The organism is Streptomyces sp. NPDC047515, from assembly GCF_040643055.1.
Lineage (GTDB): Bacteria > Actinomycetota > Actinomycetes > Streptomycetales > Streptomycetaceae > Streptomyces.
In genome coordinates this window covers 1-41,527 of record NZ_JBEYTM010000066.1, presented here as the reverse complement: position 1 = coordinate 41,527, position 41,527 = coordinate 1, and the positions used below count along the sequence as shown (strand labels likewise).

General features: G+C 69.1%; 26 protein-coding genes and 2 pseudogenes. 9 read left to right on the top strand and 19 right to left on the bottom strand.

All coding sequences use genetic code 11. The features are described 5' to 3' along the window. Positions 1 to 75 precede the first annotated feature (75 nt). From ABZ826_RS33825 to ABZ826_RS33805, 5 genes are all read right to left on the bottom strand, one after another. Entirely contained in the window at positions 76 to 2,478 is a 2,403-nt protein-coding gene (locus tag ABZ826_RS33825) for an endo-alpha-N-acetylgalactosaminidase family protein (protein ID WP_361457141.1), read from the bottom strand. Positions 2,479 to 2,503: 25 nt separating this feature from the next. Next, entirely contained in the window at positions 2,504 to 3,349 is an 846-nt protein-coding gene (locus tag ABZ826_RS33820) for a carbohydrate ABC transporter permease (RefSeq protein WP_361457138.1), read from the bottom strand. Next, positions 3,346 to 4,302, bottom strand: a complete 957-nt coding sequence (locus tag ABZ826_RS33815; RefSeq protein WP_361457135.1) for a sugar ABC transporter permease — start codon at positions 4,300 to 4,302, stop codon at positions 3,346 to 3,348. Before ABZ826_RS33815 ends, ABZ826_RS33820 begins: the two co-directional genes overlap by 4 nt. Positions 4,303 to 4,406: 104 nt before the next feature. Further along, the gene (locus ABZ826_RS33810) at positions 4,407 to 5,714 is read right to left on the bottom strand and encodes an extracellular solute-binding protein (RefSeq protein ID WP_361457133.1); all 1,308 of its coding nucleotides are present in this window, start codon (positions 5,712 to 5,714) and stop codon (positions 4,407 to 4,409) included. Between the two features lie 137 nt (positions 5,715 to 5,851). Then, positions 5,852 to 7,018 (bottom strand): ROK family transcriptional regulator, encoded by a 1,167-nt coding sequence (locus tag ABZ826_RS33805; RefSeq protein ID WP_361457150.1) that lies wholly within the window; start codon positions 7,016 to 7,018, stop codon positions 5,852 to 5,854. A 374-nt stretch (positions 7,019 to 7,392) separates the two neighbouring features. Here ABZ826_RS33805 and ABZ826_RS33800 point away from each other — a divergent pair, with 374 nt between their 5' ends. The 7 genes and pseudogenes from ABZ826_RS33800 to ABZ826_RS33770 all read left to right on the top strand — a co-directional run bounded on the left by ABZ826_RS33800 (position 7,393) and on the right by ABZ826_RS33770 (position 21,600). Next, a complete protein-coding gene (locus ABZ826_RS33800; RefSeq protein WP_361457130.1) occupies positions 7,393 to 8,448 on the top strand; it encodes a substrate-binding domain-containing protein in 1,056 nt (351 codons plus the stop codon). Positions 8,449 to 8,489: 41 nt separating this feature from the next. After that, complete coding sequence (locus tag ABZ826_RS33795; protein WP_361457127.1) at positions 8,490 to 10,061, top strand: sugar ABC transporter ATP-binding protein; 1,572 nt, start codon at positions 8,490 to 8,492, stop codon at positions 10,059 to 10,061. Beyond that, positions 10,058 to 11,098 carry an ABC transporter permease gene (locus ABZ826_RS33790; protein ID WP_361457124.1) on the top strand — a complete coding sequence of 347 codons (1,041 nt, stop codon included), beginning with the start codon at positions 10,058 to 10,060 and terminating at the stop codon, positions 11,096 to 11,098. The genes ABZ826_RS33795 and ABZ826_RS33790 overlap by 4 nt, the downstream gene beginning before the upstream one ends. Before the next feature lie 65 nt (positions 11,099 to 11,163). Beyond that, positions 11,164 to 14,490, top strand: coding sequence for a glycoside hydrolase family 2 TIM barrel-domain containing protein (locus ABZ826_RS33785; RefSeq protein ID WP_361457121.1), 3,327 nt, complete (start codon positions 11,164 to 11,166; stop codon positions 14,488 to 14,490). A 69-nt stretch (positions 14,491 to 14,559) separates the two neighbouring features. Beyond that, positions 14,560 to 16,953 (top strand): ricin-type beta-trefoil lectin domain protein, encoded by a 2,394-nt coding sequence (locus tag ABZ826_RS33780; RefSeq protein WP_361457118.1) that lies wholly within the window; start codon positions 14,560 to 14,562, stop codon positions 16,951 to 16,953. A gap of 624 nt (positions 16,954 to 17,577) precedes the next feature. Continuing rightward, positions 17,578 to 17,730, top strand: a pseudogene (locus tag ABZ826_RS33775) (helix-turn-helix transcriptional regulator); the annotation flags it as partial. A gap of 138 nt (positions 17,731 to 17,868) precedes the next feature. Then, complete coding sequence (locus tag ABZ826_RS33770) at positions 17,869 to 21,600, top strand: S8 family serine peptidase (RefSeq protein WP_361457115.1); 3,732 nt, start codon at positions 17,869 to 17,871, stop codon at positions 21,598 to 21,600. Positions 21,601 to 21,680: 80 nt separating this feature from the next. On the opposite strand, the gene ABZ826_RS33765 is transcribed toward ABZ826_RS33770, so the two are convergent. The 10 genes and pseudogenes from ABZ826_RS33765 to ABZ826_RS33720 all read right to left on the bottom strand — a co-directional run bounded on the left by ABZ826_RS33765 (position 21,681) and on the right by ABZ826_RS33720 (position 30,199). Then, complete coding sequence (locus tag ABZ826_RS33765; protein WP_361457112.1) at positions 21,681 to 21,803, bottom strand: hypothetical protein; 123 nt, start codon at positions 21,801 to 21,803, stop codon at positions 21,681 to 21,683. A 467-nt stretch (positions 21,804 to 22,270) separates the two neighbouring features. Beyond that, a pseudogene (locus ABZ826_RS33760) lies at positions 22,271 to 22,459 on the bottom strand (cyclic nucleotide-binding protein); the annotation flags it as partial. Then, positions 22,459 to 22,719, bottom strand: coding sequence for a UBP-type zinc finger domain-containing protein (locus ABZ826_RS33755; protein WP_075033266.1), 261 nt, complete (start codon positions 22,717 to 22,719; stop codon positions 22,459 to 22,461). The pseudogene ABZ826_RS33760 and the gene ABZ826_RS33755, both read right to left, overlap by 1 nt. 6 nt (positions 22,720 to 22,725) lie before the next feature. Beyond that, positions 22,726 to 23,184, bottom strand: coding sequence for a thioredoxin (gene trxA, locus ABZ826_RS33750; RefSeq protein ID WP_361457108.1), 459 nt, complete (start codon positions 23,182 to 23,184; stop codon positions 22,726 to 22,728). Continuing rightward, positions 23,181 to 25,820, bottom strand: a complete 2,640-nt coding sequence (gene clpB, locus ABZ826_RS33745; RefSeq protein WP_361457105.1) for an ATP-dependent chaperone ClpB — start codon at positions 25,818 to 25,820, stop codon at positions 23,181 to 23,183. Before clpB ends, trxA begins: the two co-directional genes overlap by 4 nt. Next, a complete protein-coding gene (locus ABZ826_RS33740) occupies positions 25,811 to 26,218 on the bottom strand; it encodes a chaperone modulator CbpM (protein ID WP_361457102.1) in 408 nt (135 codons plus the stop codon). The genes clpB and ABZ826_RS33740 overlap by 10 nt, the downstream gene beginning before the upstream one ends. Further along, entirely contained in the window at positions 26,215 to 27,141 is a 927-nt protein-coding gene (locus ABZ826_RS33735; RefSeq protein WP_361457099.1) for a J domain-containing protein, read from the bottom strand. The genes ABZ826_RS33740 and ABZ826_RS33735 overlap by 4 nt, the downstream gene beginning before the upstream one ends. Before the next feature lie 6 nt (positions 27,142 to 27,147). Beyond that, complete coding sequence (gene grpE, locus ABZ826_RS33730; RefSeq protein ID WP_361457096.1) at positions 27,148 to 27,759, bottom strand: nucleotide exchange factor GrpE; 612 nt, start codon at positions 27,757 to 27,759, stop codon at positions 27,148 to 27,150. A gap of 8 nt (positions 27,760 to 27,767) precedes the next feature. After that, positions 27,768 to 29,663 (bottom strand): molecular chaperone DnaK, encoded by a 1,896-nt coding sequence (dnaK, locus tag ABZ826_RS33725; RefSeq protein ID WP_361457093.1) that lies wholly within the window; start codon positions 29,661 to 29,663, stop codon positions 27,768 to 27,770. Between the two features lie 53 nt (positions 29,664 to 29,716). Then, entirely contained in the window at positions 29,717 to 30,199 is a 483-nt protein-coding gene (locus tag ABZ826_RS33720; protein ID WP_361457090.1) for a general stress protein, read from the bottom strand. A gap of 213 nt (positions 30,200 to 30,412) precedes the next feature. On the opposite strand from ABZ826_RS33720, the gene ABZ826_RS33715 reads away from it, so the two are divergent. Both ABZ826_RS33715 and ABZ826_RS33710 read left to right on the top strand, forming a co-directional pair. Then, positions 30,413 to 32,194: a helix-turn-helix domain-containing protein gene (locus ABZ826_RS33715; RefSeq protein WP_361457087.1), complete on the top strand. Its 1,782-nt coding sequence runs from the start codon at positions 30,413 to 30,415 to the stop codon at positions 32,192 to 32,194. Positions 32,195 to 32,964: 770 nt separating this feature from the next. Beyond that, positions 32,965 to 33,150, top strand: a complete 186-nt coding sequence (locus ABZ826_RS33710; RefSeq protein WP_361457084.1) for a hypothetical protein — start codon at positions 32,965 to 32,967, stop codon at positions 33,148 to 33,150. A 78-nt stretch (positions 33,151 to 33,228) separates the two neighbouring features. On the opposite strand, the gene ABZ826_RS33705 is transcribed toward ABZ826_RS33710, so the two are convergent. From ABZ826_RS33705 to ABZ826_RS33690, 4 genes are all read right to left on the bottom strand, one after another. Next, positions 33,229 to 34,950 carry a DUF4157 domain-containing protein gene (locus ABZ826_RS33705; RefSeq protein ID WP_361457147.1) on the bottom strand — a complete coding sequence of 574 codons (1,722 nt, stop codon included), beginning with the start codon at positions 34,948 to 34,950 and terminating at the stop codon, positions 33,229 to 33,231. Between the two features lie 385 nt (positions 34,951 to 35,335). Next, positions 35,336 to 37,465 carry an ATP-binding protein gene (locus tag ABZ826_RS33700; RefSeq protein WP_361457144.1) on the bottom strand — a complete coding sequence of 710 codons (2,130 nt, stop codon included), beginning with the start codon at positions 37,463 to 37,465 and terminating at the stop codon, positions 35,336 to 35,338. A 2-nt stretch (positions 37,466 to 37,467) separates the two neighbouring features. After that, on the bottom strand, positions 37,468 to 38,172 hold the full coding sequence (locus ABZ826_RS33695) for a DUF4255 domain-containing protein (protein ID WP_361457081.1): 705 nt from the start codon (positions 38,170 to 38,172) through the stop codon (positions 37,468 to 37,470). Continuing rightward, positions 38,169 to 41,336 carry a hypothetical protein gene (locus ABZ826_RS33690; RefSeq protein WP_361457078.1) on the bottom strand — a complete coding sequence of 1,056 codons (3,168 nt, stop codon included), beginning with the start codon at positions 41,334 to 41,336 and terminating at the stop codon, positions 38,169 to 38,171. The genes ABZ826_RS33695 and ABZ826_RS33690 overlap by 4 nt, the downstream gene beginning before the upstream one ends. Positions 41,337 to 41,527: the final 191 nt, after the last annotated feature.

The following is a 41,527-nucleotide window of genomic DNA, read 5'->3' as shown; positions in this document are numbered from 1 at the left end:
CACACACCACGTGATCATTCCGGGGCCGTCTCCATGCCCGGAGGGCAGATCACGACCGTCACGCATCACGCATGATCAGCCACCCGACAGGCTCTTACCGGGGGTCAGGCCGGTCAGCTTCTGGGTGACCTGGCCGTCGTTGGCGCCGATGATCTTCAAGTTCTGGAAGCCGTTGGAGTCGGTCACCACGGAAACGCCGGAGGTGTCTCCGGAGGTGGAGGACGGCGTCCAACCACTGAGGTCGCGGGTGAAGAACTCGCCGTTCTTGACGATCGTGCCGGTGCCGAAGCCGACCGAGGAGGCGGTGTCGGTGCGCAGCACCGGGGCGCCGGTGTTGCTGCCGTCGGCGTAGCTGCCGGTCGTCGGGGCGGTGACCGGAGTGCCAGGGTAGATCACGTACGGGGTGTTCGGGTCCAGGTTGAGCGTGACCTTGCCGCCGCTGACCGCGATCTTCGTGCCCGCGTCCTTGCCGGTGTCGGAGAGCTTGTACAGCGTGACCGCGCTCTGGCCGGACCAGGTCTTGGGCAGCGTCCAGGTCCGCGACTCGGCCATGTCGTTCCAGGCGTAGATCTTCTGCCGGCCCTGCGGGGACCAGGGCAGGAAGAACTTGTTGCCGTCGCGCTCCAGGGCGCCGTCGCGCCAGATCTGGGGCGAGTTGCCGTTCATCCGGGTGGAGACGCCGCCGGTGAACTGAATGGCGCCGTCCTTCCAGCTGGTGATCTGGAAGTGCTGCAGGTATTTGGTCGGCAGGTTGTTGGTGAAGACCTCGGCGATCTCCTTGTTCACCGAGTTGTCGCTGTGCCAGCCCATGAACGAGGCCTTGTTCTGCTCACCGCCCAGCATCGGCTCGCTGTTCTGGATCCAGGAGTCCATGTCGTGGTTGTAGACGAACCGCAGGATCTGGCTGTTGATGCCGACGTTGTTGTACTCGTTCGAGTCGTGGTACCAGGACACGTACGGGAACATGTACGTCGGGAACTCGGTGTAGATCGGCAGCCCGTGCTGCGCGACGACGTTCGCTTCCTTCCAGGCGTTCCAGTCGATGCTGTCGGTCTGGAAGAACGCGTCGCTGTAGATGAAGCCCAGGTTGGGGACGTCGTGCAGCAGGGCGGCGATCCGCTTGGCGTAGTCGCCGCCGGCGAGGTCCTTCCCGGTGTCGAGGCTGTAGGCGGTGTCCCCGTAGACGTACGGGGCCTCGGGGTTGGCCGGGTTGTCGGTCTTGTCCCAGCGGAAGGCCTTGCTGCGCGGTGCCTGGCCGACGTCGCTGATGTGGACGCCGACGATGGCGTTGTAGGCCGCGGCGCCGTCGACGACGGTGTTGACGTCCGCGATCCCGCCGGCGGCGGTGTTGTAGTGGCCGGCGTAGTCCGGGTGGCCGGCGTCGTGGCCCTCGTCCTGATAGCCCTTCAGTTGGATGGACTGGCCCAGCCCGTCGGTGTAGAGCGCCATCTTCTTGATGTCGTCGAGGGTCTTGACGAACGGGTTCTGAGCCTGGGAGACGAAGTTCATCGCGATCTGGGAGACCACGTTGTTCTTGGTCTGGGCCGCCTTCTCCGGCTCGGGCATGATCTTCCGGTAGGCGACGGCCGCATCCTGCCAGTCGACGCCGCCGCTGCCGTTGGCGTCGCCGGTCAGGACGACCTTCGCCTCCGGCAGGGCGACGACCTGGCCGTCCGGCCCGCGGTAGGTCCACAGGTCCGAGCCGATGACGGTCGTGTTGACGCCGCCGGACTTGGCGGTCCGCACCAGTAGGTTTCCGCCGCGGTTCGGGTCCACCGGATCGCCGAAGGAGGTCAGCGAGTTACTCGTGACGCCGGCGGCGATCGTCGAGTCGGCCACCAGCGCGATGACCTTGTGCAGTGGTGCGGCGTCGGTCGGCAGCGACGACACAGCGCCGATGGTGTCCATGCCGGGGCCGGGCGCGTAGTAGGTCTTGTAGACCGAGGCGTCGGCCAGTTGTGCGCCGGTCCGGTCGCCCCGGATGGAGAGCAGGTTCTGTCCCGGGATCGCGAGGGTGGAGACCTTGGTCGCCGCGGTCTCCGTGACGCCCGTGACCTTCCAGGTCAGGACGGATCCTGACACCGACACCCGGACTTTCAGGGTGACGCCGATCGAGGGGAAACCGAGCACGTAGTCGGCACGCTCGGCGGCGATTGCGGAGGTCACCGTGGGCGTGTAGGCAGTGCCGTTGATGCTGACCTGGGGCGTGGCGCCGGTGTTGCCGGGCAGTGTGCCTTTGCCCAGCTGGTACTTGAGCACCTGCGGGAACGCGGTATCGACCGTGGCCGTCAGCTTCCCGGACCTGATGGTGGCGGTGGCGGCCGCGGGAGCGGCGGTCGCGGGAGCGGCGGTCGCGGGAGCGGCGGTCGCGGGAGCGGCGGTCGCGGGGGTGGCGGTCGCGGGGGTGGTGCCACCGAGAAGGAGTATGGACGTGCTGAGCAGCGCGACGCAGGTTGCCCGCGCGCGTGGTCTTTGCATGGCTTAGCCCTTCTGAGGTGTGCGGCTACTTGACGGCGCCTGCGGTGAGACCACTGCGCCAGAAGCGCTGCAGTACGACGAAGGCGACGAGCAGCGGGACCAGCGAGACGAACGCTCCGGTGATGGGGAGCATCGACGGGACGCCGTTGGCGAACTCCGAGCGCCACTGGACCAGGCCGACGGTGACCGGCAGCTTCGAGGCGTCGTTGATCATGAGCGCGGGCAGCAGGTAGTTGTTCCAGACGCTGACGAACTGGAACAGGAAGATCGTCACCAGGGCCGGGGCCATGACCGGCAGCGCGATGCGGAAAAAGGTCCGCCGCTCACCGGCGCCGTCGATGCGCGCCGCCTCCAGCAACTCGTCGGGGACGGACGCCGACGCATAGATGCGCGAGAGGTAGACGCCGAAGGGGCTGACGAAACTGGGGAGCAGGACGGCCCAGTAGGTGTCGGTGAGCCGCAGCTCGGCCAGCATCAGGAACAGCGGCAGGGCGAACATCGGCGCCGGGATCAGCACCGAGGCCAGGACCACGTTGAAGATCGTCTCGCGGCCGCGGAACTTGTACTTGGCCAGGGCGAAGCCGGCCATGACCGACAGAAGCGTGCTGACCGCCGCACCGACCAGGCTGTACAGCGCGCTGTTGGCCAGCCAGGAGGAGAAGACGCCGTCCTGGAAGGAGAAGACGCGGCCGAGGTTGCCGCCCAGGTCGAAGTGCGAGAACCACAGCGGGCTGCCCTGGTGGAGGTACCCCTCGCCCTTGGTCGCCGAGACGAACAGCCACCACAGCGGGATGAGGGTGTAGAGGGCCATCAGGCCGAGCAGGGCGTTGACGACCAGGCGGCCGGTGAGCGGGCTGCGGGTGGTGGTCATGCGTCGGCCGTCCTTCGCTGAGTGAACTTCAGGAGCCCGAAGGAGAGAACCAGCGTCACAAGGGCGAGCAGAACCGATTCGGCGGCGGCCAGGTTCGGGTCCGCCTGGGAGGCGGTGAGCGCGGTGTTCATGATCGGACTGAACTTGTTGGAGGCGCCGGGTATCCGCGCGGCGGCGAGCACGGCCGGCTCGGTGTAGAGCTGGGCGGTGCCGATGATGGAGAACACCGTCGTGAGGACCAGGGCGGGCCGCACCATCGGGATCTTGACGTACCAGGCCAGGCGCCAGCCGGTGCAGTTGTCGAGCGTCGCGGCCTCGATCACGTCGCCGGGCACGGCCTGCAGCGCCGAGTAGATGATCAGCATGTTGTAACCGGTCCAACCCCAGGTGATCATGTTGCCGATCGACACCGGGATCCAGCCGGCCGACAGGAAGTCGGTGTGGACGCCGATCGCCGCCAGCGGCCCGGTGAACGGCGAGAGATCCTTGACCAGCAGGAACGACCACATCACCGCAGCGATCGCACCCGGCAGTGCGTAGGGCAGGAAGAAGGTCAGCCGGAAGGTCTTCCTGAATCGGGCCGAACGCGAGTCCAGCAGCAGCGCAAGGACCAGGGCCAGTCCGAGCATCACCGGCACCTGGAAGGCACCGAGCAGCACCACCCTGCCGAGCGAGGCTATGAAGTCGCCGTCGTGGAGAGCGGCGGAGAAGTTGTCGAAGCCCGCGAACCGCTTGGTCTGCGCACCGCCGAACAGGCCCTGGCGTTGGACCTGGTAGAAGCTCTGATAGATCGCGTAGCCGATCGGTGCGAGCATCATCGCGGTGAACAGGACGCCGAACGGAACCAGGAACCCGGCGGCGTTCAGCGCGCTCCTGCGGCGGTAGTGGCGGCTCGGCCCTGCCACCACGCGCACGGGCGCGGGTGTGGGCGGTGATGCTGTCTGGGTGCTCATGGTGTCGTTCCTCGCGCGGTTGCGGTATACGGGGCCGGGCTCCGCGGTGCCGCACCCTCAAGCGGCACCGCGAAACCCTCGGGCGACCTGACGTCCCCTCGACATCAGCCGCCGGTCGCGGAGAGCCCCAGGCTCTTGATCTTCTCGACCGTCTTCTGCTGAACCGTGGCGGTGGCCTCGGCGTAGCCCTCCTTGCCGATCGCGTCCGAGTAGTCCGCCTCGACCTGACCGAACGTCGGCCCGACCACCCAGGTGGTGGGTATGTTCGCCGCGGACTGCTTGAAGACGTCGTAGACCTTCTGTCCGCCGAAGTAGGGGTCACCCTGGGACAGCAGCGGGTTGTCCAGACCGGCCTTCGCCGCCGGGTACAGGCCGCCGACCTTGATGCCTGTGCTGACCGCGTCCGGGTCGCTGGACAGGAACGCGGCGAACCGCGCGGCCTCCCTGGGCGTCTTGCAGCCGGTCAGGACGGAGGTGGCGGAACCGCCGGAGTTCGCGCTGGTCCGGTCGCCGGCGGTCCAGGTCGGCATCGGGGCCACGGCCCACTTGCCGGCGAGGTCCTTGAGGTCCCCCTTGATGCCCGGGACGGCCCAGGCGGCATTGACGAAGGTCATGACCTTGCCGGCCTCAGACGCCTTGTCGAAGGTCGGGTCCCAGGCGTTGCCGTTGTTCATCACCAACTTCTTGTCCTTCAGGTCCTGCCAGTACGTGGCGACCTGCTGTGTCCCCGGGTTGTCGATGGAGACCTGCCACGAGCCGCTCTGCGTGCCGAACCAGGACTTGCCGGTCTGCCAGGTCAAGGCAGCCATGTCGTAGGCGTCCTGGGGCGCAGTGCCGAAGGCGACCTTCGGGTCGGCCGCGTGGACCGCGGCGGCGTCGGCGGCGTCGGCGGCGTACTCGTCCCAGGTCGCGGGGGGCTTGTCGATGCCGAACTTCTTGAACAGGTCGGCGCGGTAGTACAGGGCCATCGGCCCGGTGTCGACGGGGATGCCGTACATCTGGCCGTCGGCCGAGGACGCCGCGACGGTCCAGTCCAGGTACTTGCCCGTGTCGCCGGAGGCGTACGGAGTGATGTCCATCAGCGCCTTCTTGACCAGCATCGACGGGATGTCGTTGTAGGTGACCTGCGCCAGACACGGGGCTTTGCCCGCCGTGATGGCGTTGGTCATCTGGTCGTAGCCGCCCTTGGCACCGGACGGGATCTGCTTGAACGTCACCTTGATGTCCGGGTGGGCGGCGTTCCACCGGGCGCTGATCTCTTCGTAGCCCGGGGCCCAGCCCCAGAACTCCAACGACACCGGTCCGGCCTGCTTCGCATCGCCGGAGTCGCCGGAGCCGGAACATCCGGTCACCAGCAGGGCGAGGGAGAGGGCTGCCGCACCGGCGGCGGATCTGGAGATGAATGTACGCATGACTTCCTCATGAGACGGTCGTGACGACGGGACGGCGGTTGCATGCTTCATCAACCCGCGGCCTTGCCCTGCGGATTCAGGAAGCGGTGGGGCATGATTCGATCGACGGACTGAGACCGGCCGAGCACTCAGCGCGCTCAGGACAGCCGGGCACGGAGGCTCTCCCTGATGACCAGACAGGCGGCACCCCGCGCCCACAACGTCTCACTGGCCTCGTCGACCTTGATCACACAGTCGCGGGCCGCGGTCGAGACGGCGTGGCGCTCCAACGCCGCGGTCATGGCGGGCCCGAAGTGCTCATAGGCCACCACGCCTTCACCCGCGATCACGATCAGTCCCGGGTTGAGCAGGTTGCACAGGCATGCCAATCCGCGTCCGAGCGCGTCGCCGGCCACGGCGAACGCATCGAGCGCGGCTCGTCGTTCGGCTTCCGGCCCAGACCGCGCGAGCTCCGTGACTGCGTCGTAGTCGGCTTCGGGCCGACCACCGGCCTCGCGGAACATCCGCAACACCGCGTCGGAGCAAGCCAGTGCCTCCACGCAGCCGCGGTTGCCGCAGGCGCAGTCCGGACCGTTCGGCTCGATCGGCAGATGTCCGAACTCGACAGCGAGTCCACCGACACCCGAGTGGAGAACTCCATGGAGCATCAGCGCACCACCGACGCCGCGCCCGACCGAGATCACGGCGAGCGAATCGACATCCCGGCCCTCGCCGAACCAACGTTCGGCGATGACCAGAGCGTTGACGTCGTTGTTCACCAGCACCGGCAGTCCGGTGGCGGCGCTCAGCGGAGCGGCGACGGCTACGTCCGTCCAGCCCAGTCGCACCGCCGAACGGCACACCCCGCTCGCCGCGTCGACATGGCCGCCCACACCGACCCCGACGCCCAGCACCCTCGCGTCGGCACTCGGTGCCTGCGCGATGAGCCGGGCTGTCAACTCCGCCGCCACCGCAAGCACATGAGCGGGCTCCAGGGAATCGAGCATGTGCTCCAGGCGGCACAGCGGACGGGCACCGAGGTCGGTGAGCACAGCAGCGACATGAGTGCGCGCGATTTGGATCCCGACGACCAGACACTGGTCGGTGTTGACCTGCAACAGGCGTTGGGGGCGGCCCAGACCCGTCACGCTCTTCTGTCCGGTCTCGCTCAGGTAGCCGCCCTCGATCAGCGGCGCGAGCAGCCGGGTCACCGTGGAGGGTGACAGCCCCAGGCGCTGCGCGATGACCGTTCTGGAGATCGGGCCCGCTGTGAGCACTTGGGCGAAGATCTCGGCTCCTGTCTGGTCCGGGACCAGGGCCGCCATCGCGCTCACGTCATATCTCCCCAACAGATTGACTCATTGTCACCAAGTGTTTGGCGAGAGATACTTTTACGCATCAAGAAAAGAACTGGCAAGGGGTGCAGGACACCGAATTTCTCCGACAGGTCGACACCCCCCGCTCCCAGATCTCGACCACGCCACGGCTGTTGACTCTTGATCTGACATGTTCAATCATGTTCGCAGTTCAATCTCGACGAGTGGCAAAAAGTCCCTGTTGAGAGGGGAATCTCCCCAAACCTCCCAGGTTCTGTAGCCCGTGCACGATCACGCGAGACCTGTTCAGTTCTGGTTGATTCGACGACCTGGTGTCGTGCGCACACCGCTGCGCCCTCCCAATCCCCCCAAGGAGCCATGTCATGTTCACGCCACGCAACCATCGAGGTGTCGCAGTCGCCGCCCTTGGCATGGTCGCGACCCTGACGCTCAGTGCATGTTCCAGCGGCCAGGAGGCCACAAAGCCGGGCGGCGGCGACGTCATCGGAAAGGTCGACGGCAAGATCTCTCTGACGTATCTGCAGAAGCAGGGCGACCAGGAGTACTTCGTCGGTGAGGCCGCGGGGGCCAAGGCGAAGGCCGAGGAGCTGGGCATCGAACTCAAGGTGGTCAACCTGGGCAGCGACGCCAACAAGACGATCAGCGAGGTGCAGTCCGCGATCGCCCAGAAGACCAACGGCCTGATCGCCGTCGTCCCGGATCCCGCGGTCGGGCCGCAGCTCGTCCAGACCGCCAAGGACGGCAAGACCGCACTGCTCACCTCCGACGACCAGATCTGCACCACCGGCCCCGACCCGTCCGTGTGCGATCGCGACGCACTGGTGCCGCGGATCGGGTTCAGCGGCGCCCAGATGGGTGGCGAGGTCGGCAAGCGCGCCGCCGAAGAATTCAAGAAGGCCGGCTGGAAGCCCGCCGAGACCCGGACCATCTCCGCCTGGAAGCAGGACGTCACCGTCTGCTCCGACCGGGTGAACGGCGCAAAGAAGGCGTTCAAGGACGGTGCGGGTGCGGACGTGAAGAACATCGACGTTGCGACGGACAACACCCCGACCGGCGCCCAGGACAAGATCGCGGCCACCGTCACTGCCAACTCCGGCGTCAAGCACTGGATCATGTGGGGCTGCAACGACGAGAACGTCCAGGGCGGCGTCACCGCGCTGGAGAACGCCGGCTTCAAGGCGGACGACGTCATCGGCGTCGGCCTCGGCGCCTACCTGGCCTGCAAGAACTGGAGCTCGGGCAAGCCCTCCGGCATGAAGGCCGCCCTGTTCATCAACGGCAGCGACGTCGGCGCCCTGGCTGTCCAGACCATGTACGACAAGCTCAAGAACGGCAAGGAGTTCCCGAAGGAGGCATTCGCGTCCACCAAGATGGTCGACGCCTCCAACTGGAAGGCCTCCGGGGTCACGTGCAGCTGATCTGAGACTCCTGTCCGCGCTTCCCGCTTGCGAGGCACACCATGATCGAACCTGGCGCCGAAACATCGGAACCCACGCAATCCACCGCCCTCCAGGGCACATTGATCACCGTCGAGAACATCGTCAAACGGTTCGGCGCCGTCCAGGCGCTCGGCGGCGTCACGCTCGACTTCCCCGCGGGGCAGGTCACCGCGCTGATGGGCGAGAACGGCGCGGGCAAGTCGACCCTGCTGAAGATCCTCACCGGCGATCACCAGCCCACCGACGGTCGCATCGTGCTCGACGGCGAGCCGGTCGCGTTCGCCACTCCGCAGGACGCCCGCAGGGCCGGCATCCGGATCATCCCGCAGGAACCCGAGATCATCCCGCATGTCTCGGTCGCGGAGAACGTCTACGCGGGCTCCCTGCCCCGCACGGCCGGACGCCGCCTGGACCGCGCGGAACTCCGTCGCCGGATCACCTCCGACCTCGCCCGCCTGGGCTTCGACAAGGTCATCTCCCCCGAGGCGCTTGGCTCGGAACTCACGGCTGCGCAGAGGCAGTTGGTGGAGATCTTGCGCGCGCTGACCGGCGAGGCCAAGGTCATCGCCTTCGACGAGCCCACCTCTTCGCTGTCCGAGCACGAGGTGGAGGCGTTGTTCGCGCTCATCGGCCGGCTCCGCGCACAAGGCATCGCCGTCATCTACGTCTCGCACCGGATGAAGGAGATCTTCCAGCTCGCCGACCGCGTCGCCGTCCTGCGCGACGGCACGGTGGCCGGGGTGCTGGACACCGCGCGGATGACCGAGGAGGAAGTCGTACGGCTCATGGTGGGACGCGATCTGTCCTCCCTCTTCGTCCGCCAGGACGTCGCCCGGGACGAAGTCGTGCTCGATCTGAAGGACGTCACCACCGACGATGTGAGCAGCATCAGCCTCCAGGTGCGTGCAGGAGAGGTCGTCGCGCTCGCGGGACTCATCGGTGCCGGACGCTCGGAACTGGCCCGCGCGATCGCCGGTGACCTCCCGATCCGCTCCGGCGACATAAGCATGAACGGCCGGAAGGTGCAGCTGCGCGGCCCGAAGGACGCAATCAGGGCCGGCATCGGGCTCGCCCCCGAGGAACGCAAGGCGCAGGCACTGTTCCTGCAGCGTTCCATCCGGGACAACACGTCCCTCGTCAGCCTCAAGGGCCTGCGCCGCCTACGGTTTGTGAGACGCCGTCAGGAATGCGCCATGGCACAGGAGTACACCGACCGGCTGCGGGTGCGCACCCCTTCCATCGAGCACGAGATCGGCAAGCTCTCCGGCGGAAACCAGCAGAAGGTGGTCCTCGCGCGCTGGCTGGCCGGAAAACCCCGGCTGCTGATCCTCGACGAGCCCACCCGCGGCATCGACATCGGAGCCAAGGCCGAGATCTATCAGATCATCGCGGACCTGGCCCGCGACGGTGTGGCCCTCCTGGTGATCTCCTCGGAACTGCCGGAAGTGCTCGGTCTCGCGGACCGTATCGCCGTCATGCAGAACGGCCGGATCACCGGCCTACTGGGCCGAGCCGAGGCCACCGAGGAGACCATCCTCGCTCTCGCCATGGCCGACGACCTCACCACTACCGCCCCTGGAGCCCTTCGATGACCGACACCGCCGTCACCAGCCCCCCGGACCGGACGGAGAGCAGTCCGGCGCCGGCCGTAACCGGCGGGCGCTTCCGGCTCGCCGCGGTCGGCGGGCAGAACCTCAGCCTGATCGGCGCCCTCGTCATCGTGCTCGCGCTGTTCGGCTCGCTCAACGAGAACTATCTCAGCTGGTCGAACATGCAGGTCATCGGCGAGGCGGCGACCCTCGTCGGGCTCCTCGCCATCGTCCAGACCGTCGTCATCATCTGCGGCGCGCTGGACATCTCGGTCGGCTCGCAGGCCGGTCTCGCGTCCGTCGTCAGCGCCATGGTCTTCACCTCCACGGGCTCCAGCGCATGGGCAGGGATCGCAGCGGCGCTCGGAATCGGCGTCCTCGCCGGTGTGCTGAACGGCGTGATCATCGTCTACGGCCGTGTCAACCCGACCATAGCCACGCTGGCCGGACTCGCCGCGTACAAGGGCGTCGCCCAACTCGTCTCGGACGGCCGTGCCCAGGGTTACGTCCTCAACGACAGCGTGTTCGTCTTCCTCGGCCGCGGCAAGATCGCCGGCCTGCCGGTGATGATCTGGGTCCTGGCCGTCGTCGCGCTCAGCGTGCACGTCCTGCTCACTTACACGGACATCGGCCGCAACCTCTACGCCATCGGCGGCAACGACACCGCGGCCCGGCTCGCCGGCATCTCCATCAACAAGTACCTGATCGCCGCCTACGCCCTCTGCGGCACCGTCGCGGCCGTCGCCGGCATCCTGCTCACCGCGCGTACCGGATCGGGGCAGCCCGTCTCGGGCAGCGAAGGCCTGGAACTCAAGGCCATCACCGCAGCCGCGCTCGGCGGCTGCGCCCTCAAGGGCGGCAAGGGCGGCATCGGCGGCACCCTGCTTGCCGTCGCCCTGCTCGGCGCCCTCGAGAACGGCCTCACCGTCCAAGGCATCAACACCTTCTGGCAGAACGTCGCCCAGGGCGCCCTGCTGGTCATCGCCGTCGTCATCCAGCAGCGCCGCACCAAGGAACGCCGCATAGGCCTCCCCACGTAGACGGGTTCCGTCCCATCCCCCAGGGGCCCGGTCCGGCGCTCCTGCCCCCTCGAAGGAGTAGCGACTTGACGCGCAGACGTACATTCCTCATTGCCGGATCCGCGGTCGTGGCGGGGGCCTTGGCTGGTCCGGCGGGTGCCGGGACCGCGACGGCCGTCACCGGTTCAGGCGCGCGGGCACTGACCGGAGCCGGCGATCTGCCCCGGCCCGCCGTCACGCTGACGCCCGTGCCCGATGCCGTCGCGGGCGTGTCCCAGCCGGTGATGCCCCTCAACGGCACGTGGTCGCTCGCCATCGAACCGCCCGCGGAGTTCTGGCACGATGACACCGACATCTCGGACTGGCAGAAGGTCGAGGTGCCGGGCGAGCCCGCCATGCAGGGCGTCGAGGTTCCTCAGGACAAGGAGTTCGCGTACCGGACCAAGGTCCAGGTGCCCGCCGACTTCGCCGGCCACCGCGTCGTCCTGCGCTTCGACGGCGTGTACAGCGACGCCCGGCTCTGGGTGAACGGCACCCACGTACGTGACCACCGGGGCGGCTTCACCAGCTGGCAGGCGGACATCACCGACCACGTCGCACCCGGGACGGCCGCATGGGTGACTGTGGGTGTCACCGACCGTTGGCAGGACCTGTCGTACGGCACCTACTACGCCCGCCACCCCATTGGCGGCATTCTGGGCGATGTCCGACTGATCGCCGTGCCTACTGCACATCTGGCAGGCGTTCACATCACGACGACCTTCGACCAGAGCTTCCGCGACGCGGTGCTGGGCCTGCGCCTGACTCCGGCGGGCGGCGGCTCGCTGCCGATGGAGCTGCTCCTGCGCGACCCCGCGGGACATGAGGTACTGCGGCGTCCCCTCATCGTCGACGGGCCCGCGCAGTTCGACATCGACGTCGCGGCCCCGCTCAAGTGGGACGCCGAGCACCCGACCCTGTACACCCTGGAGCTGACGGCCGGCTCTGGGGACACCCGGTCCACCGTGACCCGCAAGGTGGGGTTCCGGCAGATCCACGTCGACGGCAAGCGGCTGCTGGTCAACGGCCGCGAGGTGAAGCTGCGCGGTGTGGCCCACCACCAGGTCAGCCCGACGATGGGCCGCGGCGCCACCGCCCGCTGGGACGAGCAGGACGTACGCCTCTTCAAGGCCGCCAACATCAACTTCCTCCGTACCTCCCATTACCCGCCCACCGAGGCCCTGCTGGAGGCCGCCGACCGGCACGGAATGTACGTCGAGGAGGAGACCGCGGTGTGCTGGGTGAACCAGCAGGGCCACGACAACCTGCTCGATGACCCGGCCTTCAGGCCCGACTGGCTCGGCCAGCTCGCCGAAATGGTGGAGCGGGACCGGAACCACCCCTGCGTCCTGATCTGGTCCACGGGCAACGAGAACATCGGCTGGGGCGCGAACCCGCAGGCGCAGTGGGACTATCTCAAGGCCGGCGACCCCTCGCGACCCGTCGTCTACAGCCACGCCGAGACCTACTCCACCGGCGCCAAGTACGACATCTTCACCGCCCACTACCCGGACGTGAAGGGCGAATTGGGCGGGGAGAATGCCAAGCCATCCCTCTACGACGAGTACGCACACCTGGCCGCGTACAACATCGACGACCTCAAGAACGACCCCGGTGTACGCAACTTCTGGGGCGAGACGATCTCCCGGTTCTGGCCCAAGTGCCATGACACCGACGGTGTCGTCGGCGGTGCGATCTGGGGCGGCGTCGACGAGGTGTTCGCGCTCCCCGACAAGGTCTCCGGCACCGCCGAATGGGGGCTGCTCGATATCTGGCGGCGCGAGAAGCCGGAGTACTGGCTGGCGAAGAAGGCGTACTCGCCCGTACGGGTGCCCGATGCACCGCTCATCGGGCAGAAGGCCCGCACCCCCCTCGTCGTTCCGGTCTCCAACTGGTTCGACTTCACCAATCTGTCCGAGCTGACCGTCCGATGGCAGGTGGGCGCTGCCAAGGGCGCGATACCAGGCATCGACCTGAAGCCGGGCGCGAACGGCAAGCTCACCGTTCCGTACCGGTCCTGGCGCGAAGGCGAGGTGCTGAAGCTGGAGTTCGTCGACGGGCAGGACCGGATCGTGGACTCCTACGCGCTGCCCATCGGCCCGGTGCGTCCACCCGTGCGGCCCCGCCCGGCCGGCGCCGCGCCCGCCGTCGAGGAGAGCGACACACGCATCACACTGGCTGGTGCCGGCTTCTCCATCGCCTTCAGCAAGGCGACCGGTCTGATCACCGAGGCCAGGCATGGAACGACGACCGTGCTCACCGGCGGACCCTACCTGCACCAGCGCGGCGGATACCTGCCCTCCTGGAGGTTCGGTTCGATCAACGCGAAGCGCACCGACAGGCACACCTCCACCGTCACCATCAAGGGCACCTACGGCGAGAGCCCCGTCAGCTTCGACGTCGCGGTCGACGGCACCGGGCTGATCACCACCACGTACACCATCGCCAAGGCGTTCTCCGGGCAACCCAGCGGCGGTTACCAGGAACTCGGAGTGCGTTTCTGCGCCCCCGAGGAGGCCGGCCGCATCGGCTGGCGCACCGGCTCCCTGTGGTCGGTGTACCCGGACGACCACATCGGCCGCCCTTCGGGCACCGCGGTCGCGGTGCCGCAGCACGCGGCGCCCGCCTATCGTGAGCGGCCCAAGTGGAGCTGGTCGCAGGACACCCACACGTACTTCCTGTACGGCAAGGACGACGACGGCCGGGACTGCAACGACTTCCGCGCCCTGCGCTCCGCCGTCCACACCTACGCGCTGACCCGTACCGACGGCACCGGCGTGCGCGTGGAGTCCGACGGCAGCGTGGCCGCCCGAGTCGACCACACCCCGCCGCAGTGGGTCGACGACACCGACCCCGCCATCACCTACCACGGCGCGTGGACACACGCGCACGGTGAGGAGTGGACGCACAACGACCACGCGGACTCCGAGTCGTTCAGCTTCACCGCGGGCGACTGGTGCGAGTTCGCCTTCACCGGCACCGGCATCGAGTGGATCGGAGGCTTCGGCTCCAACCTCGGCAGGATCGACGTGCTCATCGACGGGCAGCTCGACACCACCGTCGACCAGTACGGGCCCGCCAAACAGTACCAGCAGGTCGTCTACCGCAAGACCGGACTCACCGAGGGCCGGCACACCATCCGCCTGGTCGTGACCGGCGAGAAGAACCCGTCGTCGTCCAACACCCTCCCGCTCGTGGATGCCTTCCACGTCCTGTCGGCTGCGGCCGCATCGAGATCCCTGTACATCGACACGCACTGGAACTACCCCGACTACGGCTACGGCGGCGGCGACTACTACCGGCCCACGGTGCGCATCACCGACGGCACGACCGGCACGGTGTCCCTTCGGCTCGGCAGCTTCGGTACGCACTGAAGCGTTCAGGTTCTCTCCCTTTTCTCAGCGCCACAAGCCCTCAAGCATCCGAATCCCGAAGGAGCCAGCATGACTCGGGCACCAGCGCGTCGTTGGCGCACGCTCACCGCGGTGACAAGCCTTCTTCTGAGCACGCTCACCGGCCTCACCGCTCCCACCGTCGCGCAGGCCGCGCCCACGCTCTCGACCTCGATCACCATTGACGGCACCAAGCCGGGCCGGACCTTCGACGGTGTCGGCGCCATCTCCGGCGGCGGCGGGAACTCCCGACTCCTGGTCGACTACCCAGAGCCGCAGCGAAGCGAGCTCCTCGACTACCTCTACAAGCCCGGCTACGGCGCCTCCCTCCAGCTGCTCAAGCTGGAGATCGGCGGCGACACCAACTCCACCGACGGCGCCGAACCCAGTCACATGCACACGGCCGGCACCGTCGACTGCAACCAGGGCTACCAGTGGTGGATGGCCGAGCAGGCCAAGGCCCGCAACCCCGCCATCAAACTCGCCGCGCTGTCCTGGGGCGCTCCCGGCTGGATCGACGGCAGCAACTTCTGGTCCCAGGACACCATCGACTATCTGATGTCCTGGATGGACTGCGCGGCTCAGCACGGCCTGACGATCGACTACCTCGGCGGCTGGAACGAGCGCGGCTACGACAAGGCCTGGTACAAGAACCTCAAGGGCACACTCACCTCGCACGGGTACGCGACCAAGGTCGTCGCCGCGGAAAGCGACTGGGCCGTGGCCGACGACATGGCCCAGGACCCGGCGTTCAACGAGGCTGTCGACGTCGTCGGCGTCCACTATCCGTGCGGCTACCTCGGCGACTACACCACCTGCTCCAGCACCGCCACGGCACAGGGTCTCGGCAAGCCACTGTGGGCCAGCGAGAACGGCTCCCAGGACGCCGACACCGGCGCACCCGCCGTGGCGCGGTCGATCAATCGCGGTTACCTCGACGGGAAGATGACCGCCTACTTCAACTGGCCGGTCATCGCCGCGCTCTACCCGAACCTCCACTTCTCCACCGACGGGATGTCCATCGCCAACCAGCCCTGGTCCGGCAACTACAAAATCGGCAAGACCACATGGGTGACCGCGCACACCACACAGTTCACCCAACCCGGCTGGCACTACATCGACTCCGCGGGCGGATACCTCGGCGGCAACCGCACCAACGGCAGCTACGTGACGATGAAGTCGACGAAAAACTCCGACTACAGCACGGTCATCGAGACCATGGACGCCACCGTCGCCCAGAGCGCCGGGTTCACCGTCAAGGGCGGCCTGTCCAGAGGCCGGGTCCACGTCTGGGCCACCGACGTCAAGTCGAGGGACTCCGCGAGCTGGTTCGTCCGCCAGCAGGACATCACCCCGCGCGGTGGCAAATTCAACCTCACCCTCCAGCCCGGCTACGTCTACACCGTGACCACCACGACCGGCCAGGGCAAGGGCACCGCGACCCCGCCGGCACCCGGCGCACTCGACCTCCCGTACAAGGACACGTTCGAGACCCCCGCCACCACCACATCGCCGAAGTACTTCTCCGACATGAACGGCGCCTTCCAGACTGTGGCCTGCGGTGGCGGCCGCTCGGGCACCTGCCTGCGCCAGATGGCCCCGACGACGCCGATCCGCTGGACCGACGAGCCCTACAACGCCCCGTACACGGTCATGGGTGACGACACGTGGAGCAACTACACCGTCACCGTCGACACCATGTTCGAGAAGGAAGGCAGCGTCGAACTGCTCGGCCGCGTCAACCAGCAGGCCAAGAACAACAACGGCCTGAACGCCTATCACCTGCGCGTCAGCGACACCGGCGCCTGGTCCATCGACAAGAGCGACTCCCGGTGGACCTTCACTACGCTGGCCAGCGGCAGGACCACCGCGCTCGGCACCGGCCGCTGGCACACCGTCGCGTTCGCCCTTGAGGGCTCGACCCTCTCAGCGGTGGTGGACGACGTCACCGTCGGCAGCGCCACCGACTCCAGCTACACCAACGGGCAGGCGGGCCTTGGCGTGACCGAATACCAGACCGACCAGTTCGACAACTTCGCCCTCACCCCGGGCACCGCCTCGTCCCACGTCGGCCCGATCGCCTCGGGCCTGACCGGCAAGTGCGCCGACGCCAAGGACGACTCCGGCGCGAACGGCGCCCAGGTGCAGCTGTGGAACTGCAACGGGGGCAGCGCACAGGTGTGGACCTGGTCCAACGGCACCCTGACCCACAACGGCAAGTGCATGGACGTCACCGGCCAGGGCACCGCCAACGGGACACAGGTGATTCTGTGGGACTGCACCGGCGGCGCCAACCAGCAGTGGGCGCCACAGCCCGACGGCACCCTGAAGGGCGTCCAGTCGGGCCGATGCCTCGACGCCTCGGCGTCCACGACCACCAACGGCACCCAGCTGGTGATCTGGGACTGCAACGGTGGCGCCAACCAGCGGTGGACGCTCCCGTAGCCGGTCACGGCAGTGCCGACTCAACGATGACCTCGGTTGTCGAGGTGTGAGTGGTCGGTGGAGGCCAGGCGAGACACCTTCGCCTGGCCTTCGACGCCCCCGAGCCACCAAGCTCTGGACGATACCCGGGACCACGCGTCCCGGCGTGGGCGCGGTCCCGGGCTGACCGCTGGTGCGATTCGAGCTCGACGCATCCCGGGCCGAATGTCATCGACCGCACTGAGCGCCGCACCACGGCCGAGCTCGCGGGTGGCGACGTAGCCGCCGCCAGCGCGACGACATGCAGTTCGACCAGGCGCCGGACCTGAAGCAGTTGCAGTGCCGAGCGCCCCTCGGAGACGTCCGCCGCAAAGGAGAAACCCTGCATCAGCAAGTGGGGCTCCAGGCTCGACATCATCGACGTCACCGTCATGCCGCAGGGGGCCAAGCGGGCAGTGGTGATCCACGGCCTGGCCAACGTCGCCTACGCCAAGACCAAGCACCCCAAGGAGGCGACCGCCTTCCTCGCCTTCCTCGGGTCCAAGCAGGCCGCGGAAATCGGAGCGAAGGAGAGCGGGGTCATCCCGGCCTTCAACCACACCCAGCAGGCCTGGGTGAGTGCCAATCCGAAGTTCCACCTGAAGGCTCACCGACCGCGCGGTGGCCGCGCAGGTGGACATGTCGGCGCGCACCGTGCAGCGGCGCATCCAGGGGCTGATGGTCCAGGCCGGGGCGACCACCCGTATCCAGCTCGGCTGGTACGCCCGCCATCACGGCTGGCATAAGGCGAGTCCGTGATCCGCGGCCGTTGCTGACGGGTCTCCGCCACGGCAGACACCCGCCAACGCCGAACGGTGACAAGGAAGTTAAGGTCGGGGAAAGTCTTCGCAGCACCCGGAACCACCCATTCACCGGGTGCGCGAAGGAGAGACATCCATGACCAGAGCATCCGCGAGGCGACGGTCCCGGCTGCTGGCAGCCGGGCTGTCGCTCGTACTGCTGCCGGCCGGGCAGGCCGTCGCAGCCGGTGCAATGGGGACGACGGCGCGCACGGACCGTGCCGCGTCGCCCGTGCACGCACCCACCACCGCGCGAACCGTCACCCTGATCACCGGTGACCAGGTGACCGTGACCGACCTCGGCGCGGGCCGGAAGTCGGTCGCCGTGGAGCGTCCCGAGGGCGCGACCGGAGCGGTTCACAGCGAGATATCCGGCGGACGGATCACCGTCATACCCGACGAGGCCCGGCCCTACCTCCAGGCGGGCGTCCTCGACGCCGAACTCTTCGACGTCACCGCTCTGATCGAGCAGGGGCTCGGTGACCCGTCGTCCGACGGCCTGCCGCTCCTCGTGACGTACACGAAGAACGCCCGGAGCGCGACACCCCGCGGAGCCCGCCAGGTCCGTGGGCTGCCGAGCGTGGGCGGTGCGGCCCTGGAGGCTTCGAAGTCCGGGGAGTTCTGGCGCACGGTCGCGCCGGACGCCAGCTCCGGCGCTCGCAGCGCCACTTCGGCTCGTGTGCGTCTGGCGGGCGGGGTCGAAAAAATCTGGTTGGACGCACGCGTCGACACCGCGATGGAGACCAGCAACGCCCAGATCGGCACCCCTGCGGCCTGGGAGGCCGGGCTGAGCGGCAAGGGTGTCAAGGTCGCCGTCCTCGATACGGGCGTGGACCTGACCCACCCCGATCTCAAGGACCGGGTGAGCGAGACCAAGAGCTTCATCGACGGCCAGGAGGTCGCCGACCGGAACGGGCACGGCACGCATGTCTCGTCCACCGTGGGTGGTAGTGGTGCGGCCTCCGACGGCAAGGAGAAGGGGGTCGCGCCCGGCGCCACGCTCGCCGTCGGCAAGGTTCTCAACGACCAGGGTTCCGGATCCGAGTCGCAGATCATCGCCGGTATGGAGTGGGCGGCCAAGGACGTCCACGCCAAGATCGTCTCCATGAGTCTCGGTTCGTCGCAGGGCAGTGACGGCACCGACCCGATGGCCCAGGCGGTGAACACCCTCTCCAAGGACACGGGCGCTCTGTTCGTGATCGCGGCCGGCAACGCAAGCGCTCCCGGCTCCATCGGTTCCCCGGGCGCCGCCGACTCCGCGCTGACCATCGGCGCGGTCGACTCCGCCGACCGGCTTGCGAACTTCTCCAGCCAGGGCCCGCGCCTGGGCGACAACGCCCTGAAGCCCGACCTGTCCGCACCGGGTGTGGACATCGTCGCGGCCCGCTCGCAGCTCGTGAGCGGCAGCGGCCCGTACACATCGAAGAGCGGCACGTCCATGGCGACCCCGCACGTCGCGGGCGTGGCGGCGCTGCTCGCCGAGAAGCACCCCGACTGGAGCGGACAGCAGCTCAAGGACGGGCTGATGAGCACGTCCAAGCAGATCAGCGGCACGTCGTACCAGGTGGGCGCGGGCCGCGTCGACGTCCCGTCCGCCATCGCCGCGCAGATCACCGCGACCGGCAGCGCCGACCTCGGCTTCACCAGCTGGCCCTACGAGGCGAACAAGCCGGTCACGAAGACGCTGACCTACACCAACGCCTCCGACCGGCCGGTCACCCTGGCGCTGACCGCCGAGGGCGCTCCCGCCGGCGTGGTCGCCCTCGCCGACTCCGCCCTCACAGTGCCCGCGCACGGCACCGCGCAGACCACGGTCACCGGTGACGGCGGCGCCGCGCCCGTCGGCACGACCTCCGGCCGGATCGTCGCCAAGGACGGCGACACAGTGGTCGCGCACACGGCCTTCGGGCTGACCAAGGAGAACGAGCGCTACACCCTCACCGTCCACCTGAAGGACCGCGACGGTGCCCCAACCGCCGCATACATGGCTGTAAAGCCCATGGTCAAGGGCGCGTCGGTCATCCAGGCCCCGATCGATGACTCCGGCACGATCAAGCTGCGCCTGGAGCCCGGCATGTACGACCTGTCCACCTTCCTCGACGTGCGCGGCAGCAAGGGCAAGGACTCGCTCGGACTCGGTCTTCTCACCGAGCCCGAGGTCACTATGGACCGTGACCGCGAAGTCACCCTCGACGGGCGGACGTTGCGGGAGATCCGGGCCGAGGTGGGCCAGCGGACCGAGGATCGTCAGCGGATCATGAAGTTCAACCGGTCCGCGAACGGCGAGTCCTTCTCGCCGTCCGTACTGGTTCCGTCGAAGTACGACAGCATCTTCGCCGCGCCGACCCACAAGCCCACAACGGGCACCTTCGAGTACCGGACCGTGTGGCGGCTCGGCAAGCCGCAGCTCGATGTCGAAGCGGGCGGCAAGCGGCTCGGCGAGACGGTCGTCCAGTCCGGATCGGACCTGTTCACCGGGCGCAAGCGGATGCCCGTGGTGGACGCGGGGACCGGAAGCGCCGCCGACTATGCCGGCAAGGCTGTCAAGGGCAAGGCGGTCGTCGTGCGCCGCACCGACGCGATCGGCCCCGCCGAACTAGCCCAGAACGCACAGGACGCGGGCGCCAAGGCCCTGTTCGTCACCGACGACGCTCCCGGGCGGCTCATGGCCGGGTTTGCCGGGGCCGACGGGTCGACACGTCCGCTGTACATCGCGACGGTGAACGCTGTGGACGGGGCGCGACTGATCGAGGCCGCTCGACTCGACCGGGGCGTGGAACTGACCGGCACCGAGAACACGCCCTATGTGTACGACCTCACCGAGGGATACCCGGGGGCGATCCCCGCCGATCTGACGTACCGGCCGAAAAAGAGCGAACTGGCGGTCGTCAACAACAAGTTCCACGCGCCGAAGGAAGCCGACGGCAGCGAGTTCCGTTACTCGATCACCGACACCTTCCCCGTCGGCATGGGCTTCCCGGAGAAGATCGAGCTTCCCGCGGAGCGCACCGACTACATCAGCGCCGGCCCCGACCGGGGGTGGCACGAGTCCCTGACCAACGGCCCGGGCGCCATCGAGGAGCGCGAGGGCGTCGTGCACTTCCGCGGCGGCAAGCGCTCTGCAACGGACTGGTTCAAGCCGGTCTGGCACCCGTGGCTGGGCACCGGCCTCGCCTGGGGCCAGCGGCGCGCGGGCAACGACCTGGAGTTCAACACACCGGGCTGGGGCGACTCGGGACCGGACCACACCGGCTTCGGCGATGTGTGGCAAGCGAGCTCGGTCACCCAGTTCACCGAGGTGTACGTGGACGGGGTGCAGGTCGACCGCAGGATGAGCTCGGGGGCGTACGCCCGGAAGGTCAAGCCGACCGAGCAGGACTTCAGGGTTGTCACCGACACCACCCTGGACCCGGATGTCTGGCACCTCTCCACGAAGGGCCACTCCGAATGGACCTTCAAGTCGGCCAACACACCGGCCGACCGGTGGACGTATCTGCCGATGCTCAACCTCGGGTTCGACGTCGACACCGACCTGCACGGTGACGTGCGGGCCGGAAAGCGGCTGGATCTCGGGATCTACTCCGAGTACGTCAAGGGCGCTACGGACACCGGGAAGATCACCGGCTCCACGCTGGAGGTCTCCTTCGACGACGGCGCGACGTGGACGTCCGTCGAACTCGACACCGTACGCGGCAAGTCCGCCGCCTGGGCCGGCTCGGTGCGGGTGCCGGACGACGCGCGGTACATCTCCGTGCGGGCCTCGGCCGCCGACAACAAGGGCGGCTCGGTCAAGCAGGAGATCATCCGCGCGGTCGGCGTACGGAAGTAGATGACGCCGGCGCAGCGGCCCCGCAGGTCGAAACCAAGGTAAGGAGCGCGGTACCTGGCGAATTTCGCCAGGTACCGCGCTCAGCGGTGGGGACCGCGGGCCTTGCCCAGGTCGCTCATCATGGTCACCGCCATGGCCGCTGCAGCGGGCTCAAGGATCCCGCGGATGGCCAGGAACTCCGTCCAGAGCGTTCGGATTCTCACGGGCGAAGGGCTACGACCTCGTCGCCACGGGGAGATTCCGTGCCGTGTGCTCCGCATCGGCCGTAGCACACATCTCGTCACCGCATCCTTGCTCCGCGTGCTCGAGAGCGGAGTGCCGAAGTACAGCGGTGCCCACGCCGGAAGCTGCACGCCGTCGTAACCCGCTCCTGCCCTCGATCAGTTGGACGTCTCCGGACGGTCGCTACGACCTGTGCCATGAAGTACCAAGAGAGGAGCCCAAGACCAGGATCGGTGCTTCTTATGGCCCGTCAAAGCGGTATTGCAGCGTTTCAGTCGTCGTCTTACTCACCCGCTCACGCTCCCATATCTCACATTTTCTCAAGAGAGGGGGTCGGGACACTCGCCAGACCTCCCCATATATCCGCCACCGGACGAAGATCCTCCACGTCCGGCTTCACATACCAGCGCTTCGTGGTCCTGACATTGGTGTGCCCCGCCCACTGAAGTTCCCCCTCCCGGATCAGCACGTCACCGGCGTCAACCGGGCGCCTCCGGCCATGCTGCGCCAGGCGGGCCAGCTGGTCGTCCGGCAGGCGGGGATAGACGCCGTAGATGTCGGGGGTCTCGAAGGGGACGCTCTCCTCCGCCTCGTCTGGCACCGGCGCTGCGCCCGGCCGTGTCTCGTCGCCGGACATCACACGAACGCCTCGTGGACGAAGCACCACCGCCAGTCCTCGCCGGGCTCCAGCGACGCCACGATCGGATGGCCGTCGGCGGCGGCGTGACGGCGGGCGTGCCGGTTCGGCGAGGAATCGCAGCAGCCGACGTGGCCGCAGGTCAGGCAGAGCCTGAGGTGGACCCAGGGGGAACGCGTGGCCAGGCATTCCTCGCACCCCGGGGCGCGCGGGGTGACGGGGCGTACGAGGGCGAGGTGGGGGTCGGTCCGTACGGTCATGGCCGATCACCCTTTCCCGGCCGGTTCGCGGCCCGCGATCGACTGCTCCACCCACCGCCGCAGGGTAGGGGCAGGTGCGGCACCCGCCTGCCGGGCGATGGTCTGTCCTTTGTCGAGGACCAGCAGCGTCGGTACCGCCTGGACCTCGAACCGCCGTGCCAGGCGCGGGTTCTTGTCGATGTCGACCTTGACCAGCTTGATCGTTCCCGCGAGATCGGCGGCGACCTTCTCCAGCGCGGGGCTCACCATGCGGCAGGGGCCGCACCAGGTGGCCCACAGGTCGACGACGACGGGCACGGTGGCCTGCTCGACGACCTCGGTGAAGTCGTCGTCGCCCGCGTCGGCCATCCACGGCAGAGGCTGCTTGCAGTTGCCGCACCTGGGGCGGCCCTCGGCGGCCACGGGTACCCGGTTGGCGCGCCCGCAGTGCGGGCAGGTGACGTTGGTGGCTTGCACGGTACTCATGCCGCCCTCGCTCCCTTCACGTCCTCGGGCTGGTCGTAGGTGACCACCAGCTCTCCGTGTTCGGCGTCGACGCGCACCGTCGCGCCGTCCTGGACGTCGCCGCGCAGCAGGGCGCGTCCGACCAGTGTCTCGACCTCGTGGGAGATGTAGCGGCGCAGTGGCCGGGCCCCGTACACCGGGTCGTACCCCTGGTGGGCGATCACTTCCCGGGCTGAGTTGGTGAGTTCGACGGTGATGCGGCGTTCGGCGAGGCGGCGGCGCAGTTCGTCGAACTGCAGCTCCACGATCCGCTCGATGTGCCGCTCGCCGAGCGGTTTGAACAGCACGATGTCGTCGACGCGGTTGAGGAACTCCGGGCGGAAGTGCCCGCGCAGCTCGCCCATCACCAGGGCGCGGGCGTCCGGCTTGATCTCACCTTCGGCGGTGGCGCCGTCGAGGAGGTGCTCGGAGCCGATGTTGGACGTCATGATGATCACGGTGTTGCGGAAGTCGACGGTGCGGCCCTGAGCGTCGGTGATGCGGCCGTCATCGAGGATCTGCAGCAGGGTGTTGAAGACATCGGTGTGCGCCTTCTCGATCTCGTCGAACAGCACGACCGAGTACGGCTTGCGGCGTACGGCCTCGGTGAGTTGGCCGCCTTCCTCGTAGCCGACGTATCCGGGCGGTGCGCCCATGAGCCGGCTGACGGTGTGCCGCTCCTGGTACTCGCTCATGTCGAGGCGGACCATGTTCTCCTCAGAGTCGAACAGGGTCCGGGCGAGGGTCTTGGCCAGCTCGGTCTTCCCGACGCCGGTGGGGCCGAGGAAGATGAACGAGCCGATGGGGCGGCGAGGGTCGCGGATGCCGGAACGGGCGCGGATGATGGCGTCGGCGACGAGCTTGACGGCTTCGTCCTGGCCGATGACGCGCTCGCGCAGGATCTCGTCGAGGCGCAGCAGTTTCTCACGTTCGCCCTCCTGGAGGCGGGCGACGGGGATGCCGGTCCAGGCGGCGACGATCTCGGCGATCTCCTCCTCGGTGACGACCTCGCGCAGCAGCCGGTTCTGCCCTTGTTTGGCGGCCAGCTGCTCCTCTTCTGCGGCGAGTCGGCGCTCCAGGTCCTGGAGGCGGCCGTAGCGGAGTTCGGCGGCGCGGTTGAGGTCGTAGGCGCGTTCGGCCTCCTCTGCCTCGTGGCGAACCTGCTCCAGTTCCTGGCGCAGGTCCTGCACGCGGCGGATCGCCTGCCGTTCGGCTTCCCACTGGGCGTGTTTGGCGTCGGCCTCGCCGCGCAGGTCGGCCAGTTCCCTGCGCAGTTCCTCCAGGCGTGTTTTGCTGGCGGGGTCGGTCTCCTTGGACAGGGCCGCTTCCTCGATCTCCAGGCGGGTGACGCGGCGGGTGATCTCGTCGAGTTCGGCGGGCATCGAGTCGATCTCGGTACGCAACCGGGCGCACGCCTCGTCGACGAGGTCGATGGCCTTGTCGGGCAGGAATCGATCGGTGATGTAGCGGTGGCTGAGGGTGGCCGCGGAGACCAGCGCGGTGTCCTGGATCTTCACGCCGTGGAACACTTCCAGGCGTTCGCGTAGTCCGCGCAGGATGGAGATGGTGTCGTCCACGCTCGGCTCGTCGACCAGGACCTGCTGGAAGCGGCGTTCGAGGGCGGCGTCCTTCTCGATGTGCTTGCGGTACTCGTCGAGGGTGGTGGCGCCGATCATGTGGAGTTCGCCGCGGGCGAGCATCGGCTTGAGCATGTTGCCCGCGTCCATGGCCCCTTCGGCGGCGCCCGCGCCGACGACGGTGTGGAGTTCGTCGACGAAGAGCAGGATGCGCCCCTGGGCGGCCTTCACCTCGGACAGCACGGCCTTGAGGCGTTCCTCGAACTCGCCGCGGTACTTGGCGCCGGCGACCAGGGAGCCCATGTCGAGGGCGAACACCGTCTTGTCGCGCAGGCCCTCGGGGACGTCGCCGCGAACGATGCGCTGGGCCAGGCCCTCGACGATGGCGGTCTTTCCGACGCCGGGGTCGCCGATGAGGACGGGGTTGTTCTTGGTCTTGCGGCTGAGGATCTGGGTGACGCGGCGGATCTCCGCGTCACGGCCGATGACCGGGTCCAGCCGCCCGGACCGAGCCTCGAGGACCAGGTCGCGGCCGTACTTCTCCAGAGCCTCGTAGGCCACTTCGGGGTTGGCGGAGGTGACGCGCTGGTTGCCGCGGACCTGGGTGAGCGCGTTCAGGAACGAGTCCCTGTTGATGCCGGCCTGTTTGAGCAGTCGCCCGGCGGCGGTTGAAGAGCTCTCCTCAGCCAGGGCGAGCAGGAGGTGCTCCACGGACACGTACTCGTCCTTGAGGCGTTTGGCCTCCCGTTCGGCGGCGTCGAGCAGGCGGGTGAGGCGCTGGGTGACGAAGACCTGGCCGGGTGCCGCGCCGGGGCCGGTGACCTTCGGGCGGCGGGAGAGTTCCTCGCGCACGGCGGCGCGCAGTTCCTTCGGCTCGGTGCCGGCCTGTTGCAGCAACCGCGGGATCAGACCGCCCTCCTGATCGAGAAGTGCGAGCAGCAGGTGTTCCCCGTCGACCTCGGTGTGCCCCATGCCGACGGCCGCGGTCTGGGCCTCCTGGAGGGCTTCCTGGGACTTCTGGGTGAGACGGTTCATGTCCATGGGGGTGTTTCACTCCTCGTGCCGCGGCCGCGCAGGGCGGCTTCGAGCAGGCTGATGCGGTCGAGCAGGTCGAGCACCAGGCCGATGGATGCGTAGTTGAGGCAGAGTCCGGTGCGCAGCCGCTGGATGCGGGCAAGGACCGCCGGGGCCGTGGGGTCGAACACCAGGCGCCCCGCGGCGTCGCGTTCGGCGTCGACCAGGCCGAGGGCGACGAACCGGCGGATCAGATCGGGGTGGAGGCCCGAGCGACGGGCCACGGCGTCGAGGGAGAGCCTGGGGGCGGGCACGAGCGCGTACCGGACAGCCGTCGAGGCGGTGATGTCGGCGCCCGTTCGTACCGGACGGGCGCCCACGCCGGCCCGGCCGATGCCTGCCGCTCCCGCGGGTCGGTCGTTCATCGCGTCCTCCTGGGGTCGAACGAGGAAGTGGCGGCGAGCTCCTCGAACAGTTCGCGCTCCCGGTCACCGAGGGCGGGCGGCACCATGACACGGAGTTCGGCGTACAGGTCGCCATTCGCGCCGCGCGGGTTCGGCATGCCCTCGCCACGCAGCCGCAGCCGCCGGCCGCTGGAGGAGCCCGCGGGCACCGTGACCTTGGCCGTGCCACCGCCGGGGGTGGGCACCGGCACGGTCGCACCCAGGGCCGCCTCCCAAGGGGCGACCGGGACCTGGACGTGCACATCGCGGCCGTCCAGCCGGAACCGAGAGTGGGGCTGGATACGCACCCGCAGGTACAGGTCACCCGCGGGGGCGTCACCAGTACCCCGGCCGCCCTCACCCGCCAGCCGGATGCGCTGCCCGTCGGTGACGCCCGGCGGCACGTCGACCTCGTACCGCCGCGGCTGCCCGGTGGGACCGGCGAGCGTGACGGTGCGACGGCCGCCTCGGTACGCCTCCTCGACGGTGAGCGGCAGTTCGGCCTCCTGGTCCGCTCCGGGGACGCCGGCTCCGAACATGGAGCCGAGCAGATCCTCGATGTCGATGCCCTCCGCGCCGAAGCCGGTGGCGTACCGGACGCGGGGACCGCCACCGCCTGCGGTCCTCCGACCGCGGAAGCCGCCGCCCGCTCCCGCCGCGACCCGTTCGTCGAAGTCCTCCGGGATCTTACGGAAATCCTCGCCGAAGCGGTCGTAGCGGGCCCGGGTCTTGGGATCGGACAGGAAGCTGTATGCCTCGTTGAGGTCCTTGAAACGCTCCTCTGCCCCGGGGTCCTTGTTGACGTCGGGGTGGTACCTGCGGGCGAGTTTGCGATATGCCTGCTGGATCTCGTCCTGGCTCGCGGTCCGCGACACGCCCAGCACCTCGTAGAAGTCCCGTGCCATGACCGCTCACTCCCGCTTCGCGACAGTCACGGCGGCGGGCCTGAGCTGCCGCTCGCCGTCCCCGTAGCCGGGGCGCAGCACCTCGACGACCGTGCCCGGTGGGGCGTTGGGGTCCTGGACGACGCCGACCACCTCGTGCCGGGCCGGGTCGAAGGCGACGCCGGTCTCCGCATGCCGCGGGTAGCCGAGCAGTTCGAGGACGTTCACCGCCTGGTCGCGTACGGCCCGGATGCCCTCCACGATCGCGCCCGGATCGGCGTCGGCATGGGTCAGGGCGAGTTCGAGGTTGTCCAGGACGGGCAGGAAGGCGGCCGCCGTGCGGGACCGCTCGACCGCCCGTTCGCGCTCCAGTTCCCTGGCGTGACGCTTGCGAAGGTTGTCGAGGTCGGCGAGTGCGCGCCGCCAGCGGTCCTCCAGTTCCTGGATCGCGGTCGTGTACTCGTCCTCGGCAGGCGCGGGGCCGGCGGCGTCGGGTCCCGGTTCGCCGTCCGCCGCTTCCGGCCGGGTCGGCGGGCCCGGTTGCGGCAAATCCCCGCGCGGAGGGCGTCCGGCACCTTCCGGGACCGGTTCGACCGGATCCGACGCGGCCCGGTCGGGTTCCTGGGGGTGGCTGGGCATGGCGCGCCTCAGCCCTTGTCGAACTCGGCGTCGATGACATCGTCGCCACCGCCACTCGTGGGACCACCGGTGGCGGCATCCTGGCCGGGACCGCCATCCGCGGTGGCGGCGCCCTGATGGGCCGCCAGCCCGGCGAGCACTTGCTGGAGTTCGGAGGTCAGGGGGCGTACGCGCTCCACGCCTGCCTCTTCCTTGACCGCCGCCCGGGCGTCGGACACGAGCATCTCGGCGCGTGCCTTCTCGTGCGCGGGCGCTGCGTCGCCCAGTTCGGCGAGGCGCTTCTCGACCTGGTACGCGACGGCGTCGAGTTCGTTGCGGGCGTCGACGGCCTCGCGGAGTGCCTGGTCCTGGCCCCGGTTGCGCTCGGCTTCCTGGACCATGCGTTCGACCTCACTGCGGTCCAGGTTGGAGCTCTCGCTGATGGTGATGCCCTGTTCCTTGCCGGTGTCCCGGTCGCGGGCCCTGACGTTGAGGATGCCGTTGGCGTCGATGTCGAAGGTGACCTCGATCTGTGGTTCGCCCCGCGGCGCCGGCCGGATGTCGGTGAGCTGGAACCGGCCCAGCACGCGGTTGTCGGCGGCCCGCTCGCGCTCGCCCTGGAGGACGACGATGTCGACGGCGGGCTGGTTGTCCTCGGCGGTGGAGAAGGTCTCGCTGCGGCGCACTGGGATGGTGGTGTTCCGCTCGATGATCTTCGTCATCACTCCGCCGCGCGTCTCCACGCCCAACGACAAGGGTGTGACGTCGAGCAGCAGCACGTCCTTGACCTCACCCTTGAGCACCCCGGCCTGAATCGCGGCGCCCAGGGCCACGACCTCATCGGGGTTGACGCTCATGTTGGGTTCCTTGCCGCCGGTCAGCCGACGCACGAGGGCCTGGACAGCGGGGATGCGGGTGGAACCGCCGACGAGGATGACCTCGTCGATGTCGCTCTCGCCGACCTTGGCGTCGGCCATGGCCTGCTGAACCGGTCCCAGGCACCGCTCCACCAGGTCGCTGGTGATCTGCTCGAACGTGGACCGCATGATCGAGTCGGTGAGGTGCTTGGGGCCCGAGGCGTCGGCGGTGATGAACGGCAGGCTGACCTGCGTCTGCGTCACCGAACTGAGCTCGGTCTTGGCCTTCTCCGCCGCCTCGAACAGTCGCTGCAGCGCCTGCGGGTCCTTGCGCAGGTCGATGCCGTTCTCCTTCTGGAAGTCGTCCGCGAGGTAATCCACCAGACGCCGGTCGAAGTCGTCGCCGCCCAGGTGGCTGTCGCCGGCGGTGGAGCGCACCTCCACCACGCCGTCGCCGACGTCGAGGATGCTCACGTCGAAGGTGCCGCCGCCCAGGTCGAAGACGAGGACGGTCTCGTGTTGCTTCTTGTCCATGCCGTACGTGAGGGCGGCCGCCGTCGGCTCGTTGATGATCCGCAGCACCTCCAGTCCCGCGATCCGTCCGGCGTCCTTGGTGGCGGTGCGCTGAGCGTCATTGAAGTAGGCGGGCACCGTGATGACCGCCTCCGTGACCCGCTCCCCGAGCTGCTTGGAGGCGTCGTCGGTGAGTTTGCGCAGCACCTGTGCGCTGATCTCCTCAGGCGCGTACAGCTTGTCGCGCACCTTGAAGCGGGCCGCCCCGCCGTCGCCCTCGACGACGTCGTACGCCACCGCCCTGGCCTCGTCGGAGATCTCGTCGAAGTGCCGGCCGATGAACCGCTTGGCCGAGTAGATGGTGCCCTTGGGGTTGAGGATCGCCTGGCGCCGGGCCAGCTGGCCCACCAATCGCTCGCCGGTGTCGGTGAAGGCCACCACGGACGGTGTCGTGCGGTTGCCCTCGCTATTGGGCACGACGGTCGGCTCGCCGCCCTCCCACACGGCGATCACCGAGTTGGTGGTGCCCAGGTCGATGCCCACTGCCTTGGCCATGAGGAACTCCTCCCGGTACGGCGGCCTGCGCCGACTCTCCAGATCACGTTCGTTCAGGTACGGGTGGAACCTCTGCCGGTGGTCTGCAGCCCGCCGATCAGCCGTACAGCCTCGTCGGAGACCTCCTCGTCCACGACGACCTCGTACCGGCTCGGCTGCATCGAGCGGATCGAGGCGAAATCCCGGCGACCGCCCTGCAGGGCGTGCAGCAGCATGCCGGACAGCGCGCCGACGATCGCTCCGAAGATCAGCCCGTACAGGGCGAGGAGCAGGGCGGAGACGACGGGGTCGAGCCAGTTCACAAGGCCGAAGAGCCAGCCGATCAGGACACCGGGGAGCGCACCGCTCGCCGCTCCGTGAAGGGCGGCCCTGCCGTAGTCCATCCGGCCGATCACCTGCTCGACCAGGCGCAGGTACTGGCCGATGATCGCCACCCTCTCCACGGGAAACCCGTGGTCAGAGAGGTGGTCAACGGCGCGTTCGGCTTCCCGGTACGTCTTGTACGAGGCAACCGGCCTGCGATGCTGCTCGGTCATCGCCCAGCCCTTCCTGCCGGCGCGCACGGACGGTTTCGAACACTCCCCAGGGTGGCGGGCCGAGTGGCTCCACGCCTGCGCCTGGCGAGTCAGAAATGCACGGGTCCGGTCGCCCCACGAGTACGAAAGGAAGAATCCGAACATCTCGGATGAGCCGGCCCGAGAGCGGGTACCACCGCTCGCCTGTAGGCTCGGGGAGAACGGAGTGATCCCATGGCCGGCAGCCGGGCGCACAACCAGTACCGCCGCTGCTCCGACCGGCAGGGCAGCCTTCCGCGGGGCAGCGCCGGGCGGCACACCACGGCCGCGCGGAGAGGGCCCCGCCCACCCGCTCCAACCCCGGCCGACCACGCCCTCCGCGAACTGATGGTGCTCTCCCGCGCCCTGTTCGACACCCCGGACGAAGGCGAGATCCTGCGCCTGGCCATGGACCACATAGCCGCCGCAGGGCCATACAGCGCCGAGGCCGGATACCTCAAGGTGGACGGCGATCTGGTCCCCAGCCCGAGGAACGGGCAGATCCATGCCTTGGCCATGGACCGGAGGGTGCGGGAGCTGGCCGGGCAGGACGGCCCTATGACCGTACCCGGCAGGCCCTGGGGCCGGGCCCTGGGGCTACGCGGACTTGAGAGACTCCACGGATACCTCGTGGTGACGTCCCGCTCCCGGCCCACCGAGGCCGAGCGATCCCTGCTCGCCACGCTCGTCCGGCACACCGCTGCTGCACTGTCAGTCGCCTTCGCACACCGCCGCCAACGCGAGGACGCGCTGGAACTGCACCGGCTGAGGGAGGAACGCACAGCCCTCCAGGGGCAGCTGATCTCCGTCGTGGCTGAGCTGGGGTACCAGCGGGACGTTCACGCGCTCATGGCCGACGTCGCTGCCTCGGGCGGCGGCGAGGAAGCCATCACCCGCGCACTGCACGGGCTCACTGGGCTCCCCGCGCTGGTCGAGGACCGCTTCGGTCGGCTGAGGTCCTGGACCGGCCCCAGCCGCCCCGACCCCTATCCGGAACCGGACCCCGTGCGCCAGGACGAAATGCTGCACGCCGTCGCCCGGGAGGTCGGGCCGGTGCGGATAAAGGACCGGCTGATCACCCTGGTCCGCCCGCACGGCGAGATCCTGGGCGTGCTGGCCCTGGTCGATGCCCGGGACGAGGCCGACGAGCACACCGTGCTCGCGCTGGAACACGCCGCCACGTCACTCGCTCCGGAGCTGGCGCACCTGCGCAATCTGGCCGAAGTGGAGCTGAGGCTGCACCGCGAGCTGGTCGACGACCTCCTGGCAGGGACGGACGAGGCGAGCGCCTACGCCCGGTCCGAGGCAGTCGGACACGACCTGCACCGCAGCCACTACGTCGTCGTGGTGCAGTGGTCGAACCGGACTGCGGACGATTCCTTCGCGCAGACCGTGGGCCGGGCGACCTCTGCCGTGGGCATGCGCTCGCTGCTGACCCGACGTTCCGACCACGTGGTCCTTATCGCCGACGACAGGCCGCACGCCCGCGCGCTGTACGAGGCGCTCGCCCGGGAGACCGGGACACGGTCCGGGACGATCGGAGTGAGCGCCCCTTGCGACTCCCTGGACGACATCCCCCACCGCTACCAGGAGGCGCAGCGCGCCCTGGAAGTGCGCCGCCACTCCCGCGAGCGCTACGGCACGACGTTCTTCGACGAGCTTGGCCTCTACCGCATCCTGGGACCCGGCAACGATTACCGGGAACTGGAGACGTTCGTCCACGAGTGGCTCGGGCAGCTCATCGACTACGACTCCCGGCACCACACGGCAATGGTGGAGACCCTGTCCCGGTACTTCGACTGCGGCGGCAACTACGACGAGACCGCCGAATCCCTCGCGATCCACCGCAGCACGCTGCGCTATCGGCTCCAGCGCATCCGCGACATCAGCGGCAACGACCTCGCGAACGTCGAGGACCGGCTGAACCTCCAGGTGGCGACCCGAGTGTGGAAGATCGTGCTGGGCGGACCCGGCTGATGCTCTGCCAGAACTGTTGCGCAAGCGATACCGGGCGGCAGTTGGTCGGGCTGCCCTGCGACAGCGCTGCAGTGGGTGGGCCCTTGCTGGTGGTCTCGGCGGGCCGGCCCGGTCCGCAGACGGAACCAGCGACTGCGGGCGCGGTGGCGGCCGGCGGAGGGGCCGCGGGCCGGGGCGGGCGCCGGCGGAAGCGCTGAGCGATCTCTTCAAGGTGGGCCCGGGCCGCGTAGTCCATCGCCTGGTCCGCCGCGGCATGGAGAAGCGGCACTCGTCCTGGAGACGGACAAGCCAGACAGCATCCTCGACGAAGTACTGCGCATGCTCCGCCAAGTCCGCGCCGAGCGTGTGGCGGGCGGCGCCCCCACCAAGGCGCCCTGAAGCAGGCTGCAAACTCGCCCATCTAACGCAATGTGTGAGGTGCTACCGCTGCGGCACCTCGCGGTCCGTGGGAGAAGCTGTGTCCTGTGATCCCTCCGAGTTCGATCGCGTACGACGTCATCATCGTGCCCTGCTGCTCGACCGGCCACAGTCACCCATCGACACCGAATCCACCCGCTTCCTGGACCCGGCCGGAGCCTCATCGAACAGGCGTTCCTGTGCAACGCGATCGTCTTCGACCTGGGCACGATCCTGAACGGCTTCTTCGACATCGGCTCCGGCTCGATCCCCTACTTCCTTGCCCTCTTCACTTCCTTGCCCTCTTCGCGATCGCCGACTTCCTCGGACAACTTCTTCTCGGCCGACTGTTCGACGCCGTTGGCAGAAAGCCGATGATCGCGGGCACCTACTTCGGCTCGGCAGTCGTGGCAGCCGTCCTCGCCGTCCTGCTGATCAACGGCTCCCTGACGACATGGTGGTTCTTCCTGCTGGTCTCGCTGATCTTCGTCGTGGCGTCCGCGGGAGCGAGCTGGACAGGGCTCAGGTCTCCATGGGAAGACCCTAGAACATGGGCATGATGGCCGTCCTCGACATCGTCCCGCCCCGCAGCCGGGGCCAGGAGTCACGCACCAAGTAATCGTGACTCGCGAAGCGTTCTACGACGACTGATCCGTCGGCTGGTCCGTGTGCCGGCGGGCGCGGCTACGGCGGTCGTACGCCGCCTGGGCCACCGCCCGCAGTCGCATGTAGAAGGGGTTGCCCTGGCTGATCTGCCACATGTGCAGATAGATCAGCATCTGGTTGAGCACGGTGTCGTACTCGACCAGCGTGCCGGACGCGTCTCCGGCTGCCCTGCCCCAGCCGACCAGGCGATCCTTCTGAGCGGCGGTGATCTTGCCCGCCTTCTCGAAGGAGTCCGCGTATCGCTCCAGCTTGTGCGGTTGTGCGCCGTAGACCAGCTTTTCCTCCAGCATCCCTCGCTGGAATTCGTCGAACTCGGGGTTTCCGGCAAGCTCCAACTTCAAATCGCTGAGCGCCTGCTTGCGCTCGGCCGCCAGCGCCGCGACCTCCTCATCGGTCGCCCCGGACTGCACCAGCTCCATCACCGGGCTGCTGCCGAACGCCTGGTGGGCCGCGACATGGGTCAGCTCGTGGGCGATGTGCCCCAGCAGGAAGGAGGTGCCACCCCTGGCCTGCGTGTCGACGTTGAATGTGAACGCCGGGCCGCCGCCGTCGGTGGCCGGGTTGAGCTTCATACCGGGCATGCCGCCCTGCGGGTACTGCATCACGGTCACCAGGGGCACCACGGCCATCAGTTCCCCGATGACGGCGCGCGTCTCCTCAGGTAGTGCCTGGTCCTCGCGGAGCGCCCCCAACTTCTGGACGAAGTCGCCCATCATCGCGTGGAACTGCTCCGCGGGGACGGCCTGGGCCGTCTTCTGGGCCTCACCGGCCGGCATGCGGATGTCGAGGTCCGGGTTCTTCCCCTCGCTCATCATGCGGTCGAGTTCGGTCAGCAGGTCCCGGAAGACCGCCTCGGGGTCCAGCTGTGCTTGCACCGCCTCGGCCTGCTCGCCGAGTTGCCGGGTGCCCCCGACGCGCGACCCTCCCTCGGCCTTGTGGTCGGCGTAGTCGGCACACGCCTTGACGATGTCCTTGAGCGCGAGCAACCGGACGCCCGGCCTGGTGTCCGGCAAGGCGTAGAACGCCTTGAGCGCGTTGTCCACCTTGGTGATCCCGGAGCGGCCGCGTGGTCCGAAGGTCGCCGTGCTCTGCTTGAAATCGTCCTCGGTCATCATCCGCGACACCGTGATCAACTGCGACACGGCCGCGTTGCCCATGGTGCTTTGCCGTTCTGCGAGGGGGCGAGGGTCGCGGCTGTTCCGTACGGGGGACACGGGCGGTGTGCTGCGCGTCTGCCCGGCGCTCTCGCGGGAGGGTGCGCTCGCGCTCCCCAACGGAGCGGCCATGGCCCGCCTCGCGTTGGCCTCCGCCTCGCGTTCGAAACGGTCCGAAGGATCCGAGACCTTGAGGCCGTTGCCATGGTCCGTGCCGGCGACGGGTCCCTTGCGCTGCTGGATGACATGGGTCAGTTCATGGGCCAGGGTGTGCAGGTCAGCCCCGCCCGCACCGATCACGACGTGGTTGCCCGAGGTGTAGGCACGGGCACCCACCTCCGCGGCGGAGGCGCTTGCCGCACTGTCGTCGTGCACGCGGACGCCGGAGAAGTCGGAGCCGAGGCGTGCCTCCATCTCGGTACGGACAGGTTCGTCCAGCGGCCGACCTGGCGAGCGGAGCACCGCATGCGCCGTGGAGCGCTGTACGGGTTGCGGGTTCTCCTGCCCGACTGCGCCGTACTCGGCCTCTTCTTCGACCATGCGCGCCACGGCGGCGTTGCCGATGGTGCGCTGCAGGTCCATCGCCCGCGCGGGCGTCAGACGGCGGGGGCCGGGCCGGAACACCGACTCCGCACGTTTGGCCGCTCGCGCCGATGGTCCCGGGCGGACCGCCTTTGCCGACCGCTCGTGTGCATACACAGCTGCTGGCTCCTTCCGCCGCGACCAGGGCCGACGGCGGTCGGATCGCACGCCGCTCACCCTGTGGGCTCGACCCTATCGGCGCACTCGACAGGAAGATTGGCCTTGCAGGGCAGGGGCCTTCTCCCTGAGGGCAGCGTCTCCCGCCCTCCGGGTACGCACACCGTCACCGTCGCCCCGGACTACACCCCGGCCGGGAGGGGCACGGCCGGTGTTTCCGAAGGCGTCACCCTTTGCCCCGTTCCTGTGCACGGTCCAGCCAAGGACCGAACTCGCTTTCCAGGACCAGCCGGCCGAGTTTGCGGTACTCCTGGAGCACGGCCGAGACGATCTGCTCCATACCCAGCGATCTCCCGGATTCCGCCGCAAGATATCCGGCGGTCACCGCGCAGGCGCGGATCGATCCTCCTGCCAGCTCGAAGCGTCCCGCGCAGAACTCCAGGTCGAGTTCCGCGTCGCGTGGGATCGCCGTCCCGAGGCAGCGGTCCCACAGGGCCAGTCGCTGCTGGGCGTCCGGCATGGGGAACTCCGCGATCACGTCGAGGCGGCGGGTGAAGGCCTCATCGAGATTGGCCCGCAGATTGGTGGTGAGCACCGCGATCCCGTCGAAGGACTCCATCCGCTGCAGCAGGTAGGCCGACTCCACGTTGGCGTGGCGGTCGTGCGCATCCTTGACCTGTGAGCGCTTCCCGAAGATCGCGTCCGCCTCGTCGAACAGCAGGATGCCGTTGACGTCGGACGCCTCGACGAAGATCCTTTCGAGATTCTTCTCGGTCTCGCCGATGTACTTGTCCACCACGGTGGACAGATCCACGACGTAGAGCTCCATGCCGAGCTCCGACGCCACCACTTCGGCGGACATGGTCTTGCCGGTGCCGGACTCACCGGCGAACAGCGCGATGACCCCTCGTCCCCGGCCGCCTCCCGGCCGCATACGCCACTGACCGAGCACCTGCTCACGGTGGCGTGCGCGCAGGGCGAGTTCGGACAGCTGGCGAAGGGTTGCGGAAGGCAGCACGAGGTCGTCCCAGCCAACCGCGGGCTCGATGCGGCGGGCGAGCCGTTCGAGCCCCGCGCCGTTCTGTGCCCGAACCGCCGTGCGCAGGTCCTGCGCGTCCACCGGACGCTCCTCCAAGACCGCCAGCCGGGAGGCGACGACGGCGGCCTTGCGCACCTGCTCGGAGTCGAGCCGGTAGGAGGCGGTGGCTTCGATGAGTCCCTCGTCGGCCGACGCGTTCTCGGCGGGCAGCCCGACAGACGTACCGGCCTCGGCGAGCGCCCGACGCCACTGTCGCGCCGCGCCCGTGGGGGCGGGGGGCAGGACGCTGACCGGAACCGGGCTCTCCCTGGTCCACAGGGGATCCCAGTTCTTCCTTCCGAACGCGACCAGGGGAGCACCGCTGACCGCCGCACAGAGGCCACCGAGCAGCTGGGCTCCCTCGGGCCGCTCGGGGGCGATCGATTCGAGCGGTCCGAGGACGACGCCGCCGCGGCTCAGCCGGGCCTCAACCGCCAGGGTCCGTATAATCTTCGCCGGTTCGGGAGCGGCAGCGAGTGCCGCGATGTCGACCACCAGCGGACGACGCCCCGCGACGAGAAGCGCCTCGACTGCCAGTTTGCCGGGATCGCCTCCCCGGTCGAGCAGATGCACCAGGCCGCTGCCCGTGCCCAACGCCGCTGCGACCCGCAGGGCCTCCGGTCCCGTGTCCGGCTCCTGTTCGGGCCCGACCACACGGACGAGGCCACGCAGTCTCCCATCGGGCTCGTCGTCGCCGAGCAGGTACGCGGTGATCCGGTCCGGCACCCGCAACACCCGTGAGAGCAGCGGGCGGTCGGCTTCCAGGACCTCCAGCAGCCCGCCTGCGATCAGCGGCGCGGACGGCGAGAACCGGAAACGGCCGGAGCTCGCGGCGGGCAGCCCGCAGAGTTCCAGTGCCAGGCCGATGGTCGGCCTGCCCCGGGTGAGGTCATCATTGAGGTAGCCGTAGAGCCGCTCGAACCGGATGTCGATGTCCGGGGCCATCGCGACCAGCAGGAGGTCGACGTCCAGCGGTGCCAGGCCGAAGTTCTCGGCGAGGTGCCGGATCCGGCTCCCGGGCGGGGAGTGCGGCGAAGGCTCGGAGCCGTACGCCGGTACGGGCGCGAACGCGTCGCGGGACTCCATGATCCGCTCGACCGCCTCGGGGGTGAGGTACTGCCCCCGGTACGGATCGTCCGGTTCCGGGTCGATGGCGCGCCGATCCGCCACGGCCTGCCTGACCCGCCGCTCGACATGTCCCAACCGCTGCCAGAGGTCCTCGATGGCTGCCGTCGGGGTGCCGGGCGGTTCGAGGACGGTACGGGTGCCCTGTGTCATGGTCATCGAGCCGCGCCCCCACGCCTGCGCCGGCCGGGCGGCAACTGCCGTTCACGTTCTGCGGCGAAACCCTGCCCACCAGGGTCCGACGACCCGTCGTAGCGCAGTCGGCGCCCCGGACCCGCCCCGTCGCCATCCCGTGCGGCGGCGGCCTTCACCACCAGCCCTTCGGTGACCGGCGGGCCGGCGGAAGTCCGTTCGCCGGCCAGCGGTGCCCACACACGCAGGTCGATCGCGGCCTTGAGCTCACCGCCGAGCGCGGACCACACGTCCGAGGCGGACGGCCCGTCGGTGCCCGGACCCGCCGCCTCGATCTCCACGGTCAGCCCGAGTTCGGCGAGGCTGCCCGTGTGCATACGGGCGGGCAGGACGTTCGACCGTACGAGGCAGCGCAACACCTCGGAGAGCAGGCGGTGTTCGTCCTGCGGGCGGTTGGTCCAGGCGGTCACCAGATAGGTCAGCTCGAACCAGCGCGGCGGGGTCCGCCAACCGATGACCATTCCTTGCTCGTCGTGCTCCTCGGCCGCGCCGGTACGGCGGCGGGCCGCATCCTCACGGATGCCGTGGAGGAACACACTGATCGTGGGGGCGTTGCGCCGGGCGGACCAGTCCTTCGTCGGTGCATCGAAGACCAGGTCGACGCCGCTCTCCTGGAGGCCGGCATCGACCAGCAGCAGCCGCAGCCCCTCGTCCACTTCGTGGATCACCGGCGCTCCACCTCGTCCGGCGGGACGATGGTGCCGCTGACCACCAGGAAGGGCGTGGTGACCGGACTGAACCCCGGTCCCTCGGCGGTGATCGTGCGCGGCCCCGTCTGGTCCTTCGCCAGGATCAGCAGCTGCGCGATGAACGTACGGTCCCCGCGCGGGACGGTGGGCGGTGCGGTTGCCGTGATCCCGGGCTTCCAGGTGAGCGTCACCGGTGCTCCGGGCGGGAAGTCCTTGCCCCGCACGGAGGTGACGAACCCGGGTTTGCCGACGGCGGGCACCGCGACGATACGGGGCTGAAGGATGCGCAGCGGGATCCTGGAGACGTTGTCACCGGTGTCGGCGTCGGTACCGGTCGTGGTCAGCGTTCCAGTGATGGTCGTCCTCAGCGCCCGGTCCGGCGTCAGCACGACGCGGGCAACCGTGGAGGCTCCCGGTGCCAGGTCGGGCAGCGTGCAGACTCCGGCGGCGCAGCCCGCCGGAAGCGGACCGGCCGGGATCCGCAAGGGCAGTCCGAGCCTCAGCCGCAGACCGGTGGCGAGCGCGTTCTTGCCGTTGCGCACGGTGTACGTCACCACCACCCGGCCGCCGACGAAGCCGGGGCTGGGCTGCGCGCGCACCGTGACACCGGGCCCCGCCTTCGGTTCGGGCGGCTGGGGCGCCGGAGGCCGGGGCGGCGAGGTCGTAGGAGACGGGGTCGTAGGAGACGGGGTCGGCGTGGGTGTCGGAGGCACGTCCTGGACCGGGACGGTCGTTTCGGTGGCGTTGTCCGTGGGGTTCGGGTCGACCACGGCTCCGGTGACCGACCAGCCGATCCGCTGGTCTCCCGTCGTCACACCGGTGAGCCGAGCGGTGACCTCCACACTGGTCCCGGGCCGAAGCACGCCCAGGTCGCACTGAGGCGACCCGGCGGCGCAGGGCCCGGCCGGGGTGGTGAGCTCCTCCAGGCGCACACCGGGCGGTGCGTCGACGGTGAGTATGGTGCCGGGCGAGGGTGCGGGACCCCTGTTGGTGACGGTGGCCGTCACCGATACGGAGGAACCGATGTCCACCGCGGGTGCGGTGGGCGGTGCGGTCAGCGACAGATCGACCGACTGCTGGACGCTGGGCTCCTTCTGCCGCCCGGTGAGTCTGCCGCCGAACGGCGTCAGCGTGCCGGAGGAGAGGTCGAGCACGGACAGCTGCTCAGGGGAGTTCGGCGCGAGCGCTCTGCGTGAACTCAGCACCAGCCGTCCCGCGTCCGGCGACCAGGCCACGTCGCGGGGCTGGAAGGGCCCGGTCAGCGAGGTATCGGGAATGTCCTGGCGGCACGCGTCGGGATTGTCCCGCTGGACGGACGGAAGCACGACGCGGCAGTCGCCACCGGTCAGCGAGGTCACGAGGATTCCGGCGCGCTCGTTGACCCGGCCACCACCGTCCTTGCGGTTGAAGGCGAGCGTGCCGCCGTCGGGGGAGAACGCGGGGCTGTCGTCGATCACCTTGCATTCACCGGGGCACCCGGTGACGCTGAGGTCCCGCTGCTGGTCGAGCGCGTCCACCGGCACGGTCCAGACGTGCTTGATGCCGCCGAGGCCCCGGATCACATGGTTGCGGGTGAACGCGAGGGTGGTGCCGTCCGACGACCAGGTCGGCTGCGCGTCACCTCCTGCCAACTGCCCTTCCGGCGGAACAATTCTGCCCACGATCGCTCCCGTGGCGACGTCCGCGATGAGAATGCTGCTCGGCCCGGCGGCCTCGCCGACCCCGCCGGGCGAGGTCCTGGTGAACGCCAGCTTGGAGCCGTCCGGCGAGAAGGTGGGGTCGGTGTCCCAGTCGAGGGTGCCGCGTCCGGCGAGCGGCATCGGCGCCGCGTTCGAGCCGTCGGCGTCGGCCATCCAGATGCGTTCGATGCGCCCGGCGTCCGAATCCTCGAAGCGGGTCACCACGATGCGCCTGCCGTCCGGCGTGTAGTTCTGCCGCTCGGTCCACGGGTCGTAGCCCTCCGACGGGTTGAACAGCGGATCGACGGCGGGGTCGGTGTTCGTACCGGCCGCCGGGTCCTCGCGCAGCAGGGTGAGCCCGAGGTCACGCGGGTCCGAACCGTCCTGTCGGACGTCCTGGAGTGTCACGTCGTTCGCCGCCGAGGCGCTCCTCCGTGCGACGACGACGTTCCCGGAGTCCACGGGGCCGAGCCAGGTGGGGGACTCGACCGCCCGGTCCTCGCCGAGCACCGTACGCGGTTCGGTGCCCGTGAAGGTGGTCGCCCGGTAGACGTGGTCGAACTCCTTGCACCCACAGGTCGTATCGGGGCTGAGGAAAACCAGGTCGTTCCCGTCGGGCAGCCAGGCGGCCGAGCGGGTCCGCCAGTCGGTCTGGACACCGGCCAGCAGGGGACGGTCGGTTCCGATGCCCTCGGTCACCCGGAGCCGGGGTCCGGTCTCGTCGTCCGTCGTAAGCGTGTACGCGACGAGAGCGCGGTGGGAGTCGTCGTCCACCGGGTTCCACACCGGCTCGGTCGCGTCGCCGGCCGGGGCGTCGCTGATCCGGGCCACGCGGCCACCGGACACGGCCCGTTCGTATATCTGCCGGCCCCGAACGGGATCGCCGTCACCGGAGTACGCGATCCGGGAGCCGTCCGGGGAGAACGTCGGGGAGTTCTCGTCGGCGGCGGTGTCCGTCAGCCGTCGCAGGCCGGAGCCGTCGACGCCGACCGTCCACAGGTCGCGCTGGACCGAGCCGCCCGGCCCCGGCTCCGCGGAGTCGAACACCACGGTCCGTCCGTCCGGGGAGAGTTCGGGGTGTGCGGCGTCCCGGTCGGTGGTGAGCCTGCGCACCGCTCCGTCCGCGTCGCGCACGTACACCTGCGGTCGCGCGGCGTCGCGCAGGCTGGTGAAGACCAGCACGTCGCGGCGTGCGGAGGGATCCTGGTCGTAGTGGGCCGGTCCGGGGCCGAACAGCGGGGCACTGGTCTGCGGGTCGGACACCCTGCCGAGGCTGCGGTGTTCGGTACCGGCGAAGGCGATGCGGCCGGCATCCGCCGGGACGTCGTCCGCCGCGGCTGAGAACCTCGGCGGATCCTGCGGGCCGGCGGCGGAGCCCGCCACCAGCAGCGGCGCCAACAGCACCACGACGCCCGTCAGCCGACGCAGCCGGGCATTCCTCGCCGGGCCAGCAGTGCCGGTCACGGCCCACCTCACAGTCTGGTTGGTGACTCTCCCTCACAAGCATCGCCTGCGCGCGGGGCCAAAGACAGGCCCGGAGTACCCGGAGCAGGGGAAGGGGGCGCTGCCCTTTGCGGCGGCCTCTTCCCTGGCCTCTCTTCCCGGACACCTGTCGCGGGCTCCCGCGCGGCGGCGTGCGCACGCCGCCGCGCGGG

What these genes read in the sequence shown, in the direction of transcription:
- ABZ826_RS33770 (WP_361457115.1), top strand. Translation starts at nt 17,869, where the DNA reads ATGACCAGAGCATCCGCGAGGCGACGGTCCCGGCTGCTGGCAGCCGGG.
- ABZ826_RS33740 (WP_361457102.1), bottom strand. Translation starts at nt 26,218, where the DNA reads ATGAACGACCGACCCGCGGGAGCGGCAGGCATCGGCCGGGCCGGCGTG.
- ABZ826_RS33820 (WP_361457138.1), bottom strand. Translation starts at nt 3,349, where the DNA reads ATGACCACCACCCGCAGCCCGCTCACCGGCCGCCTGGTCGTCAACGCC.
- ABZ826_RS33755 (WP_075033266.1), bottom strand. Translation starts at nt 22,719, where the DNA reads ATGACCGTACGGACCGACCCCCACCTCGCCCTCGTACGCCCCGTCACC.
- ABZ826_RS33810 (WP_361457133.1), bottom strand. Translation starts at nt 5,714, where the DNA reads ATGCGTACATTCATCTCCAGATCCGCCGCCGGTGCGGCAGCCCTCTCC.
- ABZ826_RS33735 (WP_361457099.1), bottom strand. Translation starts at nt 27,141, where the DNA reads ATGGCACGGGACTTCTACGAGGTGCTGGGCGTGTCGCGGACCGCGAGC.
- ABZ826_RS33700 (WP_361457144.1), bottom strand. Translation starts at nt 37,465, where the DNA reads ATGACACAGGGCACCCGTACCGTCCTCGAACCGCCCGGCACCCCGACG.
- ABZ826_RS33710 (WP_361457084.1), top strand. Translation starts at nt 32,965, where the DNA reads ATGATCGCGGGCACCTACTTCGGCTCGGCAGTCGTGGCAGCCGTCCTC.
- ABZ826_RS33815 (WP_361457135.1), bottom strand. Translation starts at nt 4,302, where the DNA reads ATGAGCACCCAGACAGCATCACCGCCCACACCCGCGCCCGTGCGCGTG.
- ABZ826_RS33795 (WP_361457127.1), top strand. Translation starts at nt 8,490, where the DNA reads ATGATCGAACCTGGCGCCGAAACATCGGAACCCACGCAATCCACCGCC.
- clpB (WP_361457105.1), bottom strand. Translation starts at nt 25,820, where the DNA reads ATGGACATGAACCGTCTCACCCAGAAGTCCCAGGAAGCCCTCCAGGAG.
- ABZ826_RS33805 (WP_361457150.1), bottom strand. Translation starts at nt 7,018, where the DNA reads ATGGCGGCCCTGGTCCCGGACCAGACAGGAGCCGAGATCTTCGCCCAA.
- ABZ826_RS33800 (WP_361457130.1), top strand. Translation starts at nt 7,393, where the DNA reads ATGTTCACGCCACGCAACCATCGAGGTGTCGCAGTCGCCGCCCTTGGC.
- dnaK (WP_361457093.1), bottom strand. Translation starts at nt 29,663, where the DNA reads ATGGCCAAGGCAGTGGGCATCGACCTGGGCACCACCAACTCGGTGATC.
- ABZ826_RS33715 (WP_361457087.1), top strand. Translation starts at nt 30,413, where the DNA reads ATGGCCGGCAGCCGGGCGCACAACCAGTACCGCCGCTGCTCCGACCGG.
- ABZ826_RS33705 (WP_361457147.1), bottom strand. Translation starts at nt 34,950, where the DNA reads ATGGTCGAAGAAGAGGCCGAGTACGGCGCAGTCGGGCAGGAGAACCCG.
- ABZ826_RS33720 (WP_361457090.1), bottom strand. Translation starts at nt 30,199, where the DNA reads ATGACCGAGCAGCATCGCAGGCCGGTTGCCTCGTACAAGACGTACCGG.
- trxA (WP_361457108.1), bottom strand. Translation starts at nt 23,184, where the DNA reads ATGAGTACCGTGCAAGCCACCAACGTCACCTGCCCGCACTGCGGGCGC.
- ABZ826_RS33825 (WP_361457141.1), bottom strand. Translation starts at nt 2,478, where the DNA reads ATGCAAAGACCACGCGCGCGGGCAACCTGCGTCGCGCTGCTCAGCACG.
- ABZ826_RS33780 (WP_361457118.1), top strand. Translation starts at nt 14,560, where the DNA reads ATGACTCGGGCACCAGCGCGTCGTTGGCGCACGCTCACCGCGGTGACA.
- ABZ826_RS33790 (WP_361457124.1), top strand. Translation starts at nt 10,058, where the DNA reads ATGACCGACACCGCCGTCACCAGCCCCCCGGACCGGACGGAGAGCAGT.
- grpE (WP_361457096.1), bottom strand. Translation starts at nt 27,759, where the DNA reads ATGCCCAGCCACCCCCAGGAACCCGACCGGGCCGCGTCGGATCCGGTC.